Here is a 54694-nt window from a genome sequence, read left to right as displayed (position 1 = left end):
AGCTTGAAATGCTCTGAGTACTTGCTCATAACTCCCCCAAGGGTTGGATTGGTGTCCAACTTCTTGGGGGCAGTCCAACGCTGTGGGAGCTGGCTTGCCAGCGATGAATTCACCGCCTAGTTCGAACCTTCCCCCGCCAGCCGCCGCTCATACTGAAAGCGCCAGCGTACATACAGCAGGGCACTGACAAACAGCGCCAGGCTGATCGCCACTTCCAGCCAGCCAAACAGCGCCCGGGCCGGGTCGAATGCGGCCAGTACACCTTTGATGAAGTACAGGTTGACCACAAAGCAGGTCCAGGCATGGGCGCGGGCATTGCCCAGCAGCATGCCCGGCAGCAGCAGGGCCAGCGGCACCAGTTCGATTGCCAGGATAACCCCGACCCGCGCACCGTGCAGGTCGGCGAACAGCAGGTTGTTCAGGGTCAGCAAGGCGATCAGGCCGAAAAAGCTCGCCAGGCTCAGCGCCCGGGTCAGGCGCAGGCGCGGCGTCAGCCATTCGATCGGGGGCAGCACCTTGGGCTTTTTAGCCACGGCCGTTCTCCAGCAGTTTGGCGGTGCTCGCCAGGCGTTGGCCAAGGGCGCGGCACAGGGCGATTTCGTCGGCATCCAGGTCACGCTTGCCGTCGGCACCGGCATGGTGGCTGGCGCCGTAAGGCGTGCCGCCGCCGCGGGTTTCCAGCAGCGCCGACTCGCTGTAGGGCAGGCCCATGATCAGCATGCCGTGGTGCATCAGTGGCAGCAGCATCGACAGCAGGGTCGACTCCTGGCCGCCGTGCAGGCTGGCGGTGGAGGTGAATGCCGCCGCCGGCTTGCCCACCAGGCCGCCGCTCAGCCACAGGCTGCTGGTACCGTCGATGAAGTACTTGAGCGGCGCAGCCATGTTGCCAAAGCGCGTCGGGCTGCCCAGGGCCAGGCCCGAGCAATGGCGCAGGTCATCCAGGGTGGCATACAGGGCGCCGGTTTCCGGGATGTCCGGGGCGACGGCTTCGCACTCGGTGGAGATCGCCGGTACCGTGCGGATGCGCGCTTCCAGGCCGGCCATTTCGACGCCGCGGGCAATCTGCCGGGCCATCTCGCTGGTCGAGCCGTGGCGACTGTAGAACAGAATCAGGATGTACGGCGCGCTCACGGCAGGATCTCCAGCACCTTCTCCGGTGGCCGGCCGATCACGGCTTTATCGCCGGCAATCAGGATGGGCCGCTCGATCAGCTTGGGGTACTGGACCATAGCGTCGATCAACTGCACCTCGCTGAGGCTGGCGTCGGCCAGGTTGAGCGTTTTGTATTCGTCTTCACCGCTGCGCAGCAACTGGCGTGCACTGATGTTCAGCTTGCCGAGCAGGGCCTTGAGCTCGCCGGCAGTCGGCGGGGTTTCCAGGTAGCGCACGACGGTCGGGGCCAGGCCGCGGGCTTCGAGCAGCTCAAGGGCGCCACGGGATTTGGAGCAGCGCGGATTGTGATAGAGGGTCAGGTCAGTCATGTTCGGGTCGCATCCAGCAGGGTGTGGCGGCTATTCTAACCGTAGCGACTTCGCATTTTGTTTGAATCTTCGAGAAGGATTGACCCATGACAAGGCGTTTGGCAGCAGCACTGGCCATCACCGCGAGCCTGTTGCTCGGTGGTTGCGGTGCGGATTACGGCCTGGACCAGCACGGCCAGGCGGTGAAGGCCGAGCAGATTGAAGGGCACTGGCTGGTGCTCAACTACTGGGCGGAATGGTGTGGCCCATGCCGTACGGAAATACCCGAACTCAACGCGGCGGCCAAGCAATGGCAGGGGCAGGGCGTGCAGGTGCTCGGGGTGAATTTCGACGGCCTGCAGGGCGAAGACCTGAAGAAGGCCAGCGAAGCGCTGGGCATCGGCTTCACGGTACTCGCCAGCGACCCGGCCGAGCGTTACGAGCTGCCGCCTAGCGAAGCCTTGCCGGTGACCTACATCATCGATGACAAGGGCAAGGTGCGCGAACAGTTGATGGGCGAGCAGACCCTTGAAGGCTTGAACCAGAAGATCGAGGCGCTCAAGGGCGCTTGATCGGCGGCGCTACCATCGCCGGCAAGGCCGGCTCCCACAGGTTTTGAGTCCACCTCAATAATGCAGGGTGTCAGCAATCTCTGTGGGAGCCGGCCTTGCCGGCGATGAAGCCTGCGAAGCTCTTCAGCCTTCCTCAGGCCAGAAACGCAGTGGCTTGCCCTCGGCCGGCCAGAAACGCACCTGCTCGATCGGCGAGATGTCCCAGCGTTGCACGGTCTCCAGCGCCTGGAGGAAGCGTTTTTCCTGCTCCATCAGTGCCGGTGCGCAGAGCTTGCGGGTGCTGCCGACCTTGCCGAAGGTCAACTTCTCGCCCTCCAGCTGATACGGCGCGAACCAGTGGTTGCAGCCGGCGTTGCCATAGGCGCGGCCATCGGCGGCCAGGGTCAGGGTCAGGTGGCTGTAGTCCATCAGCGGACGTTCGCCAATCCACTCCAGCAAGTAGCTGCGTTCCTGTTCCAGCTTCATCGGCTCGGCGGCGCAACCCAGCAGGGCTGTGCCGATCAGGGCTGAGAGCAACAGCGTTTTCACTGGGCCGTCTCCTTGCATTTCGGGCACAGGTGCTTGTCGCCACGGCTGACCCAGCCCAGTTCGGCAATGCGCGCGCTGGCGGCCGGTTGTTGGGCCTTTTTGCCCAGTTTGGCATCGACCGCGAATTCGAAGCTCAGGTTTGCCTGGCAGCTGTCGCAGTTGACCTCCCAGGTGTGGATCGCCAGTTCGCCGAATACCGGGCCGCTGGCCACCGCGACCCATTGGCCGGTGGGGTTGATCAGGTGACGCACGGATTCCACGGTCAGGCGCATGGACAAATCCTTGCTGCCCTTGAGGGTCACCAGCAGAACGTCGTTCTTCTGGATCGAGCCGCCGTTGCCGGTCACTTGATAGCGGCCTGGCACCAGGGCGCGGCACTCGATCAGGGTGTGTTGCGGGTTAAACAGGGTGTAGCGGAAATCGTGTTCGACCATGGGTCCTCCAAATCTGCCGCGTATCCTAGCATCAACCCTCGACCAAGTTCTGCGGATTGCCTGCCGCCCAGCGGGTTATGTTGTCCAGGGTGGTGGCGGCAATGGCGGCCAGCGCCTCGCGGGTGAGGAAGGCCTGGTGGGCGGTGACGATGACATTGGGGAAGGTCAGCAGCCGCGCCAGTACGTCGTCCTGCAACGGCAGGTCGGAGCGGTCCTCGAAGAACAGCTGGGCTTCCTCTTCATAGACATCCAGGCCCAGGTAGCCGAGTTGGCCGCTTTTCAGCGCCTCGATCAGCGCGGGGGTGTCCACCAGTGCGCCACGGCCAGTGTTGATCAGCATGGCGCCGGGCCTAAGGTCAGCCAGGCTCTGGGCGTTGATCAGGTGGCGGGTGTCGTCGGTCAGCGGGCAATGCAGGCTGATGACCTGCGCCTGGCGCAGCAGCTCTGGCAGGCTCAGGTAGCGCGCGCCGAGGGCCAGCAACTCGGGGTTGGGGTAGGGGTCGTAAGCCAGCAATTGGCAACCGAAGCCGGCCATGATTCGCGCAAAGGCCGCGCCGATCTGCCCGGTGCCGACCACGCCGACGGTCTTGCCGTGCAGGTCGAAGCCGGTCAGGCCGTGCAGGGTGAAGTCGCCCTCGCGGGTGCGGTTGTAGGCCCGGTGCAGGCGCCGGTTGAGCGCCAGGATCAGCGCCACGGCATGTTCGGCCACGGCGTGGGGCGAGTAGGCCGGTACTCGCACCACGGCCAGGCCCAGGCGTTTGGCGGCGGCCAGGTCGACATGGTTGTAGCCGGCCGAACGCAGGGCGATCAAGCGCGTGCCGGCGGCCGCCAGGCGTTGCAGTACGGCAGCGCCGAGGTCATCGTTGATGAAGGCGCAGACCACTTCATGGCCGGCGGCCAGCGGTGCGGTGTCTTCGCTAAGGCGTGCGGGCTGAAAGTGCAGCTCCAGCCCCGGAGCGGGTGCGGCACCGGTGAAACTGTCCTGGTCGTAGGTCTGGCTGCTGAAAAACAGTACGCGCATGGGATCCTCCTGAAGGCTTTGCCTGAAAGTTTAACCAAGGGGCAAGGATCAAGCCTTGCCCCAGGTCAGCCAGGGTTCAGGCGCTCATGCGCGCCTGGGCCGTGAGCCGGGTAATGGCCCGGTCCAGTTCGTCGAGGGCTTGCGGGGCTTGTGGGTCATCTTGCTTGAGCAAGGTTTCACTGCGTTGGCAGGCCGCGCGCAGTTGTGGCACGCCGCAGTAGCGCGAGGCGCCATTGAGCCGGTGCACGCGCTCGATCATGCCATTGCGGTCGGCCGCCTCGCGGGCGGTGCGAATCGCTTCGCGGTCGGACTCCAGCGACGCCAGCAGCATCGCCAGCATGTCGGCGGCCAAGTCCGGTTTGCCCGCCGCCAGGCGCAGGCCTTCCTCGGGGTCGAGGACCTTCAATTCGCTGCTGTCGGGGATGCGCTCCAGCAGTCGTTCCGGGCGCGGTGCGCCGAGGGTCAGGCCGGTCCATTTGAGCACCACCTGGGCCAGTTGGCGTTCGCTGATCGGCTTGGTCAGGTAGTCATCCATGCCACTGTGCAGCAGTGCGCGTTTTTCGTTGGCCATGGCGTGGGCGGTCAGGGCGACGATCGGCAAGGGTGCGCCGCTCTGGCTGCTTTCCCACTGGCGGATTTGCTCGGTGCATTCGCGCCCGTCCATGCCGGGCATCTGCACATCCATCAGCACCAGGTCGAAACGCTCGTCCTGCACGGCCTGAACCGCCGCATAGCCGCTGTCGACTGCCAGCACTTCGGCACCGAGGTCTTCCAGCAGGGTTTGCACCAGCAGCAGGTTGGCCGGGTTGTCGTCGACGCACAGCACTTTCGGCAATGGCTGGTCGGACACCGGCTTGCTTTCGCTGCCCGGGCGCCGCGGTTGGACCATCTCCATCAGGGCCCGGCGCAATTTACGTGTACACGCAGGCTTGGCCTGCAACTGGCTGTGGGGGTTGGGCAGGTACGGATGGTAGAGCGCCTGCTCGGTAGTCGGGCACAGCACCAGGGCCTGGCAGGCAAGGTGCTCCAGTTGCTGGATGTGCTGGCCGAGGCGCTCTGGCGAAAGGCTGTCGAGGTTGACCCCGAGCACCGCCAGCTCGAAGGGTTGCCCGGCAAGGGTGGCGGCCTCGACCGCGTGCAGCAATTGTTCGACGGTGGCGAACAGGCTGACGCTCAGGCCGCAGTCTTCCAGTTGATGCTCCAGGGCCTGGCGCGCCAGTTCGTGGCTATCGACAATCGCCACCCGGCGGCCCACCAGCGGTTGCATGGGCAGGTCTTCGGCATCGTCACGGGCCTTGGGCAGGCTCAGGCTGATCCAGAACTGCGAGCCTTCGCCTGGCGTGCTGTCGACGCCGATCTCGCCGCCCATCTGTTCGATCAGGCGCTTGGAAATCACCAGGCCCAGGCCGGTGCCACCGGGCTGGCGCGACAACGAGTTGTCAGCCTGGCTAAAGGCCTGGAACAGCGCCCGCACGTCCTGGTTGGACAGGCCGATACCGGTGTCCTGAACGCTGATGCGCAACTGCACGCTGTCTTCGCGCTCGTCCTCGAGCATGGCCCGGGCGACGATGGTGCCTTCACGGGTGAACTTGATGGCGTTGCTGACCAGGTTGGTGAGGATCTGCTTGAGCCGTAGCGGGTCACCGACCAGCGACAGCGGCGTATCGCGATACACCAGGCTGACCAGCTCCAACTGTTTGGCGTGGGCGGCCGGGGCGAGGATGGTCAGGGTGTCCTGGATCAGGTCGCGCAGGTTGAACGGAATGCTGTCGAGCACCAGCTTGCCGGCCTCGATCTTGGAGAAGTCTAGGATCTCGTTGATGATGCCCAAGAGGCTGCCGGCGGACTTTTCGATGGTACCCAGGTAGTCGAGCTGGCGCGGGGTCAGTTCGCTTTTTTGCAGCAAGTGGGTAAAGCCGAGGATGCCGTTGAGCGGTGTACGGATTTCGTGGCTCATGTTGGCCAGGAACTCGGACTTGATCCGGCTGGCCTCCAGCGCCTCCTTGCGCGCCATGTCCAGCTCGATGTTCTGGATCTCGATGGTTTCCAGGTTCTGGCGAACGTCTTCGGTAGCCTGATCGATGCTGTGCTGCAGTTCTTCATGGGCGTTGTGCAGGGTTTCGGCCATGCGGTTGATACCCGCCGCCAGTTCGTCCAGCTCGTAGCTGCCCATTTGCGGCAGGCGTTCTTCCAGGTTGCCGTCCTTGAGCTGGGTGACGGCATATTTGATCTGGCCGATCGGGCCGTTGATGGTGCGGCTCATGCGCAAGGCCAGCAGCGCGGTGGCGGCCAGGCCCAGCAGAATCAGCAGCAGGCTGGTGAACAGGCTGCGGTAGCCACGCAACAGGGTGCCATCGTGGGACAGCTCGATTTCCACCCAACCCAGCAGGCGATCGGCTTCGCCAGGAATCAGCTCGCCGGCCAGGTCGCGGTGACGGCCGAACACCGGCAGCAGATAACGGGTGGCGTCATTGCCGGTGCGTTGCAGCAATTGCGTGCCGCCACCGGTGGGCGCCTGGTTGAGCATGCTCGGGCCGGCGTGGGCCAGGGCGTTGCGATCAGGGCCGAGGAAGGCCACGGCACGCACGTCGGACTGCTCCAGGGCCTGGGCGGCGATGCGCTCCAGCTGCGCCGGGTCGTGACGTACCAGCGCCGGCGCCACCAGCGGTGCCAGTTGTTCGGCAATCATCTTGCCGCGTTGCAGCAGTTGGGTTTGCAGCTCGTTCTGCTGCAACCAGGTGAAATAGCCGCCCAGCACCAGTGCCATCAGGCTGGCCGGCAACAAGGCGAGCAACAGCACGCGGCTTCTGATCCCCAATCTATTCAGCACGCCACTCTCCTGTGCGCGGTAAGCGCTGTAAGCCCCCGCCAGCTCCTGCTGACAGACCAAGTCGGAAAAGTACCGCGCCTACTCGCGTAATGCACTCATTTGTATCTGCTTTTGTCTATTCCAAGCGATAAGCCAGGCTTTGCCCGAGCCTTGGTTGCCTGTGCGCAGTGAATGCCCAATAATCGCGTGATTGAGAATTGCTAGCATCGGTCAATGACTTCTGTATCTACTGCCACGTCCAACATCCTTGCCATCGAGGACGATCCGGTCCTGGGCGCCTACCTGCGTGAGGAACTGCAGCGCGGCGGCTTCAAGGTCACCTGGTGCCAGAGTGGCAACGATGGCCTGCAGGTTGCCCAGCGCGGCTGCTTTGACGTGGTGTTGATGGACATCCTGCTACCCGGCCTCAACGGCCTGGATGTGCTGGGGCTGCTGCGGCAGAACAGTTCGACACCGGTGATCCTGATGTCCGCCCTGGGGGCCGAAGCTGACCGCATCACCGGCTTCCAGCGCGGTGCCGATGATTACCTGCCCAAACCCTTCAGCATGGTCGAGCTGCAGGTACGTATCGAGGCGATCCTGCGCCGCGTGGCGCTGGAGCGACGCCATCACCAACCGGCACAGGTACAGGCCGGGAAATTGCACTTCGATGAAGCGACCAGTGATGTCTGTTACGGCGAGCAATGGGCGGGGCTGACCCTCAGCGAATACCGCCTGCTCGATACCCTGCACCGCAGCGATGAGGAGGTGTTGAGCAAGGCCTTCCTTTACCAGCACGTGTTGCAGCGCGGCTATGCCCGCCATGATCGCAGCCTGGACATGCATGTCAGCCAGATTCGCCGCAAGCTCAAGGCCATCGGTTATCTCGAGCGCGAAGTGCGGACGGTGTGGGGCAAGGGGTATGTGCTCAGTGGCGCAGAGGTGCACTGAAGTGCCCAATCGTCACTCATTGTTCTGGAAACTGGCGATCCTGCTGGTCGGCTTCTGCCTGTTGATGATCGGCCTGAGCTGGACTTGGGGCCGGCATATGGAAACCCAGAACGCGTTCCTCTCGGAACAGGCCAAAAGCACGTTGCAAGGCTATGCCAGTGAAGCCGAGCAGGCCTGGGCGCGTGGAGGGCAGGCCGGTATCGACGCCTGGCTGGCGGCAGTACGCGACAAGGAGTCTGGCTGGGTCGGGGTGATCGGCCCGGACCTGCAGTCCTTGAGCAGCACGCCGCTCAACGAGGTTGAAAGCCGGCGCCTGACCTTTCTGCGCGGTATCGACTGGCCGGTGAGCCCGCGGTCGATCGGCATGCCATGGATGCGCCTGCCGTTTACCGAGCAGCCGCACCTGGGCACCCTGGTCATGGAACTGCCGCAACGTCTGGCGCCGGGGCAGTACCGGGTGCTGTGGCGGGTGGTCACCAACGGCATCATCCCCGGGCTGTTCACCTTGCTGCTGTGCGTTGGCCTCTACCGCATGCTGATTGTGCCGCTGATCCAGTTGCGCGAGCAGGCCAATGCCTGGCGCGCCGACCAGCTCTCGGCACGGGTGGCCAGCAGCACCACCAGCCGCCAGGACGAACTGGGTGAACTGGGCCGCGCTTTCGATGACATGGCCGAGCGCCTGCAGGGCACGGTCGCCCTGCAGCAGCAACTGTTGCGTGACCTCTCCCATGAGTTGCGCACACCGTTGAGCCGTTTGCGCGTGGCCTGTGACAGCGAAGCCGATGCGCAGCACCTGCGCGAGCGTCTGGGGCGGGAGATCGACTGCATGCAGCGGCTGGTCGAAGATACGCTGCAACTGGCCTGGCTGGACACCGAGCGTGCGCCGCTGAGCAAGGAGCCCATCCAGGTCCAGGCCTTGTGGGACATGCTGGCCGAAGATGCCTGCTATGAAAGTGGCTGGCCCGCCGCGCAACTGCATTGTGCGCTGGACGCCTCGTGCTGGGTGCAGGGTAACCTCAACAGCCTGGCCCAGGCGCTGGAGAACATCTTGCGCAACGCCATTCGGCATTCCCCCGCCGGGAGCGTTATCCGCCTGGACGGGCGGCGTCAGGGCGATCACTGGTTGATCTGGCTGCAAGACCAGGGTGGTGGGGTGGCGCAAAGCGAGCTTGAGCGCATTTTCGCGCCCTTTACCCGTCTGGACGGTTCGCGGCCCGGCGATGGCGGCTTCGGGCTGGGCCTGAGCATTGCCCGCAATGCCATCGTCCGCCAGGGCGGGCGGTTGTGGGCGCAAAACACTGGCCAGGGCCTGCGGCTGAACATGCAACTGCCGGCGGTGTGATTCCCCACAGGGTCTAGGTGCATGCAAATTCACTGTAGGAGCGGGCTTGACCCGCGATAAGGCCGGAACAGGCACCATAAATTCCTGCTTATAGCTTGCAGCTATAACCCCAACACATTGCGTGATATGGGCAAATCCCGTTTGCCGGTATGATAGGCGCCCCCGCAGTCTGGATTGCGAATACGCCATGACCTTGCAGTACCCAACCATCGCCGATTGCGTCGGCAACACGCCTCTGGTCCGCCTGCAGCGCATTGCCGGCGACACCAGCAATACCCTCCTGCTCAAGCTCGAAGGCAACAACCCGGCAGGCTCGGTCAAGGACCGGCCGGCGCTGTCGATGATCACCCGCGCCGAGCTGCGTGGGCAGATCAAGCCGGGCGATACCCTGATCGAAGCGACCTCGGGCAACACCGGCATCGCGTTGGCCATGGCGGCGGCGATCAAGGGTTACAAGATGATCCTGATCATGCCCGACAATTCCAGCGCCGAGCGCAAGGCGGCGATGACGGCCTACGGCGCCGAGCTGATCCTGGTCAGCAAGGAAGAGGGCATGGAAGGCGCCCGTGATCTTGCCGACCGTCTGCAGGCGGAAGGCCGTGGCCTGGTGCTCGACCAGTTTGGCAATGTCGACAACCCTGAAGCTCACTATGTGAGCACCGGCCCGGAAATCTGGCGCCAGACCCAGGGCACCATTACCCACTTCATCAGCTCCATGGGTACCACCGGCACCATCATGGGCTGCTCGCGCTACCTCAAGGAGCAGAACCCGGCGGTGCAGATCATCGGTCTGCAACCGATGGAAGGCTCGGCCATCCCTGGCATCCGCCGCTGGCCGCAGGAATACCTGCCGAAAATCTACCAGTCCGAGCGCGTTGACCGCGTGGTCGACATGACCCAGAGCGAAGCCGAAGAAACCACCCGCAGGCTGGCCCGAGAAGAGGGCATTTTCTGTGGCGTGTCCTCCGGTGGTGCAGTGGCAGCCATGCTGCGCTTGTCCCGCGAGCTGGAAAACGCCGTGATGGTGGCGATCATTTGCGACCGTGGCGACCGTTATCTGTCGACCGGCATTTTCGATTCAGTGAACTGATGTCCAAGAACAAACGTAACAGCGGCCTGCGCTTTCAGCCGGCCGGTGGCACCCGCGCGCCACAGATCCCTACCGGCAAAAAACAGCGCCTGAGCATCGAGCGCCTGGCCGGTGACGGCCGCGGTATTGCCTTTCTCGACGGCCGCACCTGGTTCGTCAGTGGCGCCCTGGCCGAGGAAGAGGTCGAAGCGCGGGTGCTCAATACCCACGGCAAGGTGGTCGAGGCCCGTCTGGAGCGTGTGTTCAATGCCAGCCCGGCGCGCCGCAAGGCCCCGTGCAAGCACTTCGACCGCTGTGGCGGCTGCAACCTGCAGCATCTGCCCCATGCCGATCAACTGGCGCTCAAGCAGCGCCTGCTGGCCGAGCAGTTGCAGCGGGTCGCTGGCGTGCAACCCGAGCGCTGGGCAGCGCCGCTGACCGGGCCGGAGTTCGGCTACCGGCGCCGGGCGCGGGTTGCCGTGCGTTGGGACAACAAGGCGAAGAATCTCGAAGTAGGTTTTCGCGCCGAAGCCAGTCAGGACATCGTCGCCATCGACGATTGCCCGGTGCTGGTACAACCTTTGCAGTCGATCATGCGTCACCTGCCGACGCTGTTGCGTAGCCTGAGCAAGCCGCAGGTGGTTGGCCACGTCGAGCTGTTCAGCGGTACCGCGCTGGCGCTGCTGTTGCGTCACACCGGGCCATTGGGCGAGGGTGACCTGGCGCGCCTGCAGGCGTTCTGCGTCGAGGCGGGGGTACAACTGTGGTTGCAAGGCGAAGGTGAACCTTTGCCAGTGGATGCCGGTCAGAGTCTGGGTTTTTACCTTGAACCCTGGAACCTTGAGCTTGCCTACCGGCCCGGCGATTTCGTCCAGGTCAACGCCCAGGTCAACACCGCGATGATCGAGCAGGCCCTGGCCTGGTTGGCGCCGCAGGCGGATGAACGCGTGCTTGACCTGTTCTGTGGGCTGGGCAACTTCGCTCTGCCGCTGGCCCGGCAGGCGCGGGAAGTGGTGGCGGTGGAAGGGGTACAGGCAATGGTCGAGCGGGCGGCAGCCAATGCTCGTAGCAACAATTTGCATAACACGCAGTTTTTTCAGGCCGATTTATCGCAGCCTTTGGCGGCGTCGGGCTGGGCCGCAGGAGGCTTTTCTGCGGTACTCTTGGACCCACCGCGCGACGGCGCTTATGAGGTGGTGCGAAAAATCGCAGACCTTGGGGCGAAACGTCTTGTTTATGTATCGTGCAACCCGGCGACCCTGGCCCGCGACACCGTCGAACTGGTCAGGCAGGGTTACCGGTTAAAATGTGCCGGGATTCTCGACATGTTTCCTCAGACGGCGCATGTCGAAGCCATGGCGTTATTCGAAGCGGGTTAGCCAGGCTGACGCGTTCGGCGCTGCACCTTGGGTCCGGCAGGGGCAGCACCAGTGATTTCAAGCGCATCGCGAATGCGCTGTAGGGAAAGGTAAACAAAGATGGTACAGGTGAGAGTGCACCAGCCGGTCAATACCGACGGCAGTATCAATCTCGAAGCATGGCTGGATCATGTGGTGAGCGTCGACCTGGCGCTGGACCGGGAGGCCCTCAAGGCCGCCTGCGAGTTCGCCCAGGACGTCGAGAAGAAGGGCAACCCGGCCAAGCATTCCTGGGCCGATGGTACGTCGAGTTTTCAGGCCGGCCTGGAAATCGCCGAAATCCTCGCCGACCTCAAGCTCGACCAGGACTCGCTGGTTGCCGCGGTCATCTACCGCGCCGTGCGCGAAGGCAAGGTAACCCTGGCTGAAGTCGGCCAGCGCTTTGGCCCGGTGGTCTCCAAGCTGATCGACGGCGTGCTGCGCATGGCCGCCATCAGTGCCAGCCTCAGCCCGCGCCAGTCGCTGGTGCTGGGCTCCCAGGCGCAGGTCGAGAACCTGCGCAAGATGCTCGTGGCCATGGTCGACGACGTCCGTGTGGCATTGATCAAGCTGGCCGAGCGTACCTGCGCGATCCGTGCGGTCAAGGGCGCCGACGACGAGAAGCGCAACCGCGTCGCCCGCGAAGTGTTCGATATCTATGCGCCGCTGGCCCATCGCCTGGGCATCGGTCATATCAAGTGGGAGCTGGAAGACCTGTCCTTCCGCTACCTCGAACCCGACCAGTACAAACAGATTGCCAAGCTTTTGCATGAACGCCGGCTGGACCGCGAGCGCTTTATCAGCGACGTGATGAGCCAACTGCAGAACGAGCTGCTGGCCACCGGCGTCAATGCCGATATCAGCGGTCGGGCCAAGCATATCTATTCGATCTGGCGCAAAATGCAGCGCAAGGGCCTGGAGTTCAGCCAGATCTACGACGTGCGCGCGGTGCGCGTGCTGGTCCCGGAAATGCGCGACTGCTACACCGCGCTGGGCATCGTCCACACCCTCTGGCGGCACATCCCCAAAGAGTTCGACGACTACATCGCCAACCCCAAGGAGAACGGCTACCGCTCGTTGCACACGGCGGTGATCGGCCCTGAGGGCAAGGTGCTCGAGGTGCAGATCCGTACCCATGCCATGCACGAAGAGGCCGAGCTCGGCGTCTGCGCGCACTGGCGTTACAAGGGCACCGACGTCAAATCCAGCTCCAACCACTACGAGGAGAAAATCTCCTGGTTGCGCCAGGTGCTGGAATGGCACGAAGAACTGGGTGACATCGGCGGCCTGGCCGAACAGTTGCGCGTCGATATCGAGCCGGACCGGGTCTATGTGTTCACCCCGGATGGCCACGCCATCGACCTGCCCAAGGGCGCCACGCCGCTGGACTTCGCCTACCGGGTGCACACCGAGATCGGCCATAACTGCCGCGGGGCGAAGATCAACGGCCGTATCGTGCCGCTCAACTACAGCTTGCAGACCGGTGAGCAGGTCGAGATCATCACCAGCAAGCACGGTAACCCCAGCCGCGACTGGCTGAACTCGAACCTGGGCTATGTCACCACCTCGCGGGCGCGGGCGAAGATCGTCCACTGGTTCAAGTTGCAGGCCCGCGACCAGAACGTCGCCGCCGGCAAGACCCTGCTCGAACGCGAACTCAACCGCCTGGGCCTGCCGCAGGTCGACTTCGAGCGCCTGGCGGAAAAAGCCAACCTGCGCACCGCCGAGGACATGTTTGCCTCGCTGGGCGCCGGTGACCTGCGCCTGGCGCACCTGGTCAACGCCGCCCAGCAACTGGTGGAGCCGGAGCGCAGCGACCATGTCGAGCTGGTGCCACGCAAGGCCACCGGCTACAAGCCAGGCAAGCGTGGCGACATTCAGATCCAGGGTGTCGGCAACCTGCTGACGCAGATGGCCGGTTGCTGCCAGCCGCTGCCGGGCGATGCGATCGTCGGCTACATCACCCAGGGCCGCGGCGTCACCATCCACCGCCAGGACTGCGCCTCGGTGCTGCAACTGGCCGGGCGCGAGCCGGAGCGGATCATTCAGGTCAGCTGGGGCCCGGTGCCGGTGCAGACCTATCCGGTGGATATCATCATCCGTGCCTACGATCGTCCGGGCTTGCTGCGTGACGTTTCCCAGGTCCTGCTCAACGAGCGGATCAACGTGCTGGCGGTCAACACCCGCTCGAACAAGGAAGACAACACCGCATTGATGTCGCTGACCATCGAGATCCCTGGCCTGGATGCCCTCGGGCGCTTGCTGGGGCGGATCTCGCAGTTGCCGAACATCATCGAGACGCGGCGTAACCGTACGCCGTAAGACTGCTATCGCGGGTCAAGCCCGCTCCCACAGGCATCCTCTGTGGGAGCGGGCTTGACCCGCGATAAGGAACCCAAGATGTATACCCTAGACGACCTGCTCCACCTCATGGCCCGCCTGCGCGACCCGCAGCACGGTTGCCCCTGGGATCTCAAGCAGACTTACGCGACCATCGTCCCCTACACCCTCGAAGAAGCCTACGAAGTGGCCGATGCCATCGAGCGTAGCGACTTCGAGCACCTGCAGGGTGAGCTCGGCGACCTGTTGTTCCAGGTGGTCTACTACAGCCAGCTGGCACGGGAAGAGGGCCGCTTCGAATTCGACGGCGTGGTCGACAGCATTACCCGCAAGCTGATCCGCCGTCACCCGCACGTGTTCCCTAGCGGTGAGCTCTACGCCGCGCTCGACACGCCCAAGCTCGACGACACCCAGGTCAAGCAGCGCTGGGAAGAAATCAAGGCCCAGGAGCGCGCCGAGAAGGGCGAGCCCGAGCAGTTGTCGTTGCTCGATGATGTGCCGGCAGCCTTGCCGGCGTTGTCGCGGGCGGCCAAACTGCAAAAGCGCGCGGCCCAGGTCGGTTTCGACTGGCCGGATGCCTTGCCGGTGCTCGACAAGGTCCGTGAAGAGCTCGATGAAGTGCTCCAGGCCATGGCCGACGACGACAGCGTGGCCCTCGCCGACGAGCTCGGTGACCTGTTGTTCGCTGCAGTGAATCTGGCCCGGCACCTTAAGGTCGACCCGGAAAACGCCCTGCGCGGGGCCAACAAAAAGTTTGAACGACGTTTCCGTTTTATCGAACAGGCATTGCGCGACATAGGCCGTCCGATCGAAGATTGCACCCTCGATGACATGGACGCGCTCTGGGGCGAAGCCAAACGTCAGGAAAAGAACCTGCCCAGCTGCGGCTGAGCTGTTGCATAAGTGAGTGAACGATGAGCCTTTCCCTTCGCGACCAATTGCTCAAGGCCGGTCTGGTCAACCAGAAACAGGTCAAGCAGGTCAGTAAAGAACAGAAGAAACAAAAGCGCCTGGAGCACAAAGGCCAGGTCGAGGTCGACGATACCCAGCAGCGGTTGGCCAAGGAAGCCATGGCCGAGAAAGCCAAGCGCGACCAGGAGCTCAACCGCCAGCAGCAGGAGAAGGCCGAGCAGAAGGCCCGCGCCGCCCAGGTCAAGCAATTGATCGAGGTCTCGCGCCTGCCCAAGCTGACCACCGAGGACTACTACAACTTCGTCGACGACAAGAAGGTCAAGCGCCTGTCGGTCAACGCCCTGATGCGCAGCAAGCTGAGCAGCGGTTCACTGGCCATCGTTGCCCATGCTGGCGGTTATGAAGTGATCCCCCGTGAGGCGGCGCTGAAGATCCAGGAGCGCGACCCACAGCGTATCGTCCTGCTCAACACCCAGGTTGAAGAGCCGGATGCCGACGATCCGTACGCGGCCTACGTGATCCCTGACGATCTGATGTGGTAATAACGACAAACCCCGCTTCGGCGGGGTTTGTTTTTTTGCATGGGGTTATTGCTGTTGCCGCCTGGTCTCGAGGTATTCCAGCTCGATGCGGTAGCTGTGGGCCTCGTGCTCGTTGTGGAACATGCCGACCAGCTCGCCCTGCTGATGCACATCCCAGATGCGCACGCCTGCAGCCAGGCCTTCGTGAGACATTTTGCTTTCGTCGCGCTCAGTTACTTTGACAGTCATCTGCAAACTCCACTTTCAGTTAACTGCGGCACCGTGTCGCAGGTCTCTTTTATAGAATTTGTTAGCAGGCTAAGTAAATGACTGGCGCATGAAACATCTTTCACGTAGGCGCGGGCTCTTGGGGGCTGACTGGCCAAGGGCAATAAAAAACCCCGCACCAGGCGGGGTTTCGGCTGCTACCAGCAATCAGGGCTATCAGTTGCCCTTGACCGCCTTGCCATCGACCGTACCGTCCTGCAGCACGATCACGTACTCCTTGCCGTCCGTTTCGACCTGACGCAGTTGTACCAGCAGGTAGTCCCAGTCCTTGGCGAACCACAGTTCGGTGATGCGCTTGCTCTGGCTCGGGTCGCGCACGCGCTCGACCTTGATAGCGTCGACCTGGCCGGTCTTGGTGGTGACCTTTTCCGTACCCAGGACGCGGAAGTCATAGGTGTCGATCTCGTCGCCATCGACCACCTGGTAGCTCACGCTCTTCTTGCCCGCTGCCACGTCGTGCTGCAGGGCCAGTTGATAGGTGGACTTGTCCAGCACACCGCGGTTGAGCGGCAGGTTGATCGCGTCGCCGCGGTCAGTGCCGGTGATCTTCTTGCTGTTCCAGTCGAAATCCAGATCGACCTTCTTGGCCTTGCCCAGGCCGCCACGTTCGAAGTGGTAGGTCTGAGGCAACAGGGTGTCCTTGTCCAGGCGCAGGGTACTTTGCTCAGTCAGGCTGGCGATCATCATCGACGCCTTGAAATTGAGGTTCCAGGTACCGTTGGCGTTCTTTTCCAGGCTGCGCTCGGCAGTGCCGCTCATGGGCAGCTGCTTCCAGTCGGCGGTGTAGCTGGCCGAGAAAGGCTTCAGATCGGCTGCCTGCAGCGGCAAGGCGAGCACGGCGAGAGCGAAGAGCAGGGCACGACGCATAATTTCTCCTAGGGTCGAATCAAGTGGCCGCTGGCCGCCAGAGGCTGGCCATCCAGTAGAGCACCGTGCTCGCCCAGGCGCAAACGGCCCTCGGCAAACCAGCGCACCGCCAGCGGATAGATCAGGTGTTCCTGGCTGTGAACCCGCTGTGCCAGACATTCTGGCGTGTCATCCAACTCTACCGGTATTACTGCCTGTACGACCAGCGGCCCGCCATCGAGTTCCTCGGTGACGAAGTGCACGCTGCAGCCATGCTCGGCATCGCCGGCTTCGAGCGCCCGTTGATGGGTGTGCAGGCCTTTGTACTTGGGCAGCAGGGAAGGGTGGATGTTCAGCAGGCGGCCCTGGTAGTGACGGACGAAACCGGCACTGAGGATGCGCATGAAACCGGCCAGTACCACCAGCTGCGGCTGGTAGCCATCGATCAGCTCGACCAGCGCCGTGTCGAACGCCTCGCGGCCGTCAAAGGCCTTGTGGTCGAGCACGGCGGTGGCGATGCCGGCGTCTTTGGCGCGCTGCAGGCCATAGGCGTCGGCGCGGTTGGAGATGACCGCGCAGATCCGCACCGGGCTGTCGCCGGTGCGGGTGTTGTCGATCAACGCTTGCAGGTTGCTGCCGGTGCCGGACAACAGCACCACGACATCACAGGTCGTGCTCGGCATCAGTGCGCCTTGACGTTCTTCAGCTCGACCTGGGCAGCGCCTTCGGCGGCTACGCCGATCTGGCCGATCACCCAGGGCTGCTCGCCGGCTTCACGCAGGACGTTCAGGGCGTTGTCGACCTGGTCCTGGGCAACGCAGATGACCATGCCGACGCCGCAGTTCAGCACGCGGTGCATTTCGTGCTCGTCGACGTTGCCTTGCTGCTGCAGCCAGTTGAATACCGCCGGGCGTTCCCAGCTGGCCACGTCAACCACGGCCTGGGCGCCTTTTGGCAGCACCCGCGGAATGTTGTCGAGCAGACCGCCACCCGTGATGTGGGCCATGGCCTTGACCGCGCCGGTGTCCTTGATCAGCTTGAGCAGCGGCTTGACGTAGATGCGGGTCGGGGCCATCAGCAGTTCGGTCAGCGGTTTGCCGTCGAGCTGTACGGTTTCGATATCGGCGCCGGAGACTTCGATGATCTTGCGGATCAGCGAGTAGCCGTTGGAGTGCGGGCCGGACGATGGCAGGGCGATCAGGGCGTCGCCGGTGGCAACCTTGGAGCCGTCGATGATTTCGGCTTTTTCCACCACGCCGACGCAGAAACCGGCCAGGTCGTAGTCTTCGCCTTCGTACATGCCTGGCATTTCAGCGGTTTCACCGCCGACCAGGGAGCAGCCAGCCAGTTCGCAGCCAGCGCCGATACCGGTAACCACGGTGGCGGCAACGTCGACATTCAGTTTGCCGGTGGCGTAGTAGTCGAGGAAGAACAGCGGCTCGGCACCACAGACCACCAGGTCGTTGACGCACATCGCGACCAGGTCCTGGCCGATGCTGTCGTGCTTGTTCAGGTTCAGCGCCAGACGCAGCTTGGTGCCGACGCCGTCGGTACCGGAGACCAGAACCGGCTGCTTGTAGCCGGCCGGGATTTCGCAGAGGGCGCCAAAACCGCCCAGGCCGCCCATGACTTCCGGGCGCGCCGTGCGCTTGGCAACGCCTTTGATGCGTTCGACCAATGCTTCACCGGCGTCGATGTCTACACCGGCGTCCTTGTAGCTCAGGGAGGGTTGCTTGCTCATGATCCAGGCCTTTAGGGGGAGGGATTCGGGGGAATCGACCGTGACCTGCCAGGCAAGGCGGAGGGAAATCCGGCTGCCCGACCGTCGCCGGTCTGCGAAGGCGCGCGATTTTATCAGGGTTGCCCGGTAGCGGCCATCCTCAGGCCGACGGGCAGAGCTATTATCTGGCTAAAAATACGCTTTAACAGTGCGTGACTGGTTGCCACGGCGCAGGCTGTATAAGGTATAGCAAAGGCGATGGGCACAATTTAGTGCTCGCGGTTGAATGATTTGCCGGGGGCTGCGGTCTGAGCTGCATCCGTTTGTTGAGCCCACGCTTCTTTATTTTCAGGACAGGAATCCTTCATGCGTTTGCGTAATTACCTGGCCGCCAGCTGTCTGGCCCTGTTCGGCCTCTTGGCTCAGGCCGAAACCCTCTCCGGCCTGTACCAGGTCCGCGAACCGGTCAGCGGCCAGGGCGCCGAGGCCCGTACCCAGGCCACCGAAAAAGCCCTCGAGACCCTGGTGTTGCGCCTGACCGGCGATGCCAAGGCGGCGCAAAGCCCGGGCCTGGCGGCACTGCGTAAAGATCCGCAACAAATTATCAGTCAGTTCGGTTTCGAGGCCGGTCCGCCGGAAACCGTACTGGTCGACTTCGACCCGGGCAGTACCGAGCGCGCCTTGCGCCAGGCTGGCCTGGCCCTGTGGGGTAACAACCGGCCATCGATCCTCGGCTGGTGGTTGAACGACAGCGCCGAAGGCTCGAGCCTGGTTGGCGACGGCCAGGGCAGTGCCGAACCGCTGCGTCGTGCCGCCCAGCATCGCGGCTTGCCGCTGCGCTTGCCACTGGCCGATTTGCAGGAACAACTGGTGGCCACCGGCAAGAACCTTGAAGGCACAGACCCGGCGCCGCTGCGTGAGGCTTCCGAGCGTTATGGCGCCGATGCCTTGCTGGCGGTGCACGCCAGCGAAGCCGATGGCAAATGGCAGGGTAAATGGCGCCTGTGGTTGGGTGAGCAACGCGAGCAGGGCACTGCCGAAGGCGCTGATCAGGCTGCCCTGGCCGATGCGGTGATGCTTGCGGTCAGTAACCGCCTGGCTCCGCGTTTTGTGGCCCGTCCAGGCGCCAGCAGCGAGATGCAGGTGCAGGTCCAGGGCATGACCCTGGAGCGCTATGCCGAACTGGGGCGGGTGCTCGAGCCCTACGGTGCACGCCTGAAGGCCGTGCAGGGCGATACCCTGACCTACCAGGTCACTGGCAACAGCGATCAGCTGCGCGCGCAACTGGGCCTGGCCAAATTGCAGGAACTGCCGCCCGAAGCGCCAGCGGCACCTGCCGCCGTCGATCCGGCCCACCCCGGGGCAACCCAGGCTGCGGCTGCGCAAGCTTTCAACGGGTTGCGTTTTCGTTGGTAAACCCTGACCTGGCCGGGAGCCGTTCATGACTGATACACGCCGCTGGGTATGGGTAGGCGGGGCGCTGCTGTGCGCGGCCTTGCTCTATTGGCTGCACCCGATTCTTTCGCCGTTTCTGGTCGGCATCCTGCTGGCCTACCTGGCCGACCCGCTGGTCGATCGCCTGGAGCGCGCCGGCCTGTCGCGCACCTGGGGCGTGGTGGTGGTCTTTGCCCTGTTCACCCTGCTGTTGACCGTGTTGCTACTGGTGCTGGTGCCGATGCTGGCCAAGCAACTGGTGCGCCTGTACGAGCTGGCGCCGCAGATGCTCGACTGGCTGCAGCATGTGGCCTTGCCCTGGGTGCAGGCACGCCTGGGCCTGGCCGACGGCTTCTGGAAGTTCGACAAGATCAAGGCCGCCATCAGCGAGCACATGGGCCAGACCACCGACATCGTCGGGATCATCCTGTCCCAGGCCACGGCTTCGGGCCTGGCCCTGATCGGTTGGCTGGCCAACCTGGTGCTGATTCCGGTGGTGAGCTTCTACCTGTTGCGCGACTGGGACCTGATGATGGCCAAGATCCGCAGCCTGCTGCCGCGTCAGCGCGAGGAGCGGGCGGTGGCGCTTGCCGGTGAGTGTCACGAGGTGCTCGGCGCCTTCGTCCGCGGCCAGCTGTTGGTGATGCTGGCCCTGGGGATCATCTATGCCTCGGGGTTGATGCTGGTGGGCCTGGAGCTTGGCCTGTTGATCGGCCTGCTGGCGGGCTTGGCGGCGATCGTGCCGTACATGGGCTTCATCATCGGTATCAGCGCGGCGATGATCGCCGGGTTGTTCCAGTTCGGTGGCGACCCCTATCCATTGCTTGGCATCGCTGCCGTATTCATGGTCGGCCAGGCGCTCGAAGGCATGGTGCTGACGCCGCTGCTGGTGGGTGACCGTATCGGCTTGCACCCGGTGGCGGTGATTTTCGCGATTCTCGCCGGTGGTGAAATGTTCGGTTTTACCGGGGTGCTGCTGGCCCTGCCGGTGGCGGCGGTGATCATGGTGCTGCTGCGCCATGTGCATGACCTGTATAAAGAGTCGGATATTTACGCCGGCGAAATCGACCCGGATCTCTAGCTTGATAGCACCTGGCTTGTATTGGCGTTTGTACGCTTATGCAAGCCTTTGATTTTACTTGTGGTCTGCGCCGATTGTGCGACCGGCGCCACGGGTATAAACTTTGCAGACTTTTCACAAAAGGCCCCTTGCGGTTCCCCGGAACTGCCCAGCCAGCATGAAACCGATCCAGTTGCCCCTGGGTGTGCGTCTGCGTGATGACGCCACCTTCATCAACTACTATCCGGGTGCCAACGCCGCCGCTTTGGGCTACGTCGAGCGACTCTGCGAAGCCGACGCCGGCTGGACCGAAAGCCTGATCTACCTGTGGGGCAAGCAAGGTGTAGGCCGTACCCACCTGCTGCAGGCTGCCTGCCTGCGCTTCGAGCAACTGGGGGAACCGGCGGTCTACCTGCCCCTGGCGCAATTGCTCGACCGCGGCGTCGAACTGCTCGACAACCTCGAGCAGTACGAACTGGTCTGCCTCGACGACCTGCACGTGATTGCCGGCAAGCCAGAGTGGGAGGAGGCCATGTTCCACCTCTTCAACCGCCTGCGCGACAGTGGTCGGCGCCTGCTGCTGGCAGCCTCCAGCTCGCCCCGCGAACTGCCGATCAAACTGGCTGACCTGAAGTCGCGCCTGACCCTGGCACTGATCTTCCAGATGCGTGCGCTGTCGGATGAAGACAAGCTGCGCGCCCTGCAATTACGCGCTTCGCGCCGTGGCCTGCACCTGACCGACGAGGTCGGGCACTTCATCCTCACCCGTGGTACCCGCAGCATGAGCGCATTGTTCGACCTGCTCGAGCGCCTCGACCAGGCCTCTTTGCAGGCTCAGCGCAAGCTCACCATCCCGTTTTTGAAAGAAACGTTGGGCTGGTAAGGCAGGGGCTAGAGCCTCGGCACATAAAAGTCACATTTTTTTCGATTGAATTTGCAAATCGATGCGATAGAAGGCATAGTCTCGGCTTCTTTAAATTCCAGACACGGTCGTGCCCATGCTAAATCGCTTCGCACCCCTCGTGCCCCTCGCACTCGTGACCCTGCTTTTTGGCTGCGCGACCACCGGTCCCGTATCGCAGCAGCAGGTTCAGCAGCAACCGGTTTCCGCTCAGGTTTCGACCAAGTCCTCCGTCCAGGCGACGTTCGAGGAAGAGCTGGCCACCGAAGCAGAGCTGCAAGATTTCGCCAGCAGCAAGCCTTACCAGCTGCCAGCCCTGGCCGACAACATTCTCGAGCGCGGCATGTCGCTGATCGGTACCCGCTACCGTTTCGGTGGTACCTCCGAGAACACCGGCTTTGATTGCAGCGGCTTCATCGGCTACCTGTTCCGCGAAGAAGCCGGCCTCAACCTGCCGCGCTCCACCCGCGAAATGATCAACGTCAAGGCCCCGCTGGTTGCTCGCAACAACCTCAAGCCAGGCGACCTGCTGTTCTTCAGCACCAATGGTCGCGGGCGCGTCAGCCACGCCGGGATTTACCTCGGTGACGACCAGTTCATCCACTCCAGCAGCCGCCGCAGCGGTGGTGTGCGCATCGACAAGCTCGGTGATCGCTACTGGAGCAAGACCTTCATCGAAGCCAAGCGTGCACTGGCCATGGCTCCGGCCGCGACCACCATTTCGCGCAACTGATCCTTCGACAGGTTCGACCACGGCGACGTAGCTGAAAAGCTCGTCGCCGTGCGTGTTTACAGAAAGCGTCTAATCTAAATTCTCAACTCTTTTCGGCTCTGGCCGGAGCGGCTTCAGACAGGATGTTCTGACCATGGCGATGATGGCGCGCTTCGCGGTACTTTCCCTCGCGGCACTGCTTGGTGCCTGCTCAAGCCATGCCCCGGCCCCGCGTAAAGTGGTCGAGCCTGCGGTGATGGCGCCGCAAGTGTACTTCTCCCCGGTTGCCGAAGACGTGCTGTTCCGCGCCCTGGGCCTGGTCGGCACGCCTTACCGCTGGGGCGGCAACACCCCGGATTCGGGTTTCGATTGCAGTGGCCTGATTGGCTATGTGTATCGCGATGCCGCCGGTATCTCGCTGCCCCGTTCGACCCGCGAAATGATCGGCATCCGTGCGCCGAGCATCGAGCGCAACGAACTGCAGTCCGGCGACCTGGTGTTCTTTGCCACCAATGGTGGATCGCAAGTCAGCCATGCCGGTATCTATGTCGGCGAAGGGCGCTTCGTCCATGCCCCGGCCACCGGTGGAACGGTGCGCCTGGACTACCTGTCCAACAGTTACTGGCAAAAAACCTACCTGAACGCCAAGCGCGTGCTGCAGCCGGCGCATCTGGCGCGTAACCCCTGACCTTCGCGAGGTAGACGATGACCGCTCAGACGCTCTACCTCGACGACCCGCTCTACCACTACCTGCAAAGCGTATCGCTGCGCGAATCGCCCTTGCTCGCCCGCTTGCGTGCCGAAACCCAGGCCTTGCCTGAAGCGCGCTGGCAGGTGGCGCCGGAGCAGGGCCAGTTGCTGGCGCTGCTGGTGCGCATGATCGGCGCCCAGCGGATCATCGAGGTGGGCACGTTCACCGGCTACAGCGCCTTGTGCATGGCCCAGGCCATGGCGCATGGGCAGTTGCTGTGTTGCGACCTTGAAGGCAGCTACAACGCCGTGGCCTGGCGCTACTGGCAGGAAGCCGGAGTCGCTGAGCGCATTGAGCTACGCCTGGCACCCGCCTTGCAGACCCTGGCGACACTGCCGTCAGAACGCTATGACCTGATCTTCATCGATGCCGATAAGGCCAATTACCCGCAGTACCTGGAAGAATCCCTGCGCTTGCTGCGTACTGGCGGGCTGGTGCTGTTCGACAACACCTTGTGGAGCGGACGGGTGCTTGAGAAAAAGCCGGACAGCGAAGACACCCGGGCCATCCAGGCACTGAACCGCAAGCTCAAGGATGACCCGCGGGTGGACCTGTCGATGTTGCCGATTGGTGATGGCTTGACCCTGTGCCGCAAGCGCTGAGAGGGCGCAGGGTAACGGTGCATGCGATCTGTGTGGGAGCCGGCCTTGCCGGCGATGGGCCGCATAGCGGCCCCCAGGTCACTTGGCCTTGCTCACCCGCCAGATCTTGTTGCCCACATCATCAGCCACCAGCACACCACCACGCTGGTCATTGATCACCCCCACCGGCCGGCCCATGGCCTTGCCCTCGTCATTGAGAAACCCGCTCAGCAGGTCAATCGGTTTGCCTGCGGGCTTACCAGCGGTGCTGAAGGGCACGAAGATCACCTTGTAGCCACTGTGCGGCTTGCGGTTCCATGAGCCATGCTGGCCGATGAACGCACCTTGCTCGAACGGCGGCGGCAGCACGCCGGGTTCGGCAAAGGTCAGGCCCAGCGAAGCCGTATGCGGCCCAACGGCATAGTCCGGGGCGATGGCGCTGGCCACCAGGTTCGGATCGGAAGGGGTGACCCGCTGATCGACGTGCTGGCCGAAATAGCTGTAAGGCCAGCCATAGAAGCCGCCATCCTTGACTGAAGTGATGTAGTCGGGCACCAGGTCGCTGCCGATCTCGTCGCGCTCGTTGACCGCGGTCCACAGCTGGCCGGTGTGTGGTTCCCACGCCAGGCCGTTGGGGTTGCGCAGGCCAGAGGCGAAGATGCGCTGCTGGCCGTTGGCCGGGTCGATTTCCCAGATCGCCGCACGGCCTTGTTCCTGGTCCATGCCGTTCTCGCCGACATTGCTGTTGGAGCCGACAGTGACGTAGAGCTTCTTGCCATCCCGGCTGGCGATCACGTTCTTGGTCCAGTGATGGTTCAGCGTACCGCCCGGCAGGTCAGCCACCGGCGTGCCGGGACCGTTGATCGAGGTGGCGCCGGGTTCGTAGTGAAAGCGCAGCAGGCGATCGGTATCGGCGACGTAAAAGTCATTGCCAACCAGGGCCATGCCGAAGGGGGAGTTGAGGTGCTCGATAAAGGTCGTGCGGGTTTCCGCCACGCCGTCATGGTCGCTGTCGCGCAGCAGGCTGATACGGTTGGCACTGGGGACGCCGGCGCCCGCCCGGTCCATGATCTTGCCCACCACCCAGCCACGAATGCCCATGCCGTCATCGGGCTTGGGCGGGGCATTGGTTTCGGCAACCAGGATATCGCCATTGGGCAGGGCATAGAGCCAGCGCGGGTGGTCCAGGCCTTCGGCGAAGGCCACTACCTGGGTGCCGGGGGCGGCCTTGGGCGTCATGCCCTGGGGCCAGCCTATAGCAGGGGCGATGTTGACGGTGGGGATCAGGGTCTTGTTGGGTTCAGGCAATTGCGGCGACGGGCCAACTCCGTCGCTGACATCCAGGCGCGCGTGTTCGCCGCAGCCGCTTAACCCCGCAGTCACTGCCAGCAGCAGTGCAATCGGCTTGATACCCATGTCGTTTCCCTCGCAATATTGGCCGCTATTGCCAGTAGAGGCGGGCCAGGCGTGGGAGGTTCCCCGCTTCAGACCTGCTTGAGCAACAGGGCGATACCGGGGTGATACTGGCCGGCTTCGTTGTGCAGCTTGCGGTAAGCGTAGGGGAAGTACCAGGCGATGGCGCAGGTGTTGTGCTTTTGCAGGTCGTCGACCAGGTCCTGCAGCTCTTCGGGGCTGGCGTGCTGGCCGGCTTTCCAGGGGCTGGCGAACAGCGCGGCAACCTTGAGCTGGCTGGGCGCAGCGATCTGCCGGGCGGCGTAAACGGTCTCGGCCAGGGCGTTGTTCAAATCGAGCTTGGCAATCTTTGGCCAGCGCTGGCTGCCTTGCAGGTAGGCGGCTTCTTCGTGGTTGGCGATGTACAGGTCGCAGCGGCCTTCACGATCACCGTCCTCGCGCTGCTTCTTGCTCTGGTGCTGTTGCAGGGTGACCAACTCGGCTTGCCAGGCGGCGGCCGAGAGCAGGCCGAGGTTGGCCTGGGCGCCGTGCCAGTAGGGCGCCTCGCCATCGCCGAGGGTCTGGTTGAAGCGGTCGATGCAATCAACCCAGCGTTCCAGGGCGGGGCGCAGGAACTCCAGGCGCGCGTTATTGATGATCAGGCCTTGCATGCTGCTCTCCCTTATAGTTGTGATCGAGTACAGCCGAAGTTATGGCTATTTGATATCACTGAAGTCAGTGTTACACAAGATGACAAAGGCGCCATTGATCCAGGCCAGTTCAGCGCCTTTCATTGACGCTCCGGGTGCAACCCTCTAACCTTCGCGACTTGTTTCAGGTGCTCTGTGGGCTATGGCCTGGCAGGGTGAAACAGGGAAGCCGGTGGGCGTGCAAGGCGCGCGAATCCGGCGCTGCCCCCGCAACGGTAGGTGAGTCAAGGCCGCGCAGGGCCACTGGGTGTTCAACCCGGGAAGGCGCGCGGTCCCGGGTGTTCATGGCCCCGCTCACAAGCCCGGAGACCGGCCTGTAACAGCCAACGGCATCACGGAGGGTGATGCGCGGTTCCTCCGGCCTGTGCCGCAGCCCTGCGCGTTTTCCGTCTGCCATATCCATTCATCTGTCACGCCGTTTCCTTCGCGATCCCTGAGCAACCACAGGCTGCCAGGCTCGTTGCAGGCCGGACGACAGTGGTTTGCGGAGAACCTCATGACTGAATCCACCGAGCGCGACGAACGCCACCTGGCCCGTATGCAGCGCAAGAAGGCCGTCATCGACGAGCGCATCGCCAATTCGCCCAACGAATGCGGCCTGCTGCTGGTGCTCACCGGCAATGGCAAGGGCAAGAGCAGTTCGGCCTTCGGCATGCTTGCCCGGGCCATGGGCCACGGCATGCAGTGCGGTGTGGTGCAGTTCATCAAGGGCCGCAACAGCACCGGTGAGGAGCTGTTTTTCCGCCGTTTTCCCGAGCAGGTGCGCTACCACGTGATGGGCGAGGGTTTTACCTGGGAAACCCAGGACCGCCAGCGTGATATCGCCGCCGCCGAAGCCGCTTGGGCGGTGTCGCGGCAGATGCTCCAGGACCCGTCGATCGCCTTCGTGGTGCTCGATGAACTGAACATCGCCCTCAAGCACGGTTACCTCGATCTGGACCAGGTCCTCAGCGACCTGCAGGCGCGCCCGCCGATGCAGCACGTGATCGTCACCGGTCGTGCGGCCAAGGATGAAATGATCGAACTGGCCGACACCGTCACCGAAATGGGCATGATCAAGCACGCTTTCCAGGCCGGTATTCGCGCCCAGAAGGGCGTCGAACTATGAGTGACGCGCGCCATTGCCCGGCGGTATTGATTGCCGCACCGGCCTCCGGCCAGGGCAAGACCACAGTGACCGCCGCGCTGGCGCGCCTGCATCGCAACCAGGGGCGCAAGGTCCGGGTGTTCAAGTGCGGCCCGGATTTTCTCGACCCGATGATCCTTGAGCGCGCCAGCGGTGCGCCGGTGTATCAGCTCGACCTGTGGATGGTCGGCGAGCAGGAAAGCCGCCGGTTGTTGTGGGAAGCGGCGGCTGAGGCCGACCTGATCCTGATCGAAGGGGTCATGGGGTTGTTCGATGGCACGCCATCGAGCGCTGACCTGGCCCGTCATTTTGGCGTGCCGGTGCTGGCGGTGATCGATGGCACGGCCATGGCCCAGACGTTCGGCGCCCTGGCCCTGGGCCTGGCGCGCTATCAGCCGGACCTGCCGTTTGCCGGGGTGCTGGCCAACCGCGTCGGTACCCTGCGCCATGCCCAGTTGCTCGAAGGCAGCCTGACCGAAGGGTTGCGCTGGTATGGCGGCCTGTCACGGGAAACCGGTATCGAGCTGCCCAGCCGCCACCTGGGCCTGGTGCAGGCCAGTGAGCTGAACGACCTCGATGCCCGCCTGGATGCGGCTGCCGCTGCCCTCGGTGCCAGTTGCGATGCGGCCTTGCCGCCGGCGGTGAGGTTCGCCGCGCCGACCGAGCGGGCGATCGAGCCCTTGTTGCAGGGTGTGCGCATCGCGGTTGCCCGCGACGAAGCCTTTGCCTTCACCTATGGCGCCAACCTCGACCTGTTACGGGCCATGGGGGCGCAGCTGGCGTTCTTTTCGCCGCTGCATGATGCCAGCCTGCCGGATGCTGACAGCTTGTACCTGCCCGGTGGTTACCCGGAGCTGCATCACCAGGCGCTGGCGAGCAACACACCGATGCTCGAAGCCATTCGCGCCCACCATCACGCCGGCAAGCCATTGCTGGCCGAATGCGGCGGCATGCTTTACCTGCTCGAGGCCCTTACCGATGTCGGCGGCGAGCGTGCCGAACTGCTCGGCCTGCTGGCCGGCGAGGCGGTGATGCAGAAGCGCCTGGCCGCCCTGGCTCTGCAGGCGGTGGAGCTGCCCGAAGGCACCTTGCGCGGGCACACCTACCATCACTCGCTGACCAGCACCGAACTTGAACCGATTGCCCGTGGCCAGAGCCCCAACGGTGGCCGCGGTGCCGAGGCAGTCTATCGCCACGGGCGGCTGACGGCGTCCTACGTGCATTTCTACTTTGCTTCCAACCCCCAGGCGTCGGCGGCGCTGTTGTGTCCATGAACGAACATGCTTTTACCGAAGCCGAACGCGCGGCGGTCTATCGCGCGATCGGCGAGCGCCGTGACATGCGTCATTTCAGCGGCGGCGAAGTCGCCCCTGAACTGCTCGCCCGTTTACTTGAGGCTGCGCACCAGGCGCCCAGCGTCGGCCTGATGCAGCCCTGGCGGTTTATCCGCATCACCCAACGGGAACTGCGCCAGCGTATCCAGGCCCTGGTGGAAGAGGAGCGGTTGCGTACCGCGCAAGCCCTGGGCGAGCGCTCCGACGACTTCATGAAACTCAAGGTCGAAGGGATCAACGACTGCGCCGAACTGCTGGTCGCCGCGCTGATGGATGAACGCGAAGCGCATATCTTCGGCCGCCGGACCTTGCCGGAGATGGACCTGGCGTCGCTGTCCTGTGCGATCCAGAACCTCTGGCTGGCCGCCCGCGCCGAAGGCTTGGGCATGGGCTGGGTGTCGCTGTTCGAGCCCCAGGCCCTGGCCGAGTTGCTGGGCATGCCGGCCGGCGCCAAGCCGCTGGCGATCCTTTGCCTGGGCCCGGTGCAGGCGTTTTACCCGGCGCCGATGCTGGTGCTCGAAGGCTGGACCACGGCGCGACCGCTGCACGACATGCTGTTTGAAAATCACTGGGGAGAGTCTTGATGAGTGTGGCATTGCTGACGGTGGCCGGGGTGGCGCTGGATGCGCTGCTGGGCGAGCCCAAGCGTCGGCATCCACTGGTGGCCTTCGGGCGCCTGGCCGGGCGCCTGGAGCAACGCTTGAATGCCGGTGGCCGTGGTTGGCGCAGCCATGGTGTCAGCGCCTGGTTCCTGGCGGTGGTGCCGCTGACCTTCGTGGCCATGCTGCTGTCCTGGCTGCCGTACATTGGCTGGCTGGTCGAAGTGCTGGCGTTGTACTGCGCCCTGGGCCTGCGCAGCCTCGGCGAACACGTGATGCCAGTGGCCGAAGCCCTGCGCCAGGGCGACCTGGAAAAAGCCCGGCAGCGCGTAGGCTATCTGGTCAGCCGCGAAACCCGCGAGCTGGATGAAACCGCCGTGGCCCGCGCCGCCACCGAATCGGTGCTGGAGAACGGCAGCGATGCGGTATTTGCCGCGCTGTTCTGGTTCGTCGTCGCTGGCGTACCGGGGGTGGTGCTCTATCGCCTGAGCAACACCCTCGACGCGATGTGGGGCTATCGTAATGAACGCTTCGAACGCTTCGGCTGGGCCGCAGCGAAAATCGACGACCTGCTCAACTACATTCCCGCGCGGCTGGTGGCCCTGACCTACGCGCTGCTGGGCAAGACCCGCCTGGCCCTGAGCTGCTGGCGGCGTCAGGCGCCGTTGTGGGACAGCCCCAACGCCGGCCCGGTGATGGCTGCCGGGGCCGGGGCGCTGGGTGTCGAGCTGGGCGGCCCGGCGGTGTACCACGGCGAGCTGCACCAGCGCCCGCAACTGGGCGAAGGCCCGCAGGCCGATGCCGAGGCCATCGAGCGCGGTTGGCGCCTGGTTTGCCAGGGCGTGTGGTTGTGGTTGCTGTTGGTGTGCCTGGGGGCTGAATTCTATGCTTGAACACGGTGGTCGCCTGCAACGCGCAGTGCAGCAGTACGGCATTGCCCGCGAAGACTGGCTGGACCTGTCCAGCGGCATTGCCCCCTGGCCTTATCCAATCCCCGAGATCCCGCTGCGCGCCTGGGCGCGCCTGCCCGAGACCGACGACGGCCTGGAGCGGGCGGCCTGCGAGTATTACCAGGTCGACCAGCTGCTGCCGGTGGCCGGTTCCCAGGCGGCGATCCAGGCCTTGCCGCGTCTGCGCCGCCCCGGCACGGTCGGCGTCCTGTCGCCATGCTACGCCGAACACGCCGAAGGCTGGCGCCGCGCCGGGCACCGGGTGCGCGAATTGCCTGAAGATCAGGTCGACTACTACCTCGACAGCCTCGATGTGCTGGTGGTGGTCAACCCCAACAACCCCAGCGCTCGGTTGATATCTGCCGAGCAACTGTTGGAATGGCACGCGCGCCTGGCTCGCCGGGGCGGCTGGCTGCTGGTCGATGAAGCCTTCATGGACAACACCCCGCAGCACAGCATCGCCGCGCACGCCGAGCGCTCCGGGCTGATCGTGCTGCGCTCGTTCGGCAAGTTCTTTGGCTTGGCCGGTGTACGCCTGGGCTTTGTCCTGGCTGAACGTCATCTGTTGCAGCTGCTCGCCGAACAGCTCGGGCCCTGGACCATCAGCGGCCCGACCCGGATCCTCGGCCAGGCCTGCCTGCTCGATGGCGTCGCGCATCAACAGCAGATTGTTCGCTGCGCCGCTGCCAGCCAACGTTTGGCCGCTGTACTCAGCGCGGCAGGTTTTGCCCCCCACGGCAGCTGCGACCTGTTCCAGTACCTGGTCACCGATCAGGCGGCGCAACTGCATGAATTCATGGCCCGGCGTGGCATCCTCCTGCGCCTGTTCACCGAGCCGCCCTGCCTGCGCTTCGGCCTGCCGGCCAGCGAGCAGGACTTCCAGCGCCTGGCCCTGGCCTTCAGCGAATACCGCAAGGAACAACCATGACCACCCTGATGGTGCAGGGCACCACCTCCGATGCCGGCAAAAGCACCCTGGTGACCGCGCTGTGCCGCTGGCTGCTGCGCCAGGGCGTTGCGGTGGTGCCGTTCAAGCCGCAGAACATGGCGCTCAACAGCGCCGTGACCGCCGAAGGTGGCGAGATCGGCCGGGCCCAGGCGGTCCAGGCCCAGGCGGCCGGCCTGGCCCCGCACACCGACATGAACCCGGTGCTGCTCAAGCCCAACAGCGACACCGGTGCCCAGGTGATCGTCCATGGCCGCGCGGTCACCAGCATGAATGCCGTGGCCTATCACGACTACAAGGCCATCGCCATGCAGGCGGTGCTGGCCTCGCACCAGCGCTTGAGCGCGGCCTATCCGCTGGTGATGGTCGAAGGTGCCGGCTCGCCGGCCGAGATCAACCTGCGTGCCGGCGACATCGCCAACATGGGCTTCGCCGAGGCGGTGGACTGCCCGGTGATCCTGATTGCCGACATCAACCGCGGCGGGGTCTTCGCCCATCTGGTCGGCACCCTGGAATTGCTCTCGCCGAGCGAACAGGCGCGGGTCCAGGGCTTTGTCATCAACCGTTTTCGCGGTGATATCGCTTTGCTCCAGCCGGGCCTGGACTGGCTCGAAGCACGTACCGGCAAACCGGTGCTGGGCGTGCTGCCCTATGTGCTGGACCTGCACCTGGAAGCCGAAGACGGCATCGACCAGCGCCAGGGCATCAAGGCCGGGCGTCAGCTCAAGGTCATCGTGCCGGTGCTGCCGCGTATCAGCAACCACACCGATTTCGACCCGCTGCGCCTGCACCCGCAGGTCGATTTGCAGTTCATCGGCCCCGGCCAGCCGATTCCGCCGGCCGACCTGATCATCCTGCCCGGCTCCAAGAGCGTACGCGGCGATCTGGCGCAGTTGCGCGAGCGCGGTTGGGACGAGGCGATCAGCCGCCACCTGCGTTATGGCGGCAAGGTGCTGGGCATTTGCGGCGGGCTGCAGATGCTCGGCCAGCGTGTGGAAGACCCATTGGGCCTGGAAGGGCCTGCCGGTGCCAGCGATGGCCTGGGGCTGCTGGACTTTGTCACCGTGCTGGAAGCCGAGAAGCAGTTGCGCAATGTCGCGGGCACCCTGCAACTGGAACAGGCAGCCATCAGCGGCTACGAGATTCATGCCGGCGTAACCCAGGGGCCGGCCCTGCAGCGCCCGGCGGTGCAACTGGACGATGGCCGCGCCGACGGCGCCCTCAGTGCCGACGGGCAGATCTTCGCCACCTACCTGCATGGCCTGTTCGAGGCGCCGCCTAGCTGCGCCGCGCTGTTGCGCTGGGCTGGGCTGCAGGAGGTAGAGCAAATCGACTATCACGCCCTGCGCGAACGCGACATCGAGCGCCTGGCCGACCTGGTCGAGCAGCATCTGGACACCGCGCGCCTGCGCCAACTCTGCGGACTGAACTGACATGCTCAACCTGATTCTTGGTGGCGCCCGTTCGGGCAAGAGCCGCCTGGCCGAACAGCTGGCCAGCCAGAGCGGCTTGGCGGTCACCTACATCGCCACCAGCGAACCGCTCGATGGCGAGATGAATGCACGGGTGCAGTTGCACCGCGAGCGGCGTCCGGCCGAGTGGGCATTGATCGAAGAGCCGCTGGAACTGGCTCGGGTGCTGTGCGCCACTGCCCGTGCCGAACGTTGCCTGCTGGTCGACTGCCTGACCCTGTGGCTGACCAACCTGCTGATGCTCGACAACCCCGAGCGCCTGGCGGCTGAACGCTCGGCGCTGCTCGACTGCCTGGCGGGCCTGCCGGGCGAAATCATCCTGGTCAGCAACGAAACCGGCCTGGGCGTGGTGCCCATGGGCGAATTGACCCGCCGTTATGTCGATGAAGCTGGCTGGCTGCATCAGGCCATTGCCGAGCGCTGCCAGCGTGTGGTGCTGACCGTCGCCGGCCTGCCACTTACCCTCAAAGGACCTGCACTATGAGTCAAACCTGGTGGCTTGAAGCCTGCCGTCCTGTTGACCAGGCTGTTCGCGAACAGGCCCTGGCGCGTCAACAGCAACTGACCAAGCCGGCCGGCTCGCTGGGCCGCCTGGAGCAACTGGCGGTACAACTGGCCGGCCTGCAGGGCCAACTCAAGCCGAGCGTCGAGCAGGTCTGGATCGCCATCTTCGCCGGCGATCACGGCGTGGTCGCCGAAGGCATCTCCGCCTATCCGCAGGCGGTGACCGGGCAGATGCTGCACAACTTCGTCAGTGGCGGTGCCGCTATCAGTGTGCTGGCGCGGCAGTTGAATGCTCAACTGGAAGTGATCGACCTGGGCACCATCGACCTGGCGCTGGAACTGCCGGGTGTGCGCCACCTGCGCGTCGGCCCCGGTACGGCCAACTTCGCCCAGGTGCCGGCGATGACTCACGAACAGGGCCTGCTGGCCCTGCAGGGCGGGCGCGAGAGTGCCTTGCGCGCCGCTGCCAGCGGTGCCCGGCTGTTTATCGGTGGGGAGATGGGCATCGGCAACACCACTGCCGCCAGCGCCCTGGCCTGTGCCTTGCTCGGCTGCCCGGCTGTAGAGCTCAGCGGCCCGGGCACAGGGCTGGATGCCGCTGGTGTACGGCACAAGGCCGAGGTCATCGAGCGTGCCCTGAAACAGCACGCGGACCTTGGCGACGACCCGCTGCAACGGCTGTTGTATTTTGGCGGCTTCGAGATCGCCGCGCTGGTCGGTGCCTACCTGGGGTGCGCCCAGGCCGGTATCGCGGTGCTGGTGGATGGTTTTATCTGCACCGTCGCCGCCCTGGTGGCCACGCGCATCAACCCGCAGTGTCGTGACTGGCTGCTGTTCGGCCATCGCGGCGCCGAGCCCGGGCATCGCCGGGTGCTTGCCGCGCTCGACGCCGAGCCGCTGCTGGAGCTGGGCTTGCGCCTGGGCGAGGGCAGTGGCGCGGCGTTGGCGGTGCCGCTACTGCGCCTGGCTTGTGACCTGCACGGGCAGATGGCGACCTTCGCTGAAGCCGCGGTGGCGGACCGTCCGGCATGATCATCGACCTGCTGCGCCACGGCGAAACCGAACGGGGCGGCGGCCTGCGCGGCAGCCTTGACGATGCTCTGACCGACATGGGCTGGGCGCAGATGCGGGCGGCGGTGAAGGCTGCGGGGCCCTGGGATGCACTGGTCAGTTCGCCATTGCAGCGCTGCGCACGCTTTGCCGAAGCGTTGGGCACCCAGCTGGGCCTGCCGCTGCAACTGGCGCCGGGGCTGCAGGAGTTGCATTTCGGCGAGTGGGAAGGGCGCAGTGCGGCAGACCTGATGCTCACCCACGAAGCCGAACTCGGGCAATTCTGGGCTGACCCTTATGCTTTCACACCGCCGGGCGGCGAGCCCGTGGCGGATTTCTCCGCACGGGTATTGCAGGTCATCAGCGCCTTGCACCAGGGGCATGCCGGCAAGCACTTGCTATTGGTCACTCATGGCGGCGTGATGCGTCTATTGCTGGCCCGCGCCCGTGGCCTGCCCCGAGAACAATTGCTGCAAGTCGAAGTGGCCCATGGCGCCTTGTGTCGCCTTGAGCTGCTGGCCGACGGCAGCCTGCGGGAAGTGCACTGAGATGCTGGCGTTCTGGATCGCCCTGCAGTTTCTCAGCAGCTTGCCGGTGCGCTTGCCGGGCATGCCGGCGCCGGAGCAGATGGGCCGCTCGCTGCTGTTCTACCCATGGGTGGGGCTGTTGTTCGGGGCGCTGCTCTGGGCGCTGAACGCGCTGCTGGCTGGCAGCCCGTTGTTGCTTCATGGTGCTTTGCTGCTCAGTGCCTGGGTGCTGCTCAGCGGTGCCTTGCACCTGGATGGCCTGGCTGACAGCGCCGATGCCTGGCTGGGCGGTTTCGGCGACCGCGAGCGCACCCTGCTGATCATGAAAGACCCGCGCAGCGGGCCGATTGCCGTGGTTACCCTGGTGCTGGTGCTGCTGCTCAAGTTCTGTGCCTTGCTGGCGCTGGTCGAGCGCGGCGAGGGGCTGCTGCTGTTGCTCGCGCCGTTGATTGGCCGTGCGGCGTTGCTGGGCTTGTTCCTCAGCACGCCGTATGTGCGCAGCGGCGGGCTGGGCCAGGCCTTGGCGGATCACCTGCCGCGTCGGGCGGCCACGCTCGTTTTGCTGCTCAGCGCGCTGGCCTGTGTGCTGCTGGCAGGGCTCAAAGGCCTGTGGGCTGTGCTGGTTGCCGCAGCGGTCTTCGCCTGGCTGCGCCGGTTGATGGTCCGTCGTCTGGGCGGTACCACCGGTGATACCGCCGGGGCCATGCTGGAGTTGCTGGAGCTGGCGGTATTGATCGCCCTGGTGCTGTGAGCGGCGAATAAAAGCTTGCAGTTGCCCAGGTGCGGGTATATACACGCATTATGTTGACCAGCGAATGCATCTGCACCCACCTGCGCCGCGCCGCCCGCGGGGTGAGCCGACACTATGACGAGGCCCTCGACGGCTTCGGGATCAATGTTGCGCAGTTTTCCCTGCTGCGCCATTTGCGGCGCCTGGACCAACCGAGTATTTCCACCCTGGCCGAGGCCATGGGCCTGGACCGCAGCACCCTGGGGCGTAACCTGCGGGTGCTGGAGGCCGATGGCCTGGTGGCGTTGGCCGAAGGGCAGGACCTGCGCAATCGCATCGTCCTGTTGACCGAGCAGGGCAGGGCCCGCCTACAGGCAGCGGAACCGGCCTGGGAGCAGGCACAAAGCGATTTGATCAACACCCTCGGCGAAGGCCAGCGCGACGAACTGGTGCGCCTGCTGGAGCTGCTGGCCTGAGCTTTTTACGATTATAAGCGGGTATATACCCGCATAACCTTGCGGCACTGGAGACAACAAAAATGACATCGGTATGGCGAACCAGTGGGTGGATTCTCCTCGGCGCGGCGCTGATCCTGGCGCTGTCGTTGGGCGTAAGGCACGGCTTTGGCCTGTTCCTGGCGCCGATGAGTGCTGACTTTGGCTGGGGCCGTGGCGTGTTCGCCTTCGCCATTGCCTTGCAGAACCTGATCTGGGGCCTGGCCCAGCCGTTTGCCGGCGCCCTGGCCGATCGCCTGGGGGCGGCCAAGGTAGTGATGGTCGGCGGTATTCTCTATGCCGTCGGCCTGGTGCTGATGGGGATGTCCGACTCGGCCCTGACCCTGTCGCTCAGTGCCGGCCTGTTGATCGGTATCGGCCTGTCGGGTACTTCGTTCTCGGTGATCCTCGGCGTGGTCGGCCGTGCCGTACCGGCGCAGAAGCGCAGCATGGCCATGGGCATCGCCAGTGCCGCCGGCTCCTTTGGCCAGTTCGCCATGTTGCCCGGCACACTGGGCCTGATCGGCTGGCTGGGCTGGTCGGCGGCCTTGCTGGTGCTGGGTTTGCTGGTGGCCTTTATCGTGCCGTTGGTAGGGTTGTTGCGCGATCGGCCGTTGCCCAGCGATGGCGATGAGCAGACCCTCGGCCAGGCCCTGCGCGAAGCCTGCTCGCATTCCGGCTTCTGGCTGCTGGCCCTGGGCTTTTTCGTCTGCGGTTTCCAGGTGGTGTTCATTGGTGTGCACCTGCCGGCCTACCTGGTCGACCAGCACCTGCCGGCCACCATTGGCACCACCGTGCTGGCGCTGGTTGGGCTGTTCAATATCGTCGGCACCTACACCGCCGGCTGGCTGGGCGGGAGGATGTCCAAGCCGCGCCTGCTGACCGCCCTGTACCTGTTGCGCGCGGTGGTCATCGTGCTGTTCCTGTGGGCTCCGATCACTCCGTTCAGTGCCTATCTGTTCGGTATCGCCATGGGCCTGCTGTGGCTGTCGACCGTGCCCTTGACCAATGGCACCGTGGCCACCCTGTTCGGTGTGCGTAACCTGTCGATGCTGGGTGGGATCGTTTTCCTCTTTCACCAGTTGGGCGCGTTTCTCGGTGGTTGGCTGGGTGGGGTGGTGTATGACCAGACCGGTAACTATGACCTGGTCTGGCAGATTTCCATCCTTCTCAGCCTGCTCGCCGCAGCGCTCAACTGGCCGGTACGCGAACGCCCGGTCGCGCGCTTGCAGGCGCAAGCGGCATGAGCCCTATGGCCATTCGCACCGTGCTCGGCCTCGCCGCCCTGCTGGTGCTGGCGCTGGCCTGGTGGGGCTGGCATGAAGGCGGCCTGGCGTTGATGCAGTTGGGCATGGGCGTGTGCTAGGAGTACTCTGATTTCTCCAGGCCCGTTTCAAGGAGAAAAAAGATGCGCACACGCTGGATGTTGGTTCCACTGTTGACCCTGGCCGCCGCTGCCAATGCCCTGGCCGGCGAGTGCCCGGCGCTGCTCGACAGTACGCTGCCGGAGCTGCGCGGCAAGGAGCAGATCAACCTCTGTGAGCGTTTTGCCGGCAAACCGCTGGTGGTGGTCAATACTGCCAGCTATTGCGGCTTCGCCCCGCAGTTCAAAGGGCTGGAGAGCGTCTATCAGCAGTACCACGGGCAGGGCCTGGAAATGCTCGGGGTGCCGTCCAACGACTTCAAGCAGGAAGACGCTGACGCCGAGAAGACCGCCAAGGTCTGTTACGCCAACTACGGCGTGACGTTCACCATGACCCAGGCCCAGCCGGTGCGCGGCAGTGATGCCACGCCACTGTTCAAGGAGCTGGCTGCGCAGAGCAGCGCGCCGAAGTGGAATTTCTACAAATACGTGATCGACCGCCAGGGCAAGGTGGTGGCTAACTTCTCCAGCCGAACCAAGCCGGATGATCCGGCGTTCAAGGCGGCGATCGAGAAGGCCATCGCTTCCCAGCCCTGAGCTGCCTCAGTGGCTGGCGTGCACGGTCCAGGCCACCAGCTTGAGCACGATCGGGCGTACCACCAGCACGCAGGCAAAGGCCACCGGCATGGCCAGTTGGTAGGCCTTGAGCACGTTACCCAGGTACTGCTCGTCGATGCCGGCGTTGGCGGCGGTAATCACAAAGCACATCAGCAGGGCCATGATCGCCGACATGTAGAAGGCGAACACGTAAGGGGTGGCGCGAACGCCGAGCTTGCGTCGGCTGCGGACGCTGGTCTGGGCCGTCATGCGGACTCCGTTGGCAGTGGATGAGGGCGCAGCCTAACAAGGCTGCCTGTGGCTGGGGTAGACGCCTTGGGCTTAGGTCTTTATAAATAAGATCTTACGAATGCCCGGAAGCCTGTCATGAACCTGCTTGGTTCGATCAAGAGTTTCATCAAGGTTGTCGAAGCCGGCAGCATTGCCGGTGGCGCCCGTAGCCTGGGCCTGAGTGCCGCCGCCGTGAGCCAGAATATCGCCCGCCTGGAAGCCCACCTGCAGGTGCGCCTGCTCGCGCGTACTACCCGTAGCATGGCCCTGACCCCCAGTGGCAGCCTGTACTACGACAAGGTCAAACACATTGAACGCGACCTCGAGCAGGCGCAGCAGGCGGTCACCACCCCGGATTGCGAGCCCAAGGGGCGCTTGTGCATCGCTTCGTCCTCGGCGTTCGGCCGCCACGTACTGGCACCGTTGATTCCGGCGTTCAGCGCGCGCTATCCGCAGCTTTCAATTGAGTTGGTTACGAATGATCGGCGCATCAACCACGCCCAGGAAGGTGTCGATGTCAGTCTGCGTATCCAGCCGCAACTTGAAGATGGCCTGCTGGCCCGACACATCGCCCGGGTGCCGTTCATTTGCTGTGCGTCGCCGGGTTACCTGGCGGCAGCCGGATGGCCGCAATCGCCAGAGCAACTCAAGGCGCACCGCTGCCTGGTGTTCCGCTACCCGGTGGACGGTCGTTTTCTGCGCTGGGGTTTTGTCCGCGAAGGGCTGCGCTTCGATGCCGAGTTCGACAAGGTGCTGATCAGTGATGACATCGACGTGCTGACCCAGATGGCCGTGCAGGATGGCGGTATTGCCCGCCTGGCCGAGTTTGTCGCCCGGCCCTTGCTCGAGCGCGGCCAACTGGTGGCGTTGTTCGAGTATTCGCAAGCGGCCAGGGCCTATGCCCAGACCGAGCCGATGGACGTCTACCTGTGCGTGGCCGACCGCTTTGCCATGACGGCCAAGGTTCGGCTGTTCATGGACTACTTACAGGGCCGCCTGGCCCACCTCTGGCCTTGCGAGCAGGCATGAAAAAACCGCCAGGATTGGCGGTTTTTCTGCGGCGTGGAATGAATCAGAAGCGGTAGGTGAGCGATGCTCCCAGGCCGTGAGCGCTGTTTTCGTACTTGGCGTTGTAGGAGCCTTTGAAGTGCGCCGGGTCGGTAGGCGAAGTGTTCTGGCGAACCTTGACGTCTTCTTCCATCAGGTAGGAGTAGGCGATGTCGACAGTCATGTCGTCGTTCGGGCTCCAACCTGCACCGAGGCTGAACACCTTGCGGTCGCCTGTAGGGATGCGTGGCGAGCGGTTGGTATTGTTGGTCGGCGACTGGTCGACGCTGAAGCCGGCGCGCAGGGTCCATTCCTTGTTCAGCTTGTAAGCTGCGCCGATGGCGTGAGCCCAGGTATCGTGCCAGTTCTGTTCTTCGCTGATCTGCCCCAGGGCAGGTGCCAGGGGGGCAGGAACACCTTCGTTGTTGACGGTGATGGTTTCCAGGCGGCTCCAGCGCGTCCAGGTGCTACCGACATAAAGTGTCCAGTTGGCATCCAGCTCGTGAGTGACGGAGAAGTCGACCGATTCCGGCGTTTTGATCTTCAACGAGGCATCAAACTTGCTGCCGCTCAGTGGGCCAAAGCCGGAGCCGCTGATTTTGGTGTCACCCTCGAGCTTGTAGTCGACCATCGAGTGGTAGGTCAGGCCTACGCGGGTGCTGTCGGTTGCCTGTACCAGCACGCCGATGTTGTAGCCGATGGCGGTGTCATCACCGGAGATCTTGACCTTGCCGTCATTTCTGCCCAGGGAGGCGCGGTTCAGCGAGGCGGATTCCAGGGTGCCGTCGATACGGTTGATAGTCGGACCGAAACCGATCGAGACCTTGTCGTTGAAGGCGTAGCTGATGGTCGGCTGCAGGGTGATGACCTGGACTTCGCTGTTGCTGCCGAAGTAGCGGCCGGCAAAGCCGCTTTCATAGTCGGTTACCAGGCCGAACGGCACGTACATGCCGATACCGAAGGCCCAATGGTCATCGATAGGTTTGACGTAATAGCCCATCGGCACACCGACGACCGGAACCATGTCGCCGTCGTTGCTGCCACCGAAGGTGCCGCTGCCGCTGATATCGGACTTGGCGATGATAGCGGCGCCACCGACGGTGACTTGCTCGCGTTTCAGGCGCGACATGCCGGCAGGGTTGCCGAATACGGTGCTGGCATCATCGGCAGAAGAAGAACGACCCGCGAAACCTGTGCCCATGCCGCTGATGCTCTGTTCGTTGAGGGCGAAGCCGCTGGCGAACAGTTGAGTCGAGGCGAGAGTGACGGCGAGGCTGAGAGAGGTTTTGAGCATGACTTTTTTCATTATTAGAACTCCTTGGGATCTCCGGGGCGAAAACTACCAACATTTCGCCCGCAGCGCTATAGGCTATATCGCAGGAGATAGAGCCGTTTTGTAGGACAATCCTACCAAGATGGCGGGAATTTTCCGATTATGGGAAGTGGTGACTCTCAGCAGGCCTGAAGAGTCACAGGGGCGATGCAGGTTTGCCAGGCGCTGGTGAAATCGCGCAGGCGACCCTGGGGTTGGAAGGTTTGCCGCCAGATGCGTGCCAGGCCCAGTAAATCGTCGGCGGCGGGTAGTTCAGGGGCCTGTTCTTCGATCAGCATCCAGGCGATGGCGGTGGCGTAGCGCAGGTTGACGGTCAGTTCCAGGTGTGGGCCGCTGAGAAAGGCGTGCTGGCTGGCCAGGCCGCGGACCAGGCTGGCAAGGTCCGGGTCGCGGGCCAGGAACTGGTCCCAGAGGCTTTGGTGGCGCAGTTCGCCGATGCGGTACAGGCCGTGGCCGCGGCGGTCGTGCAGGGCCGAGCCGAGGGCCGACTGGCTGGCGGCGACACCGAGCAGCAGGGCTTCGGCGCTGGCGCAGTGACGGCCCAGATAAACCAGGGTCGGACGAATGACAAATTGGCTCAACTCGCTCGCGGCGATACCCATGATGCCCTCGAACTTGAAATTGACCGGCGGACGCTGGAGCTTGGCAGCTGGTGAGTCGGTCTGGCCCGCCGGAAGCGGCCTTTGCCGCTTGAGTTGAAGTTTAGTGTCATGTTCGTGCTGTAAAGGCCTGTTTTTAAAACATTTACGGCTTTTAGTTATAAATCATATGCCGTGTGGCGATTACATAGTTCCTTTGTAGGAGCGGGCTTGCCCCGCGATGAGGCCGGCCATCTGCGCGCCTGATCGCGGGGCAAGCCCGCTCCAACGGGCATAAAAAAGCCCCGCCAGAGGGCGGGGCTTGAGCGTTTGCAGCATCGTGCGGATCAGGCCACCAGGGCCTGACGGGTGCGCTCGATGACGGCCTGCAGCGGCTCGGCTTCGGAGTATTGCTCCGGGTACAGGCGCTCGCTGTGACGGGCAATGCCGTGCTCGTTGACCAGGGTGAAGCTGAAGCCGCCTTTGCGCGACGCCAGGATCAAGCAGTTCAGAGGGGCAAATGCCTGGGAAAGGGTGCGAATGGCAGCCTGAGTATGGATAGAGTGATTCATAGTTATTAGATGTTCCTGCAATAGACACGGTTTTGATCCGTGCACATATAAAACGTTCCAGTAACGCAGGCATTTAAGCCGGTGCGAAGAACCTGACTGGAACAGGGCAGCCAGTTTTGGGCGCATTTATCATGTGGCGCTGGGGCTGACTGGTAGGTACGTCAGAGGACAGGCAACACACCAGGGTCGGGTTCAATGCCGCTGGGTGAAGATCCTGATCAATCTGCAGGTTGGCTCGGTCAGAGTAAGAAGTGATTTACCTGGGGAGCCATCGAGTGGGCCGGTCCTGGTTTCAACAGGCCTGTCCGAAGTGAGGGGCAGGGCACTGTAAGGACTGCTTTGGCCAGAATTGACTTTCAGCTTGGTACTAACGGCGGCAAGACTACAGGAGTCTGCCGTTCTTGGCAAGCTTTGTGAGTTTTCGTCTGGCTAGCCGATCAGTATGTCGCGTTCCTGGCTCGCTGTGAAGTGCTATTTCACCACCTTTCCAGCGCTGTAAGGCAGGGAACGTGCCAATTTCGTGCAGGGAAATGCCTCGCTTCGGGGCGGTTGTGCACACATGGGGCAGCCGCTGTTACAGTCCCGCAACAACGCGGCAAGTGGCCGCCAATGACTTGGCTGTTGCCTTAAGTCAATGAAAAAAAACACTTATTTTAGCTGGTGAAAAAATCGACAGTTTGACTGAAAGCCCCATTTTATAGGGGTTTGCGGGGTGGTTTAGGGGGTTGTCCACCGAGTTATCCACAGCTTCTGTGGATTGTCCCGAGCGCTTGCTCTAGGACGGGCGTGCCAGCTTTTTAGCCGGTGTCCGACAATCCTTCGGCAGTCTTCTGTCAGGGACAAAATGCCCGCCCTGACGTCAAGAAAAAACGCTGAAATATTTTGAAAAAAAGTGCAAAAAAGCACCGGGCCATTGTCAGAAAAATGGAGTAGAGTGGCGCGCCTCTCGAGTTGCCTTCGCTGTTTTTTATGAAGTTTCGCTCCAAAACCCTCGTTGCCCCTGCTGCCCAACCGCCCCTGCCCGAGCCCAAGCGCTTCTCCTTGAAGGTTGCCTTGTGGTTGCTCGACAGCCCGCGCCTGGGTGACAACCCCAACGTCAAGCACTTCGCCGGGCGCCTGCTCAAGCAGCCGGCGCGCCAGGGGGTGGTGGTCGCCCAGAGCCGCCTGGGGCAGATGCTCTGCCGTGACTGCGGCAATGCCCGCGACCGGCGTATCGGCCATGAACTGCTGCGCCAGGCGGCGCGGGCCGGTGACCGTCGGGCTCAGCTCGAGTACGGCCGCCTGTGTGCCCAGGGGCAATTGAATGAGCCGGCCCAGGGCCGTTACTGGCTGGAACAGGCGGCGGCCCAGGGCTCGCAGGAAGCCGTGCGCCTGCTCAGGCAATTGCCTGACGCCTGAGTGCGGCGCGCAGGCCCAAGGCTGATAAGCTGAGCCGTTGATCGTAGGCCGAGGGAGATCGGGGTGGCTATGGCAGTGGATCTGACCAGCATTCTGCTGGGTATCGTGGTAGCGGCCGTGCCGTGCCTGACGCTGATGCTACAGGTGCAGCGGCGCCTGAGTGCGCGCCAGGCGCAAGCGGCCTTGCTCGAGGAGCGCCTGAGCAGCGTGCAACTGGCCCAGGAAGGCCTGCTCGCCCAACTGGATGCCAGTCGCGACGAAATCAGCGACCTGGGCCAGGCCAACGCCGCCAAGCAGGCCACTCTGGCCGCCCAGGCCCGTGAACTTGAGCTGTTGCAGATCGATCGCGACAACGCCCGCGACGCCGCCCACGCCTGGCAGCTCGAACGCACTGCCCGCGAAGCCGAGTTGCGTCGCCTGGATGCCCACAGCGCAGCCCTGAGCGCCGAGCTGCGTGAACAACAGGAAAGCCATCAGCAACGCCTCGACGACCTGCAGGGCTCGCGTGACGAGCTGCGTGCGCAATTCGCCGAAATGGCCACGAAGATCTTCGATGAGCGCGAGCAGCGCTTCGCCCAGACCAGCCAGCAACACCTGGGGCAGTTGCTCGACCCGCTCAAGGAACGCATCCAGGCCTTTGAAAAGCGCGTGGAAGACAGCTACCAGCAGGAAGCCCGCGAGCGCTTCTCGCTGGCCAAGGAGCTGGAGCGCCTGCAGCAGCTCAACCTGCGCCTGAGCGATGAAGCCACCAACCTGACCCAGGCGCTCAAGGGCCAGAAGACCCAGGGTAACTGGGGCGAGCTGATTCTGGAGCGGGTCCTGGAGCACGCCGGGCTTGAGAAAGGCCGCGAGTACCAGACCCAGGTCAGCCTCAAGAGCGCCGACGGTGAGCGCTTCCAGCCCGACGTGCTGATCATGCTGCCGGGCGACAAGCAAGTGGTCGTCGACTCCAAGGTCAGCCTCACCGCTTACCAGCAATATGTTGCCGCCGAGGACAGCGAGATCGCTCAGGCCGCGCTCAAGCAGCATGTGCTGTCGCTGCGCAATCACGTCAAAGGCTTGTCCGGCAAGGACTACAATCGCCTCGAAGGGCTGCACAGCCTGGATTTCGTTTTGCTCTTCGTGCCCATCGAAGCCGCGTTTTCGGCGGCCTTGCAGGCTGAACCGAATCTGTTCCAGGAAGCCTTCGACCGCCAGATCGTGATTGTCAGCCCGACCACGTTGCTGGCCACCTTGCGGGTCATCGACAGCCTGTGGAAGCAGGAACGCCAGAGCCAGAACGCCCGGGAGATCGCCGAGCGCGCCGGCTGGCTGTATGACAAGTTCGTGCTGTTCATCCAGGACCTGGACGAACTGGGCAACCGCCTGCAGCAGGTCGACAAAGCCTACAGCGCGGCGCGCAACAAGCTCTGCGAAGGCCGTGGCAACCTGATCAGCCGCAGCGAACAGCTCAAGCTGCTCGGCGCCCGGGCCAGCAAGAGCCTGCCTGCCGACCTGCTCGAACGGGCCATGGGCGAAGCCGACCCGCTGGCCGCCAGCGCCCTTACTGGGCCAGGCTCAGATGCCGATTGAGCAGGGCGCGCAGGGCCGCCGGCTTGACCGGCTTGGCCAGGTAGTCGAGGCCGGCGGCATGCACCTGGGCGACCATCTCGCTGCGCCCGTCGGCGCTGATCACCACGCCAGGTACCGGCTCGCCGAGGCGGGTGCGTAGCCAGGCCATCAATTCGGTGCCGATCTCGCCGTCGTCCAGGTGGTAGTCGACCAGCGCCAGGTGCGGGCGCAGGCCGTTTGCAAGCAGGGCATCGCATTCTGCGCGGTTGCGCGCGGTGGACACCTGGCAACCCCAGCGGCTGAGCAGGCTGTTCATGCCGATGAGAATGCTGTCTTCGTTGTCGACGCACAGCACCTGCAGGCCCGCCAGTGGCTGCCCGGCCTGTTCGGCGGGGCTGGCCACCGCGACTGCCGGTGCCGTGGCCAGTGGCACGCTGACGCGGAACACGCTGCCCTTGCCCGGCCAGGAGCGCACCTCAAGCGGATGCCCGAGCACTTTGCACAAGCCGTCGGCGATTGCCAGGCCCAGGCCCAGGCCTTTTTCCGCGCGGGTCTGGTGGCTGTCCAGGCGTTTGAACTCCTCGAAAATCACCTGCAGCTTGTCATCGGCGATGCCGCTGCCACGGTCCCAGACCTCCAGCCACAACCGTCCTTGCTGGCGGCGCACACCCAGCAGGATCGGGCTCTTGCCGTAGCGGAAGGCGTTGGTGAGGAAGTTCTGCAAAATTCGCCGTAGCAGTTTCATGTCGCTCTGCACCCGCAGGCGGCTGCCGCGCAGGCGAAAATCCAGGCCTTGCTGCTGGGCCAGGACCTTGAATTCGGCACCGAGGGTGTCGAACAGCTCGTTGAGGGCGAAGGGCTTGGCGTCGGGGGTGATCTTGCCGTTTTCCAGGCGCGAGATGTCCAGCAGGTCGCTGATCAGCTCTTCGGCCGAGCGCAGCGAGCTGTCCATGTGCTGGACCAGTTGCTGGGCGTCGGCCGACAAGCCATCGCCCTGATGCGACAGCGCCGCCGAGAACAACCGCGCGGCGTTCAGCGGCTGCATCAGGTCGTGGCTGACCGCAGCCAGGAAGCGAGTCTTGGACTGGTTGGCGGCTTCGGCGTGGCTCTTGGCTTCGGTCAGCGCCTGGTTCAGTTGCGACAGTTCATGGGTGCGTTCGGCCACCCGTTGTTCGAGGCTTTCGTTGGCACCCTTGAGGGCCTGTTCGGCCTCACGGAACGGGGTGATGTCGGTAAAGCTCATGACAAAGCCACCGCCGGGCATCGGGTTGCCGATCAGCTCGATCACCCGGCCATTGGGGAACAGGCGTTCTGAGGTGTGCGCGCGGCCCTGGCGCATCCAGTGCAGGCGCCTTGCCACGTGCACCTGGGCCTCGCCCGGGCCGCACAGGCCGCGCTCGGCGTTGTAGCGGATGATGTCGGCAATCGGCCGGCCGACGCTGATCAGCCCGTCGGGGTAGTTGAACAATTCCAGGTAGCGGCGGTTCCAGGCCACCAGGCGCAGCGACTGGTCGACCACGCTGATGCCCTGGCTGATGTTCTCGATCGCCCCTTGCAGCAAGGCGCGGTTGAACTGCAGCACCTCCGAGGCTTCGTCGGCGATGCGCACCACATCCTCAAGCTGCATGTCGCGGCCTTCGATGGCCGCCTTGACCACCGCGCGGGTCGAGGAGGTGCCCAGTACGCCGGCGAGCAGGCGCTCGGTGTGTTCGATCCAGTCGCCGTCGGCGTTCTGGTTGGGGTTGAAGCCCTTGCCCTGGCGGTAGGCAAAGCGGATGAAGCTTTGCCGGGCGCGTTCTTCGCCGACAAAGCGTGCGGCCAGGTGCAGCAGGTCGTCGATTTGCACTGCCAGCAGCGAACGGCTGCTGGGGCGGGCGCTGGTCTGCTGGCCGATGAAGCGCCCGGCTTGCCAGTGCTCGGACACCCGGGTTCGCGAGAGGATCGACACCCAGGCGAACAGGGTGAAGTTACCCGCCAGCGACAGCACCACGCCCTGGGTCAGCGGGGTGATCGGCAGGTTCAGCGGGTTGCCGTGCAGCCAGGCCAGGCCCGGGAACAGCGTCAGCGACCAGCCCAGGCTGTGGGCGGCAATCGGCAGCACCAGGGTGTAGAACCACAGGAATACCCCGGCGGCCAGGCCTGCGAACACGCCGCGGCGGTTGGCCTGCTTCCAGTACAGGGCGCCGAGCATGGCCGGGGTCAGTTGGGTCACGGCGGCAAAGGCCACCTGGCCGATGGTCGCAAGGCTCGCGGTGGAGCCGAGCAGGCGGTAGCTGACATAGGCCAGCAGGAGGATGACGACGATGGTCACCCGGCGCACCGAAAGCATCCAGTGGCGGAAGGCTTCGAACGGCCGCTCGGCGTTGTTGCGGCGCAGCAGCCAGGGCAGCAGCATGTCGTTGGAGACCATGGTCGACAGCGCCACGGCTTCGACGATAACCATGCCGGTGGCCGCCGAAGCGCCGCCGATAAAGGCCAGCAGCGCCAGCGCCGGATGGGCTTCGGCCAGCGGCAGGCTGATGACGAAGGAGTCCGGTAGCACCGAACCTGGCAGCAGCATCTGCCCGGCCAGGGCGATCGGTACCACGAACAGTGCGGCGAGGATCAGGTACATCGGGAACACCCAGCGTGCCAGGCGCAAGTCCTGGGGCTCGATGTTCTCTACCACGGTGACGTGGAACTGGCGCGGCAGGCAGATGATCGCCATCATCGCCACGCCGGTCTGCACGATCATCGACGGCCAGTTGATGGTCTCGTTCCAGAAGCCTTCCAGGCGCGGCGCCAGTTGCGCCTTGCTGAATAGGTCGTCGAAGCCGTCGAACAGGCCGAAGGTGACAAAGGCGCCGACGGCGAGGAAGGCCAGCAGCTTGACCAGGGATTCAAAGGCAATCGCCAGGACCATGCCGCGGTGGTGTTCGGTAACGTCCAGGCTGCGCGTACCGAAGACGATGGAGAACAGCGCCAGCACCAGCGATACCACCAGCGCGGTGTCTTGCACGCGGCTGCCGGTGGCATCGGCGCCAGCTCCGATCAACAGGTTGACGCCGAGCACGATGCCCTTGAGCTGCAGGGCGATGTAGGGCAGCACGCCGATCAGGCAGATCAGCGCCACCACCACCGCCAAACTCTGGGATTTGCCGTAGCGCGCGGCGATGAAGTCGGCGATCGAGGTGATGTTTTCCTGTTTGCTGATCAGCACCATCTTCTGCAGCACCCAGGGGGCGAACAGCAGCAGCAATACAGGGCCCAGATAGATCGGCAGGAACGCCCAGAGTTGTTCGGCGGCCTGGCCGACGGCGCCGAAGAAGGTCCAGCTGGTGCAGTACACCGCCAGTGACAGGCTGTACACCCAGGCACGCAGGCGCGGCGGCAGCGGCGTGCTGCGGCGGTCGCCGTAGAAGGCGATGGCGAACATGATGGCCATATAGGCCAGGGCGACCACGGCGATCAGCCCACTGGACAGCGACATGACAACTCCGAAGCAAAAGGGTGATTCAGCCCGACAGCGAACCTCGATCAATCAGTCTGGCACGCCGCAGAGGCTTCGTCAGCGCCGACGATGGTCGCAGTGGCAGAGCGTCGCAGGGGGTTGTACGCAAGGGCTCAAGCCAGGGCCAGGTCGACCAATGCAGGCAGCTGTTGAGCGCTTGGCGGTGCTTCGGCAAACAGAATGCGAAACACTGTCGGCGCGACCAGCAGGTCGAGCAGGCGGTCGAGGTCGGGCAGGGCCTCGGCGCGCGCCTCGGCGCGGTCGAGGATGACCTGCAACTGGCCACGCAGGATGCGCGTGCAGTAGCCCGGGCAGGCGCTGCTGATCACATCGCGCATCATGTTGCGGCCGACCTCCGAGCTCATTTCGTCCAGGTACTGTTCAGCCCAGGCCAACAGGTCGCCGCGCAGGCTGCCGGTATCGGCCGGCTCGCCATCCGGGCGCAGCCGCTCCAGGGCGACATCGGCCAACAGTGCCGCCAGTTCGCTCCAGCGCCGGTAGATGGTCGACGGGGTCACGCCGGCACGGGCGGCAATCAACGGAACGGTCAGGCTCGCCCGGTCCTGCTCCTGGAGCAACGCGCGTACGGCCGCATGGACTGATTGCTGCACACGGGCACTGCGGCCGCCCGTGCGGATACCTTCTTTGATCGCCATGGGCCAAACCTTAGCACAAAGGGTTTGCGTTAAGGCTGGAGGGCGCGCACACTACGCTAAAGCTAACCGTTAGCTTTTATGGAGAGTGCTGATGGCTTTTGAGTCCATAACCCCGGGCGCCCGGGGTTTTCGCCTGGTGTACCTGGCTGTTGCTTTGCTGGGCTTTCTCGCCGCCTCCAGTGCGCCGACGCCGTTGTACCACCTGTACCAACAGGCCTGGCAGTTCTCGGCGGCGACGTTGACGCTGATTTTTGCCGTCTATGCCCTGAGCCTGCTGGCGGCGCTGCTGACGGTCGGCTCGTTGTCGGATTACCTTGGCCGCCGGCCCTTGATCCTTGCGGCCTTGCTCCTGGAAATCGGCGCCATGGGCCTGTTCATCGTCGCCGACAGCGTCGCCTGGTTGCTCGCTGCGCGGGTGCTGCAGGGCTTTGCCACCGGCATGGCCACCAGCGTGCTGGGGGCGGCCTTGCTCGATACCGATCGCCACCAGGGGCCGCTGGTCAACAGCCTGGCGCCGTTACTGGGTATGGCCTGCGGTGCGCTGGGGACCAGCCTGTTGGTCGAATACGCTGCATGGCCATTGCGCCTGGCCTACTGGCTGCTGCTGGGCTTGTTTGCCGTGCTGACCCTGTTGCTCCTGCGCCTGCCGGAAAGCGTCAGCCGCCAGCGCGGAGCCTGGGCGTCCCTGCAGCCGGCCTTGAGCGTGCCGGTGCAAGCCCGTCGCGCCCTGTGGCGGATGCTGCCAGTGGATATCGCGGTGTGGGCGTTGGGTGGATTCTTTCTGTCGCTGGCACCGTCGCTGGTGCGCGAAACCACGGGGTCCACCTCCAACCTTACCGGCGGGGCGCTGGTCGCCGCGCTGACGTTGAGCGGCGCGGCGGCAATCTTCAGTCTGCGCCAGCAACCGGCACTACGCGTTCTGCGTCTGGGCACGGTGCTGCTGGCCAGTGGTGTGGCGCTGATTTTGCTGGCGCTGCACAGTGCTGCGCTGGGTGTGTTCTTCATCGCCACGCTGGTGGCCGGCAGCGGCTTCGGCGCCGGCTTTCTCGGTGCCTTGCGCAGCACCCTGCCACTGGCCGAAGCTCACGAGCGGGCCGGGTTGATGTCGACCTTCTATGTGCTCAGTTACCTGGCGTTTTGCCTGCCGGCCTTGCTGGCCGGCTTCATGGTTCGCCACTTTGGCCTGATCGCGACTAGCCAGGTGTATGCCCTGGGCTTGTTGGCCCTGTGTCTGCTGGCCGCGTTCGGCCTGTTCGGTCAGCGTTCGGCCGCCACCTGTTCGGCTTGAGGTGTGGCAGGGCGGGCCCCCAGGTAATAGAACAGCGCCGCCAGCAACACCGAAAAAATCAACAGGTAAAAGGTCGCCACCGGCACCAGGTGCGCCAGGGCAAAGCCGCAGATTACCGGGCCCAGCGCCGCGCCGAGGTTGGACAGGTTCTGCGCGCCGTAGTACACGCCACGCAGATGCTCCGGGGCAATGCTGTCGATGAACATGTACTCGGCGGGGATGACGATGATCTCGCCGAGGGTGAACACCAGCATCGCCAGGCACCAGACCAGCAGCGACTGGGCCAGCGAGAAACCCAGCAGGCCGACCAGGAACAGCGCCATGCCGGCGATCAGCCAGGGCATCAGCTGGCGGCTGCTGATGCGCCGGCCAATCACATACTGCAAGGCAATCACCGTCACCGCGTTGGTCGCCACCAGGTAGCTGATGTAGCGCGCCGCCTCGCTGGCGCTGCTGGTTACCACCAGGTACTGCGACAGGTAGGCGGTGAACTGGCCGAACACCACCGCGCTGAGGGCACCGCCGAGGGTGAAGCAGATCAGCCGGCGGTCTTTCACCAGCTGCACGCCAACACTGAGAAACCCGGCCTGTTCGCTGCCTTCGACCCGCGCTCGCGCCGCGCGCTCGCCCCAGCGCCGGTAGCTCAGGCACATGGCCAGGCCGAGCAGCGCCGAGAGCAAAAACGGCAGGTGATCATCGAGCAGCACCAGCGCCACGCCGACGAAGGGCCCGACCGCGTAGGCGACGTTGCTCAGGGTGTACTTGATCGAGAACACCTCGCTGCGCTCTTCCAGCGGCAACAGCGCGCAGAAGCCGGCCTTGGCGGCAATGTCCACCACCGCCAGGGCCAGGTTGATCAGCACCAGGCAGATGAAGAACAGGCTGAGTTCGCGGCTGACCACCGCGCCAATGAAGGCCAGGGTAAAGGTCAGGGTCGCGGCGATGATCACTGTGTAGCTGCGCAGGGTATCGATCAGGTAGCCGCCGTACAGGCTCAGCAATGAGGCGACGATCAGTGCGCCGCCGATCATCAGGCCGATGCCGCTGATGTCCAGGGCGAAGTTCTGTGCAAGGTAGACCACCAGGTAGGGCAGGGTGATCGCCCGGGCCAGGGTCAGGATGAAGGTGGTCGCCAGCAGCAGGCGAACCTGTGCCGAGTAGCCTTTGATAGCGGTGAGCATTGTTAACCACGTCCTTGTTGTTATCGGTGCTGAGCATACGCGTTGGGCGAGGTAATTTGTATATCTGTAAAACCGATAACAGATAGAGGAAATACCCGTTATATAGATATATTTTTCAGGCATAAGATGGCCTCAACCTCACCGGAGGACAGGAGAATCCATCATGCCTTGCAGCCAAACCCGCACCTCGCCGTTACGCCCGCTGAGCCAGCTGGCGCACCCGCGCGAAGTGATCCGTCAGTTCACCCCCAACTGGTTCGCCGCGACCATGGGCACCGGCGTGCTCGCCCTGGCCCTGGTGCAGGTTGATGTACCAGGCCTGCGCGGCCTGGCCGAATCCCTGTGGTTGCTGACCATCGGCCTGTTCGTGCTGTTTACCTTGCTGTACACCGCGCGCTGGGTACTGTTCTTTGACGAAGCGCGGCGGATCTTCGCCCATTCCACCGTATCGATGTTCTTCGGCACCATCCCCATGGGCCTGGCGACCATTCTCAACGGTTGCCTGGTGTTCGGCATCAATCGCTGGGGCGAAGGCATCCTGCCCTGGGTCGAGGTGCTGTGGTGGTTCGACGTCGGCCTGGCGCTGCTGTGTGGCGTGGCCATTCCCTACCTGATGTTCACCCGCCAGGAACACAGCATCGACCAGATGACCGCGGTGTGGTTGCTGCCGGTGGTGGCGGCCGAAGTCGCCGCCGCCAGTGGCGGTCTGTTGGCGCCGCACCTGGTGGATGCGCACACGCAGTTTCAAGTGCTGATCACCAGTTATGTGCTGTGGGCGGTGTCGTTGCCGGTGGCGTTCAGCATCCTCACCATCCTCATGCTGCGCATGGCCCTGCACAAACTGCCGCAGGCCAACATGGCCGCGTCGAGCTGGCTGGCCCTGGGGCCGATCGGTACCGGTGCCCTGGGCATGCTTCTGCTCGGCGCCGATGCCCCGGCGATCTTCGCCGCCAACGGCTTGGGCAGCCTCGGTGAAATCGCCCGTGGCCTGGGCCTGATTGCCGGTATCGTGCTGTGGGGCGCGGGCCTGTGGTGGTTGCTCACCGCAGTGCTGATCACCCTGCGCTACATCCGCCACGGCATGCCGTTCAACCTCGGCTGGTGGGGCTTTACCTTCCCGCTCGGGGTGTACACCCTGGCCACGCTGAAACTGGCGGCCTGGCTGGGCCTGGGCTTCTTCCATGAGTTGGGCATGCTGCTGGTGGTGGCCCTGGCCGCGCTGTGGCTGCTGGTCACCGCCCTGACCCTGCGCGGTGCCTGGCATGGCGAGCTGTTCGTGTCGCCGTGCATTGCCGGCCTGAACAAGTAGATTGCATTTACCTGGGTGTTTGTGGCTTTGTGCGGCCTGCGCGTATCCAATAACAAAGCCTCACTCAGGTACACGGACGATGAGTCAATCTTCACAATTCAGCCTGCTTGGCAAACGGCGCTTCTTGCCGTTCTTCGTCACCCAGTCGCTGGGTGCGTTCAACGACAACCTGTTCAAGCAGTCGGTCATCCTGCTGTTTCTCTACAAAATCGCCAGCGCCAACGGCCAGGACAGTACGATCTGGGTCAACGCCTGCGCGTTGATGTTCATCCTGCCGTTCTTTCTGTTCTCGGCGCTGGCCGGGCAGTTTGGTGAGAAATACGCCAAGGACGCGCTGATCCGCGTGATCAAGCTGGCCGAGATCGCGATCATGGCGGTCGGGGCCATTGGCATCATGACCCAGATGCCCTTGCTGATGCTCCTGGCGTTGTTCGGCATGGGCACCCATTCGGCCATGTTCGGCCCGGTGAAGTACTCGATCATGCCCCAGGCCCTGCGCGAGGAAGAGCTGGTCGGCGGCAACGGCCTGGTGGAAATGGGCACCTTCCTGGCGATCCTGGCCGGTACCATTTGTGCCGGGGTACTGATGTCCAGCGCCGATTACGGCGTCTGGGCGTCATCGGCGGTGGTGCTGGTGGCGCTGCTGGGCTACCTGGCCAGTCGCGGCATCCCGCGCGCCGCAGCTTCTACGCCGGAGCTGAACATCAACTGGAACATCGCCAGCCAGACCCTGGCCACCCTGCGCATGGGCCTTCAGCAGACACCCGCGGTGTCGCGCTCGATCGTCGGCAACTCGTGGTTCTGGTTCATCGGCGCGGTGTACCTGACGCAAATCCCCGGTTACGCCCAGCAATGGCTGCACGGCGACGAGACCGTGGTGACCCTGATCCTTACCCTGTTCTCGGTGGGCATCGCCGTCGGTTCGCTGTTGTGCGAGCGCATGAGCGGGCACAAGGTGGAAATCGGCCTGGTGCCGTTCGGCTCCTTCGGCCTGAGCCTGTTCGGCCTGCTCTGGTGGTGGCACTCCGGCGAGATCCTGCCAGCTGCCGCGCCGTACGACTGGCTGGCGGTACTGGGCATTGCCCAGGCCTGGTGGGTGTTGGGGTCGATTCTCGGCCTGGGTGTGTTCGGCGGCTTCTATATCGTGCCGCTGTATGCACTGATCCAGTCGCGCACCCCGCAAGACCAGCGTTCGCGGGTGATTGCCGCCAACAACATCCTCAATGCACTGTTCATGGTGGTCTCGGCGATCTTCAGCGTGGTGCTGCTGAGCTTCTTGGAGCTGAGCATTCCGCAGCTGTTCCTGGTGGTGTCGCTGCTCAACATCGCGGTGAATTTCTATATCTTCCGCATCGTCCCCGAGTTCACCATGCGTTTCATGATCTGGCTGCTCAGCCATTCCATGTACCGCGTCGAGCACCGTGACCTGCAGCAGATTCCTGATCAGGGCGCAGCACTGTTGGTCTGCAACCACGTGTCGTTCGTCGATGCGCTGCTGATCGGTGGCGCGGTGCGCCGGCCGATTCGCTTTGTCATGTACTACAAGATCTACCGCTTGCCGGTGCTCAACTTCATCTTCCGTACCGCCGGGGCGATTCCGATTGCCGGGCGCAGTGAAGATATCGAGACCTACGAGCGGGCGTTCAAGCAGATTGCCGCGTACCTGGCTGACGGTGAACTGGTGTGCATCTTCCCCGAGGGCAAGCTGACCAGCGACGGTGAAATCGACGAGTTCAAGGGCGGCCTGAGCCGGATCATCGAGCAGACACCGGTGCCGGTGATTCCGATGGCGTTGCAGGGCCTGTGGGGGAGTTTCTTCAGCCGCGATCCGGCCAAGGGCTTCTTTCGCCGCTTGTGGTCGCGGGTGACCCTGGTGGCCGGTTCTGCCGTCCCGGTGGAAGCGGCAGAGCCGGTAATGCTGCGCGAGCGGGTCAGCGCACTGCGCGGCGACTCACGCTGAAGCGGCGGGGCAGGGTCAGCTGGTGCTGACCTTGAGCCCGACCAGGCCGCAGATGATCAGCGCCACGCTGACCAGCCGTACCAGGGCCATGGATTCACCGAACAGGATGATCCCGGCGATCACCGTGCCGACTGCGCCGACGCCGGTCCAGATTGCGTAGGCAGTGCCCAGCGGCAGTTCTTTCATGGCCAGGCCCAGCAGGCCGAGACTGATGACCATCGCGGCGACGGTCAGTACGGTGGGCAGGGGGCGGGAAAAGCCGTCGGTGTACTTCAGGCCGACGGCCCAGCCGACTTCGAACAGGCCGGCGAAAAACAGGATGATCCAGGACATGCAGAGTCTCCATCAAGTGATGGGGCCGTCCCCGGAATGGTCACGCGGTGCGTCGTGAGGCCGTCCTCACAGTGGGCGGTATGGTGCCCAAGTTGGTTTTCGACTGCAAGCTGGGCTGTCAGCCCCATCGCATCGCGGGTCAGGAAGATCAGGCCACCGGGTGTACGGCAGGCTTTATCTCCGGCTCTTGCATGCGCCGAAACCAGGTCGACAGCAACGCCCCGGAAATATTGTGCCAGACGCTGAACAGTGCACTGGGCACCG

The 54694-nt window shown here is 64.0% G+C and carries 56 protein-coding genes and 1 riboswitch (1 of these 57 only partly in view); of the genes, 34 read left to right on the top strand and 22 right to left on the bottom strand.

Going from position 1 to position 54694, the window contains the following annotated elements:
- Positions 1-116 precede the first annotated feature (116 nt).
- From NLX68_RS20910 to arsC, 3 genes are read right to left on the bottom strand one after another with little or no spacing between them, the layout of a single operon-like run.
- Entirely contained in the window at positions 117-533 is a 417-nt protein-coding gene (locus tag NLX68_RS20910; RefSeq protein ID WP_010220381.1) for a DUF2069 domain-containing protein, read from the bottom strand.
- On the bottom strand, positions 526-1131 hold the full coding sequence (wrbA, locus tag NLX68_RS20905) for an NAD(P)H:quinone oxidoreductase (RefSeq protein WP_010220380.1): 606 nt from the start codon (positions 1129-1131) through the stop codon (positions 526-528). The genes NLX68_RS20910 and wrbA overlap by 8 nt, the downstream gene beginning before the upstream one ends.
- Positions 1128-1481 carry an arsenate reductase (glutaredoxin) gene (arsC, locus tag NLX68_RS20900; protein ID WP_254285624.1) on the bottom strand — a complete coding sequence of 118 codons (354 nt, stop codon included), beginning with the start codon at positions 1479-1481 and terminating at the stop codon, positions 1128-1130. Before arsC ends, wrbA begins: the two co-directional genes overlap by 4 nt.
- Before the next feature lie 86 nt (positions 1482-1567).
- Here arsC and NLX68_RS20895 point away from each other — a divergent pair, with 86 nt between their 5' ends.
- Positions 1568-2032 carry a TlpA disulfide reductase family protein gene (locus NLX68_RS20895; protein ID WP_254285623.1) on the top strand — a complete coding sequence of 155 codons (465 nt, stop codon included), beginning with the start codon at positions 1568-1570 and terminating at the stop codon, positions 2030-2032.
- Between the two features lie 123 nt (positions 2033-2155).
- Here the strand turns inward: NLX68_RS20895 and NLX68_RS20890 are convergent, their stop codons facing one another.
- From NLX68_RS20890 to NLX68_RS20875, 4 genes are all read right to left on the bottom strand, one after another.
- Positions 2156-2560 (bottom strand): META domain-containing protein, encoded by a 405-nt coding sequence (locus NLX68_RS20890; protein WP_010220376.1) that lies wholly within the window; start codon positions 2558-2560, stop codon positions 2156-2158.
- Positions 2557-2994 carry a hypothetical protein gene (locus tag NLX68_RS20885; RefSeq protein ID WP_010220375.1) on the bottom strand — a complete coding sequence of 146 codons (438 nt, stop codon included), beginning with the start codon at positions 2992-2994 and terminating at the stop codon, positions 2557-2559. The genes NLX68_RS20890 and NLX68_RS20885 overlap by 4 nt, the downstream gene beginning before the upstream one ends.
- Before the next feature lie 31 nt (positions 2995-3025).
- Entirely contained in the window at positions 3026-4015 is a 990-nt protein-coding gene (locus NLX68_RS20880) for a 2-hydroxyacid dehydrogenase (protein WP_254285622.1), read from the bottom strand.
- A gap of 76 nt (positions 4016-4091) precedes the next feature.
- The gene (locus tag NLX68_RS20875; RefSeq protein ID WP_026001148.1) at positions 4092-6845 is read right to left on the bottom strand and encodes a response regulator; all 2754 of its coding nucleotides are present in this window, start codon (positions 6843-6845) and stop codon (positions 4092-4094) included.
- A gap of 213 nt (positions 6846-7058) precedes the next feature.
- Here NLX68_RS20875 and NLX68_RS20870 point away from each other — a divergent pair, with 213 nt between their 5' ends.
- The 7 genes from NLX68_RS20870 to NLX68_RS20840 all read left to right on the top strand — a co-directional run bounded on the left by NLX68_RS20870 (position 7059) and on the right by NLX68_RS20840 (position 15377).
- A complete protein-coding gene (locus NLX68_RS20870) occupies positions 7059-7775 on the top strand; it encodes a response regulator transcription factor (RefSeq protein ID WP_254285621.1) in 717 nt (238 codons plus the stop codon).
- The gene (locus NLX68_RS20865) at positions 7747-9117 is read left to right on the top strand and encodes a sensor histidine kinase (protein ID WP_302056281.1); all 1371 of its coding nucleotides are present in this window, start codon (positions 7747-7749) and stop codon (positions 9115-9117) included. The genes NLX68_RS20870 and NLX68_RS20865 overlap by 29 nt, the downstream gene beginning before the upstream one ends.
- 187 nt (positions 9118-9304) lie before the next feature.
- Positions 9305-10207 (top strand): cysteine synthase CysM, encoded by a 903-nt coding sequence (gene cysM, locus NLX68_RS20860; protein WP_026001147.1) that lies wholly within the window; start codon positions 9305-9307, stop codon positions 10205-10207.
- Positions 10207-11565, top strand: coding sequence for a 23S rRNA (uracil(1939)-C(5))-methyltransferase RlmD (rlmD, locus tag NLX68_RS20855; protein ID WP_254285619.1), 1359 nt, complete (start codon positions 10207-10209; stop codon positions 11563-11565). Before cysM ends, rlmD begins: the two co-directional genes overlap by 1 nt.
- 99 nt (positions 11566-11664) lie before the next feature.
- Entirely contained in the window at positions 11665-13905 is a 2241-nt protein-coding gene (gene relA / locus NLX68_RS20850; protein WP_010220367.1) for a GTP diphosphokinase, read from the top strand.
- A 78-nt stretch (positions 13906-13983) separates the two neighbouring features.
- Positions 13984-14814, top strand: a complete 831-nt coding sequence (mazG, locus tag NLX68_RS20845) for a nucleoside triphosphate pyrophosphohydrolase (protein WP_254285618.1) — start codon at positions 13984-13986, stop codon at positions 14812-14814.
- Positions 14815-14837: 23 nt separating this feature from the next.
- On the top strand, positions 14838-15377 hold the full coding sequence (locus tag NLX68_RS20840; protein ID WP_010220365.1) for a DUF2058 domain-containing protein: 540 nt from the start codon (positions 14838-14840) through the stop codon (positions 15375-15377).
- Positions 15378-15422: 45 nt separating this feature from the next.
- Here NLX68_RS20840 and NLX68_RS20835 read toward each other — a convergent pair whose 3' ends face one another.
- The 4 genes from NLX68_RS20835 to purM all read right to left on the bottom strand — a co-directional run bounded on the left by NLX68_RS20835 (position 15423) and on the right by purM (position 18231).
- Positions 15423-15605, bottom strand: a complete 183-nt coding sequence (locus tag NLX68_RS20835) for a hypothetical protein (protein WP_010220364.1) — start codon at positions 15603-15605, stop codon at positions 15423-15425.
- Between the two features lie 195 nt (positions 15606-15800).
- Complete coding sequence (locus NLX68_RS20830) at positions 15801-16511, bottom strand: DUF3108 domain-containing protein (RefSeq protein WP_254285617.1); 711 nt, start codon at positions 16509-16511, stop codon at positions 15801-15803.
- Between the two features lie 8 nt (positions 16512-16519).
- On the bottom strand, positions 16520-17173 hold the full coding sequence (gene purN / locus NLX68_RS20825; protein WP_254285616.1) for a phosphoribosylglycinamide formyltransferase: 654 nt from the start codon (positions 17171-17173) through the stop codon (positions 16520-16522).
- Positions 17173-18231: a phosphoribosylformylglycinamidine cyclo-ligase gene (purM, locus tag NLX68_RS20820; protein WP_010220361.1), complete on the bottom strand. Its 1059-nt coding sequence runs from the start codon at positions 18229-18231 to the stop codon at positions 17173-17175. Before purM ends, purN begins: the two co-directional genes overlap by 1 nt.
- Before the next feature lie 345 nt (positions 18232-18576).
- Between purM and NLX68_RS20815 the strand changes: the two genes are divergently transcribed.
- The 6 genes from NLX68_RS20815 (at position 18577) to NLX68_RS20790 (ending at position 23670) form a co-directional block, all read left to right on the top strand.
- Positions 18577-19626 carry a DUF2066 domain-containing protein gene (locus NLX68_RS20815; RefSeq protein ID WP_254285615.1) on the top strand — a complete coding sequence of 350 codons (1050 nt, stop codon included), beginning with the start codon at positions 18577-18579 and terminating at the stop codon, positions 19624-19626.
- Positions 19627-19651: 25 nt separating this feature from the next.
- Positions 19652-20725: an AI-2E family transporter gene (locus NLX68_RS20810; RefSeq protein WP_254285614.1), complete on the top strand. Its 1074-nt coding sequence runs from the start codon at positions 19652-19654 to the stop codon at positions 20723-20725.
- A gap of 157 nt (positions 20726-20882) precedes the next feature.
- Positions 20883-21587, top strand: coding sequence for a DnaA regulatory inactivator Hda (gene hda / locus NLX68_RS20805; protein ID WP_010220358.1), 705 nt, complete (start codon positions 20883-20885; stop codon positions 21585-21587).
- A gap of 115 nt (positions 21588-21702) precedes the next feature.
- Positions 21703-22338, top strand: a complete 636-nt coding sequence (locus tag NLX68_RS20800; protein WP_254285613.1) for a C40 family peptidase — start codon at positions 21703-21705, stop codon at positions 22336-22338.
- A gap of 133 nt (positions 22339-22471) precedes the next feature.
- A complete protein-coding gene (locus tag NLX68_RS20795; RefSeq protein ID WP_010220355.1) occupies positions 22472-23005 on the top strand; it encodes a C40 family peptidase in 534 nt (177 codons plus the stop codon).
- Positions 23006-23022: 17 nt separating this feature from the next.
- Positions 23023-23670, top strand: coding sequence for an O-methyltransferase (locus NLX68_RS20790; RefSeq protein WP_254285612.1), 648 nt, complete (start codon positions 23023-23025; stop codon positions 23668-23670).
- A gap of 78 nt (positions 23671-23748) precedes the next feature.
- Here NLX68_RS20790 and NLX68_RS20785 read toward each other — a convergent pair whose 3' ends face one another.
- Entirely contained in the window at positions 23749-25065 is a 1317-nt protein-coding gene (locus NLX68_RS20785) for a sorbosone dehydrogenase family protein (protein WP_254285611.1), read from the bottom strand.
- A gap of 68 nt (positions 25066-25133) precedes the next feature.
- Entirely contained in the window at positions 25134-25712 is a 579-nt protein-coding gene (locus NLX68_RS20780) for a hypothetical protein (protein ID WP_254285610.1), read from the bottom strand.
- A gap of 148 nt (positions 25713-25860) precedes the next feature.
- Positions 25861-26084: riboswitch (cobalamin riboswitch) on the top strand.
- Positions 26085-26247: 163 nt separating this feature from the next.
- On the opposite strand from NLX68_RS20780, the gene cobO reads away from it, so the two are divergent.
- The 14 genes from cobO to NLX68_RS20715 all read left to right on the top strand — a co-directional run bounded on the left by cobO (position 26248) and on the right by NLX68_RS20715 (position 37443).
- Complete coding sequence (gene cobO / locus NLX68_RS20775) at positions 26248-26859, top strand: cob(I)yrinic acid a,c-diamide adenosyltransferase (protein ID WP_010220352.1); 612 nt, start codon at positions 26248-26250, stop codon at positions 26857-26859.
- Positions 26856-28151: a cobyrinate a,c-diamide synthase gene (locus NLX68_RS20770; protein WP_036996585.1), complete on the top strand. Its 1296-nt coding sequence runs from the start codon at positions 26856-26858 to the stop codon at positions 28149-28151. Before cobO ends, NLX68_RS20770 begins: the two co-directional genes overlap by 4 nt.
- Positions 28142-28795: a 5,6-dimethylbenzimidazole synthase gene (gene bluB, locus NLX68_RS20765; RefSeq protein WP_162471120.1), complete on the top strand. Its 654-nt coding sequence runs from the start codon at positions 28142-28144 to the stop codon at positions 28793-28795. The genes NLX68_RS20770 and bluB overlap by 10 nt, the downstream gene beginning before the upstream one ends.
- The gene (gene cbiB, locus NLX68_RS20760) at positions 28795-29703 is read left to right on the top strand and encodes an adenosylcobinamide-phosphate synthase CbiB (RefSeq protein WP_254285609.1); all 909 of its coding nucleotides are present in this window, start codon (positions 28795-28797) and stop codon (positions 29701-29703) included. Before bluB ends, cbiB begins: the two co-directional genes overlap by 1 nt.
- On the top strand, positions 29696-30688 hold the full coding sequence (gene cobD / locus NLX68_RS20755) for a threonine-phosphate decarboxylase CobD (protein WP_254285608.1): 993 nt from the start codon (positions 29696-29698) through the stop codon (positions 30686-30688). Before cbiB ends, cobD begins: the two co-directional genes overlap by 8 nt.
- Positions 30685-32139, top strand: a complete 1455-nt coding sequence (locus tag NLX68_RS20750) for a cobyric acid synthase (RefSeq protein WP_254285607.1) — start codon at positions 30685-30687, stop codon at positions 32137-32139. The genes cobD and NLX68_RS20750 overlap by 4 nt, the downstream gene beginning before the upstream one ends.
- A gap of 1 nt (position 32140) precedes the next feature.
- Positions 32141-32662 carry a bifunctional adenosylcobinamide kinase/adenosylcobinamide-phosphate guanylyltransferase gene (gene cobU, locus NLX68_RS20745; protein ID WP_254285606.1) on the top strand — a complete coding sequence of 174 codons (522 nt, stop codon included), beginning with the start codon at positions 32141-32143 and terminating at the stop codon, positions 32660-32662.
- Positions 32659-33714 carry a nicotinate-nucleotide--dimethylbenzimidazole phosphoribosyltransferase gene (gene cobT, locus NLX68_RS20740; protein WP_254285605.1) on the top strand — a complete coding sequence of 352 codons (1056 nt, stop codon included), beginning with the start codon at positions 32659-32661 and terminating at the stop codon, positions 33712-33714. The genes cobU and cobT overlap by 4 nt, the downstream gene beginning before the upstream one ends.
- A complete protein-coding gene (cobC, locus tag NLX68_RS20735) occupies positions 33711-34280 on the top strand; it encodes an alpha-ribazole phosphatase family protein (protein WP_254285604.1) in 570 nt (189 codons plus the stop codon). The genes cobT and cobC overlap by 4 nt, the downstream gene beginning before the upstream one ends.
- A 1-nt stretch (position 34281) precedes the next feature.
- Positions 34282-35010 carry an adenosylcobinamide-GDP ribazoletransferase gene (locus tag NLX68_RS20730; RefSeq protein ID WP_254285603.1) on the top strand — a complete coding sequence of 243 codons (729 nt, stop codon included), beginning with the start codon at positions 34282-34284 and terminating at the stop codon, positions 35008-35010.
- A 50-nt stretch (positions 35011-35060) separates the two neighbouring features.
- The gene (locus NLX68_RS20725; RefSeq protein WP_010220341.1) at positions 35061-35465 is read left to right on the top strand and encodes a MarR family winged helix-turn-helix transcriptional regulator; all 405 of its coding nucleotides are present in this window, start codon (positions 35061-35063) and stop codon (positions 35463-35465) included.
- Positions 35466-35527: 62 nt separating this feature from the next.
- Positions 35528-36730: an MFS transporter gene (locus NLX68_RS20720; protein WP_254285602.1), complete on the top strand. Its 1203-nt coding sequence runs from the start codon at positions 35528-35530 to the stop codon at positions 36728-36730.
- Complete coding sequence (locus NLX68_RS26475; RefSeq protein ID WP_302056279.1) at positions 36727-36849, top strand: hypothetical protein; 123 nt, start codon at positions 36727-36729, stop codon at positions 36847-36849. The genes NLX68_RS20720 and NLX68_RS26475 overlap by 4 nt, the downstream gene beginning before the upstream one ends.
- A 42-nt stretch (positions 36850-36891) precedes the next feature.
- The gene (locus tag NLX68_RS20715) at positions 36892-37443 is read left to right on the top strand and encodes a glutathione peroxidase (protein WP_254285601.1); all 552 of its coding nucleotides are present in this window, start codon (positions 36892-36894) and stop codon (positions 37441-37443) included.
- A 6-nt stretch (positions 37444-37449) separates the two neighbouring features.
- On the opposite strand, the gene NLX68_RS20710 is transcribed toward NLX68_RS20715, so the two are convergent.
- Positions 37450-37713, bottom strand: coding sequence for a DUF2798 domain-containing protein (locus NLX68_RS20710; protein ID WP_254285600.1), 264 nt, complete (start codon positions 37711-37713; stop codon positions 37450-37452).
- Positions 37714-37830: 117 nt separating this feature from the next.
- Here NLX68_RS20710 and NLX68_RS20705 point away from each other — a divergent pair, with 117 nt between their 5' ends.
- Positions 37831-38763, top strand: coding sequence for a LysR family transcriptional regulator (locus NLX68_RS20705; protein ID WP_254285599.1), 933 nt, complete (start codon positions 37831-37833; stop codon positions 38761-38763).
- A 43-nt stretch (positions 38764-38806) separates the two neighbouring features.
- Here NLX68_RS20705 and NLX68_RS20700 read toward each other — a convergent pair whose 3' ends face one another.
- The 3 genes from NLX68_RS20700 to NLX68_RS20690 all read right to left on the bottom strand — a co-directional run bounded on the left by NLX68_RS20700 (position 38807) and on the right by NLX68_RS20690 (position 41264).
- Entirely contained in the window at positions 38807-40087 is a 1281-nt protein-coding gene (locus NLX68_RS20700; RefSeq protein ID WP_254285598.1) for an OmpP1/FadL family transporter, read from the bottom strand.
- 146 nt (positions 40088-40233) lie between these two features.
- A complete protein-coding gene (locus tag NLX68_RS20695) occupies positions 40234-40716 on the bottom strand; it encodes a hypothetical protein (protein WP_254285597.1) in 483 nt (160 codons plus the stop codon).
- Positions 40717-41039: 323 nt separating this feature from the next.
- The gene (locus NLX68_RS20690) at positions 41040-41264 is read right to left on the bottom strand and encodes a hypothetical protein (RefSeq protein ID WP_010224272.1); all 225 of its coding nucleotides are present in this window, start codon (positions 41262-41264) and stop codon (positions 41040-41042) included.
- Positions 41265-42233: 969 nt separating this feature from the next.
- Between NLX68_RS20690 and NLX68_RS20685 the strand changes: the two genes are divergently transcribed.
- Positions 42234-42662, top strand: coding sequence for a tetratricopeptide repeat protein (locus NLX68_RS20685; RefSeq protein WP_026001396.1), 429 nt, complete (start codon positions 42234-42236; stop codon positions 42660-42662).
- A 183-nt stretch (positions 42663-42845) separates the two neighbouring features.
- Positions 42846-44234, top strand: coding sequence for a DNA recombination protein RmuC (gene rmuC / locus NLX68_RS20680; RefSeq protein WP_254285627.1), 1389 nt, complete (start codon positions 42846-42848; stop codon positions 44232-44234).
- On the opposite strand, the gene NLX68_RS20675 is transcribed toward rmuC, so the two are convergent.
- Positions 44206-47682: a PAS domain-containing hybrid sensor histidine kinase/response regulator gene (locus NLX68_RS20675; RefSeq protein WP_254285596.1), complete on the bottom strand. Its 3477-nt coding sequence runs from the start codon at positions 47680-47682 to the stop codon at positions 44206-44208. The two genes, rmuC and NLX68_RS20675, sit on opposite strands and share 29 nt — an antisense overlap.
- A 134-nt stretch (positions 47683-47816) precedes the next feature.
- Entirely contained in the window at positions 47817-48359 is a 543-nt protein-coding gene (locus NLX68_RS20670; protein WP_254285595.1) for a TetR/AcrR family transcriptional regulator, read from the bottom strand.
- Positions 48360-48450: 91 nt separating this feature from the next.
- Between NLX68_RS20670 and NLX68_RS20665 the strand changes: the two genes are divergently transcribed.
- The gene (locus tag NLX68_RS20665; protein ID WP_254285594.1) at positions 48451-49647 is read left to right on the top strand and encodes an MFS transporter; all 1197 of its coding nucleotides are present in this window, start codon (positions 48451-48453) and stop codon (positions 49645-49647) included.
- Here NLX68_RS20665 and NLX68_RS20660 read toward each other — a convergent pair.
- Positions 49617-50828 (bottom strand): MFS transporter, encoded by a 1212-nt coding sequence (locus NLX68_RS20660; RefSeq protein ID WP_254285593.1) that lies wholly within the window; start codon positions 50826-50828, stop codon positions 49617-49619. The two genes, NLX68_RS20665 and NLX68_RS20660, sit on opposite strands and share 31 nt — an antisense overlap.
- Before the next feature lie 163 nt (positions 50829-50991).
- On the opposite strand from NLX68_RS20660, the gene NLX68_RS20655 reads away from it, so the two are divergent.
- Both NLX68_RS20655 and NLX68_RS20650 read left to right on the top strand, forming a co-directional pair.
- Complete coding sequence (locus NLX68_RS20655; protein WP_254285592.1) at positions 50992-52137, top strand: TDT family transporter; 1146 nt, start codon at positions 50992-50994, stop codon at positions 52135-52137.
- Positions 52138-52216: 79 nt separating this feature from the next.
- Positions 52217-54097 carry an MFS transporter gene (locus NLX68_RS20650; protein WP_254285591.1) on the top strand — a complete coding sequence of 627 codons (1881 nt, stop codon included), beginning with the start codon at positions 52217-52219 and terminating at the stop codon, positions 54095-54097.
- A gap of 15 nt (positions 54098-54112) precedes the next feature.
- On the opposite strand, the gene sugE is transcribed toward NLX68_RS20650, so the two are convergent.
- Positions 54113-54430 carry a quaternary ammonium compound efflux SMR transporter SugE gene (sugE, locus tag NLX68_RS20645; protein ID WP_010224254.1) on the bottom strand — a complete coding sequence of 106 codons (318 nt, stop codon included), beginning with the start codon at positions 54428-54430 and terminating at the stop codon, positions 54113-54115.
- Positions 54431-54578: 148 nt separating this feature from the next.
- A protein-coding gene (locus NLX68_RS20640) for a bile acid:sodium symporter family protein (RefSeq protein WP_254285590.1) crosses the window boundary here: on the bottom strand, positions 54579-54694 show its 3' end. Its footprint extends 844 nt past the window's final position; 116 of the gene's 960 nt are visible here — the last part of the coding sequence; its start codon lies off the right edge, out of view; its stop codon occupies positions 54579-54581.

The sequence above is a fragment of the Pseudomonas sp. SBB6 genome, assembly GCF_024213215.1.
Classification (GTDB): domain Bacteria; phylum Pseudomonadota; class Gammaproteobacteria; order Pseudomonadales; family Pseudomonadaceae; genus Aquipseudomonas; species Aquipseudomonas donghuensis.
This window is presented reverse-complemented; position numbering and strand designations above follow the sequence as displayed.

Bases quoted from the DNA above. Each gene is read 5' to 3' on its own strand.
- NLX68_RS20750 (WP_254285607.1), top strand. From the start codon at position 30,685: ATGACCACCCTGATGGTGCAGGGCACCACCTCCGATGCCGGCAAAAGC.
- NLX68_RS20790 (WP_254285612.1), top strand. From the start codon at position 23,023: ATGACCGCTCAGACGCTCTACCTCGACGACCCGCTCTACCACTACCTG.
- NLX68_RS20700 (WP_254285598.1), bottom strand. From the start codon at position 40,087: ATGAAAAAAGTCATGCTCAAAACCTCTCTCAGCCTCGCCGTCACTCTC.
- rlmD (WP_254285619.1), top strand. From the start codon at position 10,207: ATGTCCAAGAACAAACGTAACAGCGGCCTGCGCTTTCAGCCGGCCGGT.
- NLX68_RS20835 (WP_010220364.1), bottom strand. From the start codon at position 15,605: ATGACTGTCAAAGTAACTGAGCGCGACGAAAGCAAAATGTCTCACGAA.
- NLX68_RS20665 (WP_254285594.1), top strand. From the start codon at position 48,451: ATGGCTTTTGAGTCCATAACCCCGGGCGCCCGGGGTTTTCGCCTGGTG.
- sugE (WP_010224254.1), bottom strand. From the start codon at position 54,430: ATGTCCTGGATCATCCTGTTTTTCGCCGGCCTGTTCGAAGTCGGCTGG.
- NLX68_RS20865 (WP_302056281.1), top strand. From the start codon at position 7,747: ATGTGCTCAGTGGCGCAGAGGTGCACTGAAGTGCCCAATCGTCACTCA.
- NLX68_RS20675 (WP_254285596.1), bottom strand. From the start codon at position 47,682: ATGTCGCTGTCCAGTGGGCTGATCGCCGTGGTCGCCCTGGCCTATATG.
- NLX68_RS20870 (WP_254285621.1), top strand. From the start codon at position 7,059: ATGACTTCTGTATCTACTGCCACGTCCAACATCCTTGCCATCGAGGAC.
- NLX68_RS20720 (WP_254285602.1), top strand. From the start codon at position 35,528: ATGACATCGGTATGGCGAACCAGTGGGTGGATTCTCCTCGGCGCGGCG.
- NLX68_RS20885 (WP_010220375.1), bottom strand. From the start codon at position 2,994: ATGGTCGAACACGATTTCCGCTACACCCTGTTTAACCCGCAACACACC.
- hda (WP_010220358.1), top strand. From the start codon at position 20,883: ATGAAACCGATCCAGTTGCCCCTGGGTGTGCGTCTGCGTGATGACGCC.
- NLX68_RS20895 (WP_254285623.1), top strand. From the start codon at position 1,568: ATGACAAGGCGTTTGGCAGCAGCACTGGCCATCACCGCGAGCCTGTTG.
- NLX68_RS20880 (WP_254285622.1), bottom strand. From the start codon at position 4,015: ATGCGCGTACTGTTTTTCAGCAGCCAGACCTACGACCAGGACAGTTTC.
- cobD (WP_254285608.1), top strand. From the start codon at position 29,696: ATGCTTGAACACGGTGGTCGCCTGCAACGCGCAGTGCAGCAGTACGGC.
- NLX68_RS20780 (WP_254285610.1), bottom strand. From the start codon at position 25,712: ATGCAAGGCCTGATCATCAATAACGCGCGCCTGGAGTTCCTGCGCCCC.
- cysM (WP_026001147.1), top strand. From the start codon at position 9,305: ATGACCTTGCAGTACCCAACCATCGCCGATTGCGTCGGCAACACGCCT.
- NLX68_RS20715 (WP_254285601.1), top strand. From the start codon at position 36,892: ATGCGCACACGCTGGATGTTGGTTCCACTGTTGACCCTGGCCGCCGCT.
- NLX68_RS20795 (WP_010220355.1), top strand. From the start codon at position 22,472: ATGGCGATGATGGCGCGCTTCGCGGTACTTTCCCTCGCGGCACTGCTT.
- cobC (WP_254285604.1), top strand. From the start codon at position 33,711: ATGATCATCGACCTGCTGCGCCACGGCGAAACCGAACGGGGCGGCGGC.
- NLX68_RS20650 (WP_254285591.1), top strand. From the start codon at position 52,217: ATGAGTCAATCTTCACAATTCAGCCTGCTTGGCAAACGGCGCTTCTTG.
- NLX68_RS20840 (WP_010220365.1), top strand. From the start codon at position 14,838: ATGAGCCTTTCCCTTCGCGACCAATTGCTCAAGGCCGGTCTGGTCAAC.
- relA (WP_010220367.1), top strand. From the start codon at position 11,665: ATGGTACAGGTGAGAGTGCACCAGCCGGTCAATACCGACGGCAGTATC.
- mazG (WP_254285618.1), top strand. From the start codon at position 13,984: ATGTATACCCTAGACGACCTGCTCCACCTCATGGCCCGCCTGCGCGAC.
- NLX68_RS20695 (WP_254285597.1), bottom strand. From the start codon at position 40,716: ATGGGTATCGCCGCGAGCGAGTTGAGCCAATTTGTCATTCGTCCGACC.
- arsC (WP_254285624.1), bottom strand. From the start codon at position 1,481: ATGACTGACCTGACCCTCTATCACAATCCGCGCTGCTCCAAATCCCGT.
- NLX68_RS20670 (WP_254285595.1), bottom strand. From the start codon at position 48,359: ATGGCGATCAAAGAAGGTATCCGCACGGGCGGCCGCAGTGCCCGTGTG.
- cbiB (WP_254285609.1), top strand. From the start codon at position 28,795: ATGAGTGTGGCATTGCTGACGGTGGCCGGGGTGGCGCTGGATGCGCTG.
- NLX68_RS20770 (WP_036996585.1), top strand. From the start codon at position 26,856: ATGAGTGACGCGCGCCATTGCCCGGCGGTATTGATTGCCGCACCGGCC.
- NLX68_RS20725 (WP_010220341.1), top strand. From the start codon at position 35,061: ATGTTGACCAGCGAATGCATCTGCACCCACCTGCGCCGCGCCGCCCGC.
- NLX68_RS20815 (WP_254285615.1), top strand. From the start codon at position 18,577: ATGCGTTTGCGTAATTACCTGGCCGCCAGCTGTCTGGCCCTGTTCGGC.
- NLX68_RS20705 (WP_254285599.1), top strand. From the start codon at position 37,831: ATGAACCTGCTTGGTTCGATCAAGAGTTTCATCAAGGTTGTCGAAGCC.
- cobU (WP_254285606.1), top strand. From the start codon at position 32,141: ATGCTCAACCTGATTCTTGGTGGCGCCCGTTCGGGCAAGAGCCGCCTG.
- NLX68_RS20785 (WP_254285611.1), bottom strand. From the start codon at position 25,065: ATGGGTATCAAGCCGATTGCACTGCTGCTGGCAGTGACTGCGGGGTTA.
- NLX68_RS26475 (WP_302056279.1), top strand. From the start codon at position 36,727: ATGAGCCCTATGGCCATTCGCACCGTGCTCGGCCTCGCCGCCCTGCTG.
- NLX68_RS20810 (WP_254285614.1), top strand. From the start codon at position 19,652: ATGACTGATACACGCCGCTGGGTATGGGTAGGCGGGGCGCTGCTGTGC.
- NLX68_RS20685 (WP_026001396.1), top strand. From the start codon at position 42,234: ATGAAGTTTCGCTCCAAAACCCTCGTTGCCCCTGCTGCCCAACCGCCC.
- NLX68_RS20660 (WP_254285593.1), bottom strand. From the start codon at position 50,828: ATGCTCACCGCTATCAAAGGCTACTCGGCACAGGTTCGCCTGCTGCTG.
- purN (WP_254285616.1), bottom strand. From the start codon at position 17,173: ATGCCGAGCACGACCTGTGATGTCGTGGTGCTGTTGTCCGGCACCGGC.
- NLX68_RS20730 (WP_254285603.1), top strand. From the start codon at position 34,282: ATGCTGGCGTTCTGGATCGCCCTGCAGTTTCTCAGCAGCTTGCCGGTG.
- NLX68_RS20710 (WP_254285600.1), bottom strand. From the start codon at position 37,713: ATGACGGCCCAGACCAGCGTCCGCAGCCGACGCAAGCTCGGCGTTCGC.
- purM (WP_010220361.1), bottom strand. From the start codon at position 18,231: ATGAGCAAGCAACCCTCCCTGAGCTACAAGGACGCCGGTGTAGACATC.
- NLX68_RS20830 (WP_254285617.1), bottom strand. From the start codon at position 16,511: ATGCGTCGTGCCCTGCTCTTCGCTCTCGCCGTGCTCGCCTTGCCGCTG.
- NLX68_RS20655 (WP_254285592.1), top strand. From the start codon at position 50,992: ATGCCTTGCAGCCAAACCCGCACCTCGCCGTTACGCCCGCTGAGCCAG.
- NLX68_RS20800 (WP_254285613.1), top strand. From the start codon at position 21,703: ATGCTAAATCGCTTCGCACCCCTCGTGCCCCTCGCACTCGTGACCCTG.
- cobT (WP_254285605.1), top strand. From the start codon at position 32,659: ATGAGTCAAACCTGGTGGCTTGAAGCCTGCCGTCCTGTTGACCAGGCT.
- NLX68_RS20690 (WP_010224272.1), bottom strand. From the start codon at position 41,264: ATGAATCACTCTATCCATACTCAGGCTGCCATTCGCACCCTTTCCCAG.
- cobO (WP_010220352.1), top strand. From the start codon at position 26,248: ATGACTGAATCCACCGAGCGCGACGAACGCCACCTGGCCCGTATGCAG.